At 68.4% G+C, this 55,675-nt stretch carries 56 protein-coding genes and 1 pseudogene (1 of these 57 cut by a window edge); 37 read left to right on the forward strand and 20 right to left on the reverse strand.

The features are described from left to right. Positions 1–559: 559 nt before the first annotated feature. Positions 560–1,726, reverse strand: coding sequence for an FRG domain-containing protein (locus tag IEX91_RS06890; RefSeq protein WP_188877943.1), 1,167 nt, complete (start codon positions 1,724–1,726; stop codon positions 560–562). Between the two features lie 337 nt (positions 1,727–2,063). On the opposite strand from IEX91_RS06890, the gene IEX91_RS06895 reads away from it, so the two are divergent. Together IEX91_RS06895 and IEX91_RS06900 are read left to right on the forward strand one after the other, a co-directional pair. Next, a complete protein-coding gene (locus tag IEX91_RS06895; RefSeq protein WP_229772819.1) occupies positions 2,064–2,813 on the forward strand; it encodes a helix-turn-helix domain-containing protein in 750 nt (249 codons plus the stop codon). Between the two features lie 121 nt (positions 2,814–2,934). Next, positions 2,935–4,524, forward strand: coding sequence for an oleate hydratase (locus tag IEX91_RS06900; protein ID WP_188877945.1), 1,590 nt, complete (start codon positions 2,935–2,937; stop codon positions 4,522–4,524). An 80-nt stretch (positions 4,525–4,604) separates the two neighbouring features. Here the strand turns inward: IEX91_RS06900 and IEX91_RS06905 are convergent, their stop codons facing one another. After that, positions 4,605–5,846 carry an RNA-guided endonuclease InsQ/TnpB family protein gene (locus tag IEX91_RS06905; protein WP_188877946.1) on the reverse strand — a complete coding sequence of 414 codons (1,242 nt, stop codon included), beginning with the start codon at positions 5,844–5,846 and terminating at the stop codon, positions 4,605–4,607. Between the two features lie 387 nt (positions 5,847–6,233). Between IEX91_RS06905 and IEX91_RS06910 the strand changes: the two genes are divergently transcribed. After that, positions 6,234–7,838 carry a receiver/sensor box histidine kinase gene (locus IEX91_RS06910; protein WP_188877947.1) on the forward strand — a complete coding sequence of 535 codons (1,605 nt, stop codon included), beginning with the start codon at positions 6,234–6,236 and terminating at the stop codon, positions 7,836–7,838. Between the two features lie 48 nt (positions 7,839–7,886). Beyond that, positions 7,887–9,272 (forward strand): cryptochrome/photolyase family protein, encoded by a 1,386-nt coding sequence (locus tag IEX91_RS06915; protein ID WP_188877948.1) that lies wholly within the window; start codon positions 7,887–7,889, stop codon positions 9,270–9,272. A gap of 47 nt (positions 9,273–9,319) precedes the next feature. Here IEX91_RS06915 and IEX91_RS06920 read toward each other — a convergent pair whose 3' ends face one another. Further along, on the reverse strand, positions 9,320–9,760 hold the full coding sequence (locus IEX91_RS06920; RefSeq protein ID WP_188877950.1) for a pyridoxamine 5'-phosphate oxidase family protein: 441 nt from the start codon (positions 9,758–9,760) through the stop codon (positions 9,320–9,322). Between the two features lie 200 nt (positions 9,761–9,960). Here IEX91_RS06920 and hpt point away from each other — a divergent pair, with 200 nt between their 5' ends. The 5 genes from hpt to IEX91_RS06945 all read left to right on the forward strand — a co-directional run bounded on the left by hpt (position 9,961) and on the right by IEX91_RS06945 (position 13,701). Continuing rightward, the gene (gene hpt, locus IEX91_RS06925; protein WP_188877952.1) at positions 9,961–10,509 is read left to right on the forward strand and encodes a hypoxanthine/guanine phosphoribosyltransferase; all 549 of its coding nucleotides are present in this window, start codon (positions 9,961–9,963) and stop codon (positions 10,507–10,509) included. 93 nt (positions 10,510–10,602) lie between these two features. After that, positions 10,603–11,952, forward strand: a complete 1,350-nt coding sequence (locus tag IEX91_RS06930; RefSeq protein WP_188877954.1) for a uracil-xanthine permease family protein — start codon at positions 10,603–10,605, stop codon at positions 11,950–11,952. Between the two features lie 52 nt (positions 11,953–12,004). After that, entirely contained in the window at positions 12,005–12,613 is a 609-nt protein-coding gene (locus tag IEX91_RS06935) for a translation initiation factor IF-2 subunit beta (protein WP_188877956.1), read from the forward strand. A gap of 167 nt (positions 12,614–12,780) precedes the next feature. Continuing rightward, positions 12,781–13,095, forward strand: coding sequence for a hypothetical protein (locus IEX91_RS06940; RefSeq protein ID WP_188877957.1), 315 nt, complete (start codon positions 12,781–12,783; stop codon positions 13,093–13,095). A gap of 138 nt (positions 13,096–13,233) precedes the next feature. Beyond that, a complete protein-coding gene (locus IEX91_RS06945; RefSeq protein WP_188877959.1) occupies positions 13,234–13,701 on the forward strand; it encodes an NUDIX hydrolase in 468 nt (155 codons plus the stop codon). 4 nt (positions 13,702–13,705) lie between these two features. Here the strand turns inward: IEX91_RS06945 and IEX91_RS06950 are convergent, their stop codons facing one another. Then, positions 13,706–14,890: a redox-regulated ATPase YchF gene (locus tag IEX91_RS06950; RefSeq protein ID WP_188877960.1), complete on the reverse strand. Its 1,185-nt coding sequence runs from the start codon at positions 14,888–14,890 to the stop codon at positions 13,706–13,708. Between the two features lie 113 nt (positions 14,891–15,003). Here IEX91_RS06950 and IEX91_RS06955 point away from each other — a divergent pair, with 113 nt between their 5' ends. The 4 genes from IEX91_RS06955 (at position 15,004) to IEX91_RS06965 (ending at position 17,880) form a co-directional block, all read left to right on the forward strand. Then, a complete protein-coding gene (locus IEX91_RS06955; protein WP_188877961.1) occupies positions 15,004–15,624 on the forward strand; it encodes a rhodanese-like domain-containing protein in 621 nt (206 codons plus the stop codon). A gap of 39 nt (positions 15,625–15,663) precedes the next feature. Beyond that, a complete protein-coding gene (locus tag IEX91_RS16495) occupies positions 15,664–15,792 on the forward strand; it encodes a hypothetical protein (protein WP_268238678.1) in 129 nt (42 codons plus the stop codon). A gap of 62 nt (positions 15,793–15,854) precedes the next feature. Continuing rightward, on the forward strand, positions 15,855–17,192 hold the full coding sequence (locus IEX91_RS06960; RefSeq protein WP_188877962.1) for a GTPase: 1,338 nt from the start codon (positions 15,855–15,857) through the stop codon (positions 17,190–17,192). A 49-nt stretch (positions 17,193–17,241) separates the two neighbouring features. Continuing rightward, positions 17,242–17,880 carry a helix-turn-helix domain-containing protein gene (locus IEX91_RS06965; RefSeq protein ID WP_188877964.1) on the forward strand — a complete coding sequence of 213 codons (639 nt, stop codon included), beginning with the start codon at positions 17,242–17,244 and terminating at the stop codon, positions 17,878–17,880. Between the two features lie 30 nt (positions 17,881–17,910). On the opposite strand, the gene IEX91_RS06970 is transcribed toward IEX91_RS06965, so the two are convergent. Beyond that, a complete protein-coding gene (locus tag IEX91_RS06970) occupies positions 17,911–18,594 on the reverse strand; it encodes a YqjF family protein (protein WP_188877965.1) in 684 nt (227 codons plus the stop codon). Between the two features lie 91 nt (positions 18,595–18,685). On the opposite strand from IEX91_RS06970, the gene IEX91_RS06975 reads away from it, so the two are divergent. The 8 genes from IEX91_RS06975 to IEX91_RS07010 all read left to right on the forward strand — a co-directional run bounded on the left by IEX91_RS06975 (position 18,686) and on the right by IEX91_RS07010 (position 27,576). Next, positions 18,686–19,552, forward strand: coding sequence for a ZIP family metal transporter (locus IEX91_RS06975; protein ID WP_188877967.1), 867 nt, complete (start codon positions 18,686–18,688; stop codon positions 19,550–19,552). A 94-nt stretch (positions 19,553–19,646) separates the two neighbouring features. After that, complete coding sequence (locus IEX91_RS06980) at positions 19,647–20,849, forward strand: LeuA family protein (RefSeq protein WP_188877969.1); 1,203 nt, start codon at positions 19,647–19,649, stop codon at positions 20,847–20,849. Positions 20,850–21,085: 236 nt separating this feature from the next. Next, complete coding sequence (ilvB, locus tag IEX91_RS06985; protein ID WP_188877971.1) at positions 21,086–22,816, forward strand: biosynthetic-type acetolactate synthase large subunit; 1,731 nt, start codon at positions 21,086–21,088, stop codon at positions 22,814–22,816. Between the two features lie 37 nt (positions 22,817–22,853). Continuing rightward, the gene (ilvN, locus tag IEX91_RS06990; RefSeq protein WP_188877972.1) at positions 22,854–23,465 is read left to right on the forward strand and encodes an acetolactate synthase small subunit; all 612 of its coding nucleotides are present in this window, start codon (positions 22,854–22,856) and stop codon (positions 23,463–23,465) included. Next, entirely contained in the window at positions 23,458–24,513 is a 1,056-nt protein-coding gene (ilvC, locus tag IEX91_RS06995; RefSeq protein WP_188877974.1) for a ketol-acid reductoisomerase, read from the forward strand. The genes ilvN and ilvC overlap by 8 nt, the downstream gene beginning before the upstream one ends. Before the next feature lie 33 nt (positions 24,514–24,546). Continuing rightward, a complete protein-coding gene (leuC, locus tag IEX91_RS07000; RefSeq protein ID WP_188877975.1) occupies positions 24,547–25,968 on the forward strand; it encodes a 3-isopropylmalate dehydratase large subunit in 1,422 nt (473 codons plus the stop codon). Then, positions 25,965–26,615 (forward strand): 3-isopropylmalate dehydratase small subunit, encoded by a 651-nt coding sequence (gene leuD / locus IEX91_RS07005; RefSeq protein ID WP_188877976.1) that lies wholly within the window; start codon positions 25,965–25,967, stop codon positions 26,613–26,615. Before leuC ends, leuD begins: the two co-directional genes overlap by 4 nt. Next, on the forward strand, positions 26,608–27,576 hold the full coding sequence (locus IEX91_RS07010; RefSeq protein WP_188877977.1) for an isocitrate/isopropylmalate dehydrogenase family protein: 969 nt from the start codon (positions 26,608–26,610) through the stop codon (positions 27,574–27,576). Before leuD ends, IEX91_RS07010 begins: the two co-directional genes overlap by 8 nt. 16 nt (positions 27,577–27,592) lie before the next feature. Here IEX91_RS07010 and IEX91_RS07015 read toward each other — a convergent pair whose 3' ends face one another. Next, the gene (locus IEX91_RS07015) at positions 27,593–28,474 is read right to left on the reverse strand and encodes a homoserine kinase (RefSeq protein ID WP_188877978.1); all 882 of its coding nucleotides are present in this window, start codon (positions 28,472–28,474) and stop codon (positions 27,593–27,595) included. Positions 28,475–28,854: 380 nt separating this feature from the next. On the opposite strand from IEX91_RS07015, the gene IEX91_RS07020 reads away from it, so the two are divergent. Beyond that, positions 28,855–30,168 carry an NAD(P)/FAD-dependent oxidoreductase gene (locus IEX91_RS07020; protein WP_188877979.1) on the forward strand — a complete coding sequence of 438 codons (1,314 nt, stop codon included), beginning with the start codon at positions 28,855–28,857 and terminating at the stop codon, positions 30,166–30,168. 42 nt (positions 30,169–30,210) lie between these two features. Here the strand turns inward: IEX91_RS07020 and IEX91_RS07025 are convergent, their stop codons facing one another. Continuing rightward, entirely contained in the window at positions 30,211–30,792 is a 582-nt protein-coding gene (locus IEX91_RS07025) for a DUF6149 family protein (RefSeq protein WP_188877981.1), read from the reverse strand. A 129-nt stretch (positions 30,793–30,921) separates the two neighbouring features. Between IEX91_RS07025 and IEX91_RS07030 the strand changes: the two genes are divergently transcribed. The 4 genes from IEX91_RS07030 (at position 30,922) to carB (ending at position 36,733) form a co-directional block, all read left to right on the forward strand. Next, complete coding sequence (locus IEX91_RS07030; protein ID WP_188877982.1) at positions 30,922–32,166, forward strand: NAD(P)/FAD-dependent oxidoreductase; 1,245 nt, start codon at positions 30,922–30,924, stop codon at positions 32,164–32,166. Positions 32,167–32,339: 173 nt separating this feature from the next. Further along, positions 32,340–32,759 carry a DUF7124 domain-containing protein gene (locus IEX91_RS07035; protein WP_188877984.1) on the forward strand — a complete coding sequence of 140 codons (420 nt, stop codon included), beginning with the start codon at positions 32,340–32,342 and terminating at the stop codon, positions 32,757–32,759. After that, entirely contained in the window at positions 32,760–33,350 is a 591-nt protein-coding gene (locus IEX91_RS07040) for a DUF5815 family protein (protein WP_229772820.1), read from the forward strand. Between the two features lie 140 nt (positions 33,351–33,490). Next, the gene (gene carB / locus IEX91_RS07045; RefSeq protein WP_188877985.1) at positions 33,491–36,733 is read left to right on the forward strand and encodes a carbamoyl-phosphate synthase large subunit; all 3,243 of its coding nucleotides are present in this window, start codon (positions 33,491–33,493) and stop codon (positions 36,731–36,733) included. A gap of 171 nt (positions 36,734–36,904) precedes the next feature. Here the strand turns inward: carB and carA are convergent, their stop codons facing one another. Further along, positions 36,905–37,957 carry a glutamine-hydrolyzing carbamoyl-phosphate synthase small subunit gene (gene carA / locus IEX91_RS07050; protein WP_188877986.1) on the reverse strand — a complete coding sequence of 351 codons (1,053 nt, stop codon included), beginning with the start codon at positions 37,955–37,957 and terminating at the stop codon, positions 36,905–36,907. Between the two features lie 97 nt (positions 37,958–38,054). Between carA and IEX91_RS07055 the strand changes: the two genes are divergently transcribed. Together IEX91_RS07055 and IEX91_RS07060 are read left to right on the forward strand one after the other, a co-directional pair. Beyond that, positions 38,055–38,465 (forward strand): Lrp/AsnC family transcriptional regulator, encoded by a 411-nt coding sequence (locus tag IEX91_RS07055; protein ID WP_188877988.1) that lies wholly within the window; start codon positions 38,055–38,057, stop codon positions 38,463–38,465. 325 nt (positions 38,466–38,790) lie between these two features. Beyond that, positions 38,791–39,147 (forward strand): hypothetical protein, encoded by a 357-nt coding sequence (locus IEX91_RS07060; protein WP_188877989.1) that lies wholly within the window; start codon positions 38,791–38,793, stop codon positions 39,145–39,147. Between the two features lie 196 nt (positions 39,148–39,343). On the opposite strand, the gene IEX91_RS07065 is transcribed toward IEX91_RS07060, so the two are convergent. Next, a complete protein-coding gene (locus tag IEX91_RS07065) occupies positions 39,344–40,813 on the reverse strand; it encodes a replication factor C large subunit (protein WP_188877990.1) in 1,470 nt (489 codons plus the stop codon). A 63-nt stretch (positions 40,814–40,876) separates the two neighbouring features. Further along, positions 40,877–41,341, reverse strand: a complete 465-nt coding sequence (locus tag IEX91_RS07070; protein ID WP_188877992.1) for a universal stress protein — start codon at positions 41,339–41,341, stop codon at positions 40,877–40,879. Positions 41,342–41,694: 353 nt separating this feature from the next. On the opposite strand from IEX91_RS07070, the gene IEX91_RS07075 reads away from it, so the two are divergent. Genes IEX91_RS07075 through IEX91_RS07100 form a run of 6 tightly spaced genes read left to right on the forward strand, consistent with a single transcriptional unit; the run spans position 41,695 to position 45,163 of the window. Further along, a complete protein-coding gene (locus IEX91_RS07075; protein WP_188877994.1) occupies positions 41,695–42,006 on the forward strand; it encodes a DUF7116 family protein in 312 nt (103 codons plus the stop codon). 60 nt (positions 42,007–42,066) lie between these two features. Next, on the forward strand, positions 42,067–42,600 hold the full coding sequence (locus IEX91_RS07080) for a mechanosensitive ion channel domain-containing protein (protein WP_188877995.1): 534 nt from the start codon (positions 42,067–42,069) through the stop codon (positions 42,598–42,600). 52 nt (positions 42,601–42,652) lie between these two features. Further along, complete coding sequence (locus IEX91_RS07085) at positions 42,653–43,576, forward strand: metal-dependent hydrolase (protein WP_188877997.1); 924 nt, start codon at positions 42,653–42,655, stop codon at positions 43,574–43,576. Positions 43,577–43,628: 52 nt separating this feature from the next. Next, complete coding sequence (locus IEX91_RS07090; RefSeq protein ID WP_188877999.1) at positions 43,629–44,261, forward strand: hypothetical protein; 633 nt, start codon at positions 43,629–43,631, stop codon at positions 44,259–44,261. Further along, positions 44,258–44,917, forward strand: coding sequence for a hypothetical protein (locus IEX91_RS07095; protein ID WP_188878001.1), 660 nt, complete (start codon positions 44,258–44,260; stop codon positions 44,915–44,917). Before IEX91_RS07090 ends, IEX91_RS07095 begins: the two co-directional genes overlap by 4 nt. Before the next feature lie 45 nt (positions 44,918–44,962). Continuing rightward, positions 44,963–45,163: a dodecin gene (locus IEX91_RS07100; RefSeq protein WP_188878003.1), complete on the forward strand. Its 201-nt coding sequence runs from the start codon at positions 44,963–44,965 to the stop codon at positions 45,161–45,163. Between the two features lie 217 nt (positions 45,164–45,380). On the opposite strand, the gene IEX91_RS07105 is transcribed toward IEX91_RS07100, so the two are convergent. The 5 genes and pseudogenes from IEX91_RS07105 to hisD all read right to left on the reverse strand — a co-directional run bounded on the left by IEX91_RS07105 (position 45,381) and on the right by hisD (position 49,719). Next, entirely contained in the window at positions 45,381–46,019 is a 639-nt protein-coding gene (locus tag IEX91_RS07105; protein ID WP_188878005.1) for a hypothetical protein, read from the reverse strand. 27 nt (positions 46,020–46,046) lie between these two features. Next, positions 46,047–46,412, reverse strand: a complete 366-nt coding sequence (locus IEX91_RS07110; protein WP_188878006.1) for a HesB/IscA family protein — start codon at positions 46,410–46,412, stop codon at positions 46,047–46,049. Positions 46,413–46,543: 131 nt separating this feature from the next. Continuing rightward, a complete protein-coding gene (locus IEX91_RS16720) occupies positions 46,544–46,780 on the reverse strand; it encodes an ATP-binding protein (protein WP_407647948.1) in 237 nt (78 codons plus the stop codon). A 451-nt stretch (positions 46,781–47,231) separates the two neighbouring features. Further along, positions 47,232–48,260, reverse strand: a pseudogene (locus IEX91_RS16725) (histidine kinase N-terminal 7TM domain-containing protein); the annotation flags it as partial. A gap of 181 nt (positions 48,261–48,441) precedes the next feature. Continuing rightward, entirely contained in the window at positions 48,442–49,719 is a 1,278-nt protein-coding gene (hisD, locus tag IEX91_RS07120; RefSeq protein ID WP_188878434.1) for a histidinol dehydrogenase, read from the reverse strand. A 124-nt stretch (positions 49,720–49,843) separates the two neighbouring features. On the opposite strand from hisD, the gene IEX91_RS07125 reads away from it, so the two are divergent. Both IEX91_RS07125 and IEX91_RS07130 read left to right on the forward strand, forming a co-directional pair. Then, on the forward strand, positions 49,844–51,286 hold the full coding sequence (locus IEX91_RS07125) for an APC family permease (protein ID WP_188878008.1): 1,443 nt from the start codon (positions 49,844–49,846) through the stop codon (positions 51,284–51,286). Between the two features lies 1 nt (position 51,287). After that, complete coding sequence (locus tag IEX91_RS07130) at positions 51,288–52,016, forward strand: universal stress protein (protein WP_188878009.1); 729 nt, start codon at positions 51,288–51,290, stop codon at positions 52,014–52,016. A 411-nt stretch (positions 52,017–52,427) separates the two neighbouring features. On the opposite strand, the gene IEX91_RS07135 is transcribed toward IEX91_RS07130, so the two are convergent. Then, positions 52,428–52,670: a hypothetical protein gene (locus tag IEX91_RS07135; protein WP_188878010.1), complete on the reverse strand. Its 243-nt coding sequence runs from the start codon at positions 52,668–52,670 to the stop codon at positions 52,428–52,430. A 187-nt stretch (positions 52,671–52,857) separates the two neighbouring features. Between IEX91_RS07135 and IEX91_RS07140 the strand changes: the two genes are divergently transcribed. After that, entirely contained in the window at positions 52,858–53,100 is a 243-nt protein-coding gene (locus tag IEX91_RS07140; protein ID WP_188878012.1) for a hypothetical protein, read from the forward strand. Positions 53,101–53,103: 3 nt separating this feature from the next. Here the strand turns inward: IEX91_RS07140 and asd are convergent, their stop codons facing one another. The 4 genes in view from asd to IEX91_RS07160 are tightly spaced (at most 48 nt apart) and all read right to left on the reverse strand, a layout consistent with a single transcriptional unit that may run on beyond the window. Further along, positions 53,104–54,135 carry an aspartate-semialdehyde dehydrogenase gene (gene asd, locus IEX91_RS07145; RefSeq protein WP_188878013.1) on the reverse strand — a complete coding sequence of 344 codons (1,032 nt, stop codon included), beginning with the start codon at positions 54,133–54,135 and terminating at the stop codon, positions 53,104–53,106. 48 nt (positions 54,136–54,183) lie between these two features. Further along, the gene (locus IEX91_RS07150) at positions 54,184–54,363 is read right to left on the reverse strand and encodes a 30S ribosomal protein S17e (protein WP_188869039.1); all 180 of its coding nucleotides are present in this window, start codon (positions 54,361–54,363) and stop codon (positions 54,184–54,186) included. Between the two features lie 23 nt (positions 54,364–54,386). After that, a complete protein-coding gene (locus IEX91_RS07155) occupies positions 54,387–55,229 on the reverse strand; it encodes a tRNA-dihydrouridine synthase (protein WP_188878015.1) in 843 nt (280 codons plus the stop codon). Next, positions 55,222–55,675: the end of a 2-phospho-L-lactate transferase CofD family protein gene (locus tag IEX91_RS07160; protein WP_188878017.1), read on the reverse strand. 668 nt of this gene lie beyond the right edge of the window; the window shows 454 of its 1,122 coding nt (coding positions 669–1,122); its start codon lies beyond the right edge, outside the window; it ends in the stop codon at positions 55,222–55,224. Before IEX91_RS07160 ends, IEX91_RS07155 begins: the two co-directional genes overlap by 8 nt.

Below are 55,675 nucleotides of genomic sequence, written 5' to 3' on the forward strand. Positions count from 1 at the left end.
AATCTCTCCGCTTCAACTCCTTTGATTTAGCGCCCCATCCCGACGCCGTCTAGTGATTCAACACAGCCATTGAGACGTTCCGGCGCAAACTTGACCGGCAGGGACACAGCGAGCACGATCCAACAGCGTATCTAAATGACGACGAATGCCCAATATGTTCAACAAATCACCGTGTCGTGGACGCACTTCCGGCGCGTCCCTTGTCGCGCTCCGCAATCAACGAACTAAAAGATGCGGACAGGGTTGCATTCGCAAAGGGTGTCTTCATCAGTTTAGATGATTCGGCTGAACAGGATGTCGAAGACACAGGTACGGTTGTGCTGTCAACTTCGGACACAACACAGGTTGTTTCCCTCCTTGATCCAGGCTGGGTTGTCGATCGCGAGATAAATCATGTTGGACAAACAGACCCCTCTGAGTTTGGTTCTGCGATCTGGGAGTTAGTCAGCGACGAATATTCAGCGTGGATGGAAGAGTACGCCTCTGACCGAGATTTCACTATCAACTAAAACGCATGCAGCTGTTCCAAACAGAGTTTATCATTGGATCCTATATGCTACTATGAATATCGGTTGTCCCAGCTTCTCGTGAATTCATGACTTGGACGAACATTGCTAATTATTTGTTTTACCGCTTGTCTATCGGTTTCTGGGCCCCCCGATTCGTGCCAGTACCGCGAGACGATATCATCAAATGAGATCTTCCTGTCTTTTTGCTGGGCGAAACCCACTACAAACGATACAATCTGTTTCAAGGTGATTTCAGATTTCAGCGACATAGAGATCTCATCTGAGTCTCTCATTTCAGAATGGATTTGACACAAGTCCCGGATACGTTGTTGATCATCGTCGTTCAGATCCTCGTAATTTTCGTCCATATCAGCCAACCACTCCTTGACGGTCGATAAGTAGTCAACCGGGGTTACGGGTTCAGTTGGATTATGGGGTGGAGTGACCATCTTACTGGGAGGGATATCTTCTGGCCAAACATCTTCCTCCCAATTGTGGATGATCTCTCTGTATTCATCCTCAACCCAGAGTAATTCCTCCTCAGTAATAGCAAGATCTGGGTCGGAGAAAACAACATCTTCCTTCTGATGGAACCGCCAATTCAATGGGAGATATCCCTCTAAAAGGTCCGGGTGTGCGCCATCGATGAACGCTGCACGTTGGCGTTCAATCCGGGATACGTCGCTTGGAGATATGAATCTGACTTCACCTAGACGTTTCGGCGTACTAGAGCTGTAGCGATCCATCTCGTATGATTTGAATAAGCAAACTCGACCGACGTCCTCCGGATTTGAATTATAGCTTGCAAAGAAACAAGCGACAAGCGGTTCTGTTGTAACATCCAGCAGCCATGACCTGACAGCGGTATTCTCCAGCACTCCAGAATAATGCTTAGCAATGGCTAGTGCATCTTCTTGCGACACTTGAAGCTCAGATTGTAGGTGTCTGACAAGTGAAGATAATTTCCGTATCTCCTGGTCGACATCACCTACGTCGTAGCGAAATAGGCTGGGGCGGATGGTCCAATCGGCATCTCTTTGCCCGCGATAATACCATTCATCCCTATCACCCTGAACGGATTTCAGTAATAGAGCCAGTTCATATACGTCTTCAAGAGGCTCGCTTTTAGAAAACTCAAGACTACGGCGGAAAAAGTGCCGTTCAACGGGGTCGTCGAGATCTTTGTAGTTAAAATATGCCTCGCGCCATGAGCTCATTTCAATTTGAAGTGTGGAGTGGAAGCCTAATTGATTTACTCTTCCTACACTATCACAGAATGAGCAGCCTCGATAGACGCGCTAAACACATTCACTATGGATAGATTGTGAGTCGTGAGTGCCGAGGCCGACCTATTACCGACTCGCGAAGTGAGGCGCACTGTCCCCATAGAGCGCCGCCTGTTGGTGACCGGATAGGGCGATAGATAGCGTCCCGAGAGCGACAGCGCGCTCCCGGACGCGGTCCGGTTACTCCGTTCGTCCGCTCTGACCGTCTCGCGCTCCAAGGTAGCTGGGCGATTGTCACGTCTTCAGCGGTGGTTCGGGGACACCGGCGGTGAGCTCCCGGCACGCGGTCGTCGAACGGATACGACGACACCAGTTGGCTTCGCCGGGTGGGACTCCCCCGTACGCATTTGTGACGGTCGCCGAAACGACGTACATGGGTATCATTTGCGAGTTCGAGTTGGAGTTAGCGGATTTGCCGCTGTGTGCCATCGCAGAGGAACTGGACTCCAGGCTGATCGTCGACAACGTCGTCTCCAGGGCGACCGACGAGACGACACTCGTGTTCTCCGCGACGGGCGTCGAACCGAACGCGCTCGAGTCGGCATTGCTCGGCGACGAATCGGTCGTGGAGTCCGTTGCCATCGACTCGACTGTCGTCGAGTCCCGGTATCGGGTCGTTCTCGATACGGACTACGTCGAAATATACACTCAACTGGTCGCCCGGCAGACGTACCCGATGGGTGCGATCGTGACCGCGCACGGGTGGACGGTGAGCACGCAGTTCGCCGACCGAGCGGATCTCGAAGCCTTCCGGGACGCCTGTCAGTCTAGCAATGTCACGTTCCGTCCACATCGGGTCTGCGAGACGGAACACGGCGGCGACGACTACGGACTCACCGCCCCCCAGCGGGAGGCACTACTGGTGGCCTACCGACTGGGGTATTTCGCCGTCCCCCGCGAGGCAGACCTGACAGATCTTTCGGCGGAACTCGACGCGACCACGTCCGCGATCTCGGAGCGTCTCCGCCGTGGAACGCACCAGTTGATTGATCACACCCTCGCCAGTTCCGAACGGTGACGGTGGGCTCTCCGGAGCGTAGCTGTACTGTGACCATATCCAACCGCATATGAATTGCTGTACATGTGCGGGCAACGGTTAGGGAACTGACGCGCGTATCACTCGATAACGGGAACTCAACATGACTATCCACCAGCCCCCACACGTCACTGACCGCGACGCACACTTCGTCGGCGGCGGCATCGCGTCCCTCGCCGGCGCGGCGTTCCTCGTCCGGGACGGAAATATGCCCGGCGAGAACATCTCCGTCTACGAAAAGCTCGACGTCGTCGGTGGCGCGTTGGACGGCGCCGGCGACCCGGACGAGGGCTACCTGATTCGGGGTGGTAGGATGTTCAACTACCCGACGTACGAATGTACGTGGAACCTCTTCGAGTCCATCCCGTCGCTCGAAGACGACTCGCGCTCGGTCAAAGCCGTGATGGACGAGTTCAACGAAGCGCACCCCTCGTACGCGAAAACACGACTGATGCGCGAGGGCGAACGGATCGACGCGGGCGAGTACGGGCTGACGCGCCAGCACCGGCAGTCGATAGCTCGGTTGCTCCTCACGCCCGAACCGCGACTCGGAGACACACGTATCGAGGAGTGGTTCGACGAGTCGTTCCTGGAGACGAACTTCTGGTACGTCTGGGCGACTATCTTCGCGTTCCAGCCGTGGCACAGCGTCGCCGAAGTCCGGCGATACATGTACCGGTTCCTCCACGAGTTCCCCCAGCTACACACCATGGAGGGCATTGATCGGACGAAGTACAACCAGTACGACTCGATGATTCTCCCGCTCCGGCAGTGGCTTGAGGACCGCGGCGTCAATTTCGAGTACGGTCACGAGGTGACGGACATGGACATCATCCCGTCGCGAACGGGGCGCACCGTCGAGCGCATCTACTGTGAGACCGACAGCGGAACCGAGTCAGTCGACGTTGACGCGTCGGATCTCGTGTTCGTGACGAACGGGTCGATGACCGACGGCTCGTCTGTCGGCGGGATGGACGAGGTCCCCGAACTGAACGAGACCGGCGCGTCCTGGGAGCTGTGGAAGTCCATCGCCGAGGACAACCCGCAGTTCGGGACTCCCTCTGTGTTCGCGGACAACGTCACGGAGACGAAGTGGGAGTCGTTCACCGTCACCCTGCACAACACCGAACTGTTCGACCACATCGTCGATTTCACCGACGAGGAGCCAGGTAACGGGCTCGTCACCTACCTCGGATCGAACTGGCTGTTGTCGACGGTCGTCGCCGCGCAGCCCCACTTCGCGAACCAACCGGACGACGTGAAGGTCTTCTGGGGCTACGCACTGTTCCCGGACCGACAGGGGAACTACGTGGAGAAGCCGATGTCGGAGTGTACCGGCCGGGAGATCCTTCGGGAGCTGTGTTACCACCTGCAGTGTGAAGACCGTCTCCCGGAGATACTCGACAGCGTGACCTGCATCCCAGTGATGATGCCGTTCATCACGGCCCACTTCCAGCCTCGGGTACCCGGTGACCGGCCAGCGATCGTCCCGGACGGGTCGAACAATCTGGCGTTCCTCGGACAGTACGCCGAACAGCCGCGCGACGTCGTGTTCACCGTCGAGTACTCGGTTCGGTCGGCGATGACTGCTGTCTACGAGATGCTCGACGTCGACGAGACGGTCCCGCCGGTGACGAAACACTACCGGGACCCTTCCGTCCTCGTGGACGCCGTTCGCGCGGCGCACCGGTGAGGAGGAAAACGGGAACTCTCCCGTCGGTCGAAGGAGGCCGTCGTCCACGTCTACCTCGCCGGCCAGTGAACTACCCTACCCTACTCGCTCACGGCTGACGCCGTTCGCTCCTTGAGGGTAGGGCTTCCTGCTTCTAGGACGCGCTTTGCAGACACAACGGTGTCCACAGGGAGCGCAGTCTCCACAGGCGGTAATTCGGAGTGTCCCACTCCTACATCTTCGAGACCGCGAGAAAGAATGTTCCACGCCGCATTCGCGTCCCTGTCCGCCTCAAAACCGCAGGCGGGACAGGAGTGTTTACGAACCCACAACGGCTTCTCCGTTTCGACACCACAGGACGCGCATTCTTTAGTCGTCCCTCTCGAGTTGACCGCTACAAAGTGCGTCCCCTCTCGCTCGCACTTGTATTCAAGCAACGAGAGGTACGTCCGCCATGCGGCAGAGGCGGTGTTGCGGCTGTTCGATGGCGACTCCATCATTCCTTCGACGTTCAGGTCTTCGACTGCCACGAGGTCGTATTCTCGTGCGTAGTAGTTCGAGAGTTTGTGGAGGAAGTCGCGGCGCTTGCGTCGGAGATCGGCGTGACACTCCGCAACCCGCCGCCGTTGTGTCTCCCAGTTGTTCGACCCGTGTTGTTTGCGCGAAAGCTTTCGTTGCTCACGTTCCAAGCGTTCACGCTCGTCTGCGAGGTCGAGCGAGCCGACGGCAGTTCCGTCAGTATCGTGGGCGTACTTGAGAATCCCGACGTCGATGCCGACGCAGTTCTCGGGATTCGCAGGCGGTTCGGGCGGCTCACGGTCCATTTGGACACCGAAGGTGGCGAACCACTCGCCCGTCGGTTCCTTCTTTACCGTGACCTGTTTGAGTTTCGCGTCGTTGGGGATGGGGCGGTGAAGCCGAATCGGGATGTCCGCGAGTTTCGAGAGTGAGAGGACAGTCTGACCGCTCTTCTTGTCGAGCTTGAAGCCAGACTGACTGTACGTGAAACTGCGGAACTCCCGTGGGGGCTTCCACTTGAGGTGCCCGACGCCGTAGCCGTTCTCCTTGAGTGCGGAGAGTCCTTTCAGGTTGTCGAACAGCCGTTCCACGACGGTTTGGAGGACCTTTGAGTACACGTCCGAGAGGTCATCCCACCACGTTTTGAGGTCGGGGAGCTCCGACCGCAGGGTGGTCATGGACGGCAGTTCGCCGTGCTTGTCTTGGTACTCGTTGAGACGGTAGAGCGTATGGTTATACAGTTGCCTACAGATGTCTCGGTGGCGGTCCAACTCTTCGCGGTGGGCGTCGGACGGTTTGAGACGATACTTGTAGGCGTAGTACATCCGTTACTTGCGGTCCTCGATAAGTTCGTCCAACTGCTCGCGGATGAACGACGAGAGGTTGAGGTGGTGGTCCTCAATCCACTCGTCTTGGTCCTCCCTGATGGTGATCGTCTTTCGTTTCACTGTAATGCACGGTATGCACGTCAAACGTATAACAGCTTCGGTGAAGCGTTGGCCTGTGGTCCGAGTGTCGAACCTGTATGAACCGTGTCCGGCGCTGTATCCCCTCCCTGCTCGCGCCTTCGGCGCTCGCTGAGGAAGGGGGATTAGCGCCTGCTTTCAGCTAAGCGATCGGAACTTCGACGTGCGCTACTCACCGACGCGTACCCTTCTCGACGGGAGGTGATGCGGGGTATCATAACCGTGGAGCGCGTAGTTCGTCGCGGGATGCATCGGATCTCGGCGCGGCTCGGCGGCGCGATCACGGCCTCGCTCGGCGTCGTTCTCACCGCGCTTCTCACCCACCACGCGTACACGTTTCGACACCTCCCGTTGCACACCGGGTTGGAGGCGGCTCCGCTGGCCGCCTCGCTCAGCGTCGTGGTCGCCGGCGTCGTGATCGCTCGCGGGGGGATCGTCTCCGAGCCGTTCGTCGGGCGTACCCTCCTGTGGATGGCGGCCGGGATCGTCGCCATCGGCGGGATGAACACGTGGATCGTCGCCGAAGTCCATCTCCTCGTGCCCGTCGATGGGTGGTACGACCCGGTGCGGGAGTTCCTCAGCGTCGTCCCCTTCGGCGTGCTGCTCGGCCTGATCGTCGGCATCTACGACGCGGGTCGCCTCGATCAACAACGCGACATCCGGCGGCTCAACCGAATCAACGAGACGCTCCGCATCACCACGCAGGAGCTCGTCGACAAGACCAACAGGGACGCCCTCGAACAGGCGGTCTGCGACCGTCTCACGGAGTCGGCCCCCTACGACGCGGTCTGGATGGGTCGTTACGACCCGGACGCGACGGTGGTCACGCCCTCGGCGTCGGCCGGCTTCGACGACGGATACATCGAGTCGTTCGAGGTCACCACCGACGAGACTGAGCTCGGGAAAGGGCCGGGCGGGCGCGCGATCAAGACCCGCGAACCCCAGTGGGTGTCGAGCGTCTACGCGGACCCGACGATGGAGCCGTGGTGGGACGTCCTCGAAGATCAGGACGTCGAGTCGCTCGCGGTCATCCCGATCACGCACGGCGAGACCATCTACGGTTTCTTCAGTATCTACGCCGATCGGCCGAACGTCTTCGACGCGCGCGAGCGCGAGGTGCTCTCGGAACTCGGGGACTCCGTCGGGCACGCGATCGCCTCCATCGAGGCCCGCGAGCGACTCGCGCGACGCGAGCGCGAACTCGCGCGGCAGAACGAGCGCTTGGAGGAGTTCGCGGGCGTCGTCTCGCACGACCTCCGGAGTCCGCTGAACGTCGCGGAGGGGTACCTCGACCTCGCGCGCGAGTCCGGCGATGACGCCCACTTCGACCGCGTCGAGGCGGCGCTCGTCCGGATGAACGACCTCATCGACGACCTCCTCGCGCTCGCGCGGCAGGGCGAGGCCGTCGACGAGGTCGAACCCGTCCCCCTCCGCGACGTGGTCGAACGCGCGTGGTCGACGGCCGGCACGCCGGCGGCGACGCTCCGGATCGCCGACGACCTCGGTGTCGTCGCCTGCGATCGCAGTCGACTGCGCCAACTCCTCGAGAACCTCTTTCGCAACGCGATCACGCACGCGGCGAACGAGGACGACGCGGCCGACCTCACCGTCACGGTCGGTCGCCTCGACGAGGGGTTCTACGTCGCCGACGACGGGTCCGGCGTCCCCGCGGGCGAGCGCGAGCGGGTGTTCGACATCGGCTACACCACGGCGGACGGCGGGACGGGCTTCGGCCTCAATATCGTCCGACAGATCGCGGACGCTCACGGCTGGTCGGTCACCCTGACGACGAGCGAGGGCGGGGGCGCGCGCTTCGAGTTCGACGGCGTCGAGATGCGCGAGTCGACGTGATGTGACGGCCGGCCAAACCCTATACCGCCCCGACCCCTCTCCCGTCGTATGCGGCTCTTCTGGCACCGTCGTGATCGCCGCCTCCACGACAACCGCGGCCTCGCCGCGGCCGCGAGCGACGACACCGTCCTCCCCGTCGCGGTTCGTGACGCCACCGTCGGGCCGCCGCCCGACTCCCGAGCGCGCGCCTACCGGGCCGCGACCGACGCGGCGCTCCGCGACGCGTACCGCGAACGCGACAGCGACCTCCTCGTCCGCTCGGGCGACCCCGCGGCGATCCTCCCGTCGCTGGCGGACGAGTACGGCGCGGACGCCGTGTACTGGAACGCCGCGTACGGCCGCGAGCGTCGCACGCGTGCCCAGCGAGTCGCCGACGCCTGCGCGGCCGCGGGGATCGACGTCGGCGTCCACGCGGATTCGGTGCTCGTCGCGCCGGACGCGCTCGGTGACGATCATCGCTCCCATCGGGCGTTCCTCGACGAGTGGGAGCCCATCGAGAAACCCGATCCCGCACCCGCGCCCGACGCGGACGCGCTCGCCGGCGTCGCCGGCGACGCGCCGATCCCGGACGCGGCGGCCGACGTCGACCTCCCCGAAGCGGGCCATGGTGCGGCGCGCGAGCGCCTCGACGCGTTCGTCGCCGCGGGCATCGAGACGTACGCCGACACCCGCGACGACCTCGCGGCGGCGGTCGAGCGTCCCACGAGCGCGGTCTCTCGCATCTCGCCGTACCTCGCCGCGGGCGCGCTCGGGATCCGCGAGGCGTGGGCGGCCGCGGGCGACGCTCTCGACGCCGCCGACGGCGACGCCGTGCGAAACGTCGAGAAGTACCGGTACGAGCTCACGTGGCGCGAACGCCACTACCACCTCTTCGCGGCGAACCCGGGTCTCCGAACCGAGAGTTACCGCTCCTTCGCCGCTCCGATCGCGTGGCGCGACGACGCGGACGACTTCTCGGCGTGGACGGCGGGCGAGACGGGCTACCCGCTCGTCGACGCCGGGATGCGCCAACTGGAGCGAGAGGGGTACGTCCACAACCGCCCGCGGCAGGTCGTCGCCTCCTTCCTCACGAAACACCTCCTCCACGACTGGCGCGACGGCGAACGTCACTTCGCGCGTCGTCTCGTCGACTACGACCCAGCGAGCAACGCCGCGATGTGGCAGTGGTGCGCCTCGACGGGCACCGACACCGTCGACGTCCGCGTCTTCGATCCCGTCGCGCAGATGGACAAGTACGACGACGGCGCGGCGTTCGTGACCGAGTACGTCCCCGAGCTACGGGGCGTCCCCCCGGACGCGATCGTCGAGTGGCCGACGCTCGACGCCGCGACGCGCCGCGAGCTCGCACCGGCGTACCCGGCCCCGATCGTCGAGCGCGACGCCGCCTACGAGCGCGCCCAGCGCGTCTTCGAGACGGCGCTCGGGAAACGCTAGTACTCCGGTTCGCCGCCGATATCCCGGCGCCCGATCGTCCGCTAGCGCTACGACATCCGCTCGGTGTAGTCCCAGCTGTAGATCTCGTCCGGGTCGATCTCGATGCGCACCTCCTCGCGGTCGGCGTCGAGGAGGTGTCTGGCGAGGTCGGAGTCCGTCCCGCCGAGGTAGCGGGTGATGAGCGAGCGCAACAGGGTCTTCTCCGCGTCCGCCTCGACCGTCGCCGTCCCCGTCCCCCGAACGCCGTAGTAGGGCGGATCGTTCACCGAGACGTCGAAGGCGACGGCGTCGTCCGCCCGGAGGAAGTCGACGACGGCCGCGCTGGCACCCGTCGCGCACGCGAAGACGCCGTCCTCGTAGGCGAACCAGAGCGTCACGGTCCACATCGTGCCGTCCGGCCGGTGCGTCGTCAGTCTGATCGGGACCGTCGCGTCCCGGAGGAAGTCGGCGACGCCGGCGTCGTCCCACGCGCCGCGGAACTCTGTCATACCGGGGATTCACACGCGGGGATCGAAAAACCACCCGCCGGCACCGCGCGTCCACCGCGGGCACACGCGTCTCCTTTTGGCACACGTTCTACGGTCCGCGGCACTCGCCTCTCGGGAGTCGTCGCCGCCCGCTCCCGGGCGAGCTGACGGCCGCGCTCGCGGAGCGAACGGCTTTTCCCGCCTTTGGCCGAACGGACGACATGGAACGGCTCCGCGAATCCCTCCACGAGGCCCCGATCGTCGACAAGGATGGCTATCACTACCTCGTCCACCCGATCAGCAACGGCGTGCCGATGCTCGAACCCGCGCTGCTGCGCGAGGTCGTCGTCGGCGTGACGCGCGCCGCGGACCTCGACGTCGACAAGATCGTCGCCCCGGAGGCGATGGGGATCCACATCGCCACCGCCGTCTCGCTCCAGACCGACGTTCCGCTCGTCGTCATCCGCAAGCGCGAGTACGGTCTGGAGGGCGAGGTCGCGCTCCACCAGCAGACGGGCTACTCGGAGTCCGAGATGTTCATCAACGACGTCGAGGCGGGCGATCGCGTCCTGATCCTCGACGACCTGCTCTCGACCGGCGGGACGCTCGCCGCGATCTGCGGCGCGCTCGACGACATCGGCGCCGAGATCACGGACATCGTCGTCGCGCTCCGGAAGGTCGGCCCCTCCGCGCTTGACGACACCGACTACGAGGCCACCAGCCTCCTCGACATCACCGTCGACGAGACGGGCGTCACCGTCCACGAGTGAGCACGCCCGTGCATACATATCGCGTCGCGTAGCGCACAAGTAGGGACGGACACGCAACACTTATCGGTGCGAGCGGGGACGGACGTGACACGAATGGCGTCCGAGACGGACACCGAGATCCACGTCCAGTACGGCCTCGACGACCGGCCGCCGTGGCCGCGTTCGCTCCTCCTCGCCCTCCAGCACGTCGCGGTGATGATCGTGCCCGCGACCGCCGTCGCGTACATCGTCGGCGGCGCGGTCGGCGTGGGGGACGCGACCGCGTACATCGTCCAGATGGTCCTGCTCTTCTCCGGACTCGCCACGGTCGTTCAGGCCTACACCGTCGGGCCGGTCGGCGCGAAACTCCCCGTGGTCATGGGGACGAGCTTCACCTTCGTCGGCGCGGCCTCCACGATCGGGATCAACTACGGCCTCGCCGCGGTCTTCGGCGCGATCCTCGTCACCGGCTGGCTCGTCGAGGGGCTCATCGGCTGGCAGTTCGAGCGCATCCGCCCCTTCTTCCCGCCGCTCGTCACCGGCCTCGTCGTCGTCATCATCGGCCTCTACCTCGTTCCCGCGGCGATGGACAACGCCGCCGGCGGTGCGGGAAGCGCTCACTACGGCGCGGCGTACAACGTCGGCCTCGCCGCGCTCGTCCTCGGCATCGCCGTCGTCCTCAACCTCTTCACGCGCGGCGTCACGCGCCTCCTCAGCACGCTCGTCGCCATCGCCGTCGGCTACGTCGCCGCCGGCGTCCTCACCGTCATCGGAGTCGCCCCCGGCCTGCTCAGTTTCGACGCCGTCGCCGCCCAACCGTGGCTCGCCGTCCCGAACCCCGGACGCTTCGGCTTCGCCTTCGAACCCGTCCCGATCCTGACCTTCGCCTTCCTCTTCCTCGTCTCCGCGATGGAGACCGTCGGTGACCTGTCCAGCGTCACGTCGGCGGAGGGGCGCACGCCCGCCGACGAGGAGTTCCGCGGGGGCCTCTTCACCGACGGTCTCATGAGCTCCCTCGGCGCCGTCTTCGGCGCCTTTCCCGTCACCTCCTTCTCGCAGAATGCCGGCATCATCAACTTCACGGGCGTGATGAGCCGTCATGTCGTCGGGATCGCGGGCGTGATCCTCGCCGTGCTCGGGCTCAGCCCGAAGATCGGCGCGCTCGTCACCACCATCCCGAGCGCCGTCTTCGGCGGCGCCGTCCTCCTCATGGCGGGGATGGTCGCCGCGAGCGGCGCGCGTCTCATCACCCTCGACGTCACGCTCAACCGACGGAACATGGTCATCCTCGCCGTCGCGCTCGGTCTCGGACTCGGCGTCGCCACCACGCCCGAGGCCCTCGGCGGCCTCCCCGTTGCCGCCCGGACGTTCTTCGGCGAGCCGGTCATCGTCACCGCGCTCTCCGCGCTGTCGCTCAACACCTTCGTCCCCGGCGAGCAGAGCCCGCTCTTCGACGCTCACTGAGTGTTACCACGTCACTCGGAGGTGCTTTACGCGCCGGCCGTCTCACTGTCGTATGGACTACCAGATCGCGCTGGACCGGGCGTTCGACGCCCTCCCCGAGCGCCCCGCCGAAGCCGACGCCCGCCTCCAGATCCCCGCCCCCGAGGGCGAGACGGACGGCGCGTTCACCCGCCTGACGAACGTCCGCGCGATCGCCGACGCCGTCTCGCGCGATCCCACTCACCTCTTCCGAAACGTCCAGCGCGAGCTCGGCACGAACGGCCAGTTCGACGGCCAGCGCGCCCGCTATAACGGCTCGTTCTCCGTCGCGGACTTCGACGCCGCGATCGACGCCTACGTCGCGGAGTTCGTCACCTGCACGGAGTGCGAGCGCCCGGACACGCGCCTCGTCACCGAGGACGGCGTTGAGATGCTCCGCTGTACGGCCTGCGGTGCGTTCCGCCCCGTCCAGAAGAAGACGGCGACGACCCGAACCACCCGCGAGACCGTCGACTCGGGCAAGACCTACGAACTGGAGATCACCGGCACGGGCCGCAAGGGCGACGGCGTCGCCGAGCGCGGGCGCTACACGGTATTCGTCTCCGGCGCGCGCGAGGGGCAGACCGTCCGCGCGTACGTCGAGAGCACGAGCGGCGACCTCGCGTTCGCCCGCCTCGCGTAGGTACCGCTCCGCCGCCCCCGCCCCCACACCCACCTCCGCTCGCCCCGCCGGTCGCGACCGACAGTGGTTCTCACAGCGATTCGAGACCGAAACCCACTGTTTCCCTCGCGGGCGACTGACGGCTCCGGATAGTCACGATTATATCTCCGCATCGGTCACCGGTTGGTATGGCTTCCCGTGATGCGAGCGGCACGCCGCACCTCACGCTCCCCTTCGACGCGGCGACCGCGACGCGACTGGGATGGACGCTCGGTGACGCGATCACCGACGACAGCACGCGAACGGCGCGCCTGCGACACGTCGGTGGGACCGTCCGCGGCGCCGTCCACGACGTCGGCGGCGCGACCGTCGTCCTCGTCCGGACGCCCGCGGGCCGCGAGCGTTACTACGAACTCCCGACGCACGACGTCGACAGCGCGCTCACGGCGGCGGTCGAACGCGGCTTCCGCCGCCTCGACGACCCCGACGCCGCGCACGCCTGAGTCCGCGGGGGACTGACGCCGCGGCGCTCGACGCCATCCGACGTCGGGACGGGCCGACCCGATTCTCCCTTCAGGCCTAGTATTGTCAAAGGACATCTCAGGAACACGCCTATGAGTACCCACGTCCGGAGTATGCGTATGAGTGACACAGACGTGACGTACGTCGGGAAGGCCTGCGCGTACGTGACGCGCGGCGGCTCGGAGCTGCTGGTGTTCGAGGGTCCCGGCCACGACGGTCTCCAGATCCCGAAGGGGACCGTCGAGCCCGGCGAGGAGACCCGCGAGGCGCTCTACCGCGAGGTGATCGAGGAGAGCGGCGTCTCCACCTTCCACGGCGTCCACCACCTCAGCACGGACGTCTGGGTCCGCCGGGACGCCCGGCGATACGTTCGGCACTTCTACCACGCCCCCGTCCACGAGCCCCGGGACGCGTGGACGCACGTCGTCACGGGCGACGGCGAGGAGGTCGGTGCCGAGTTCGACTTCTCGTGGATCGACCTCTCGACGGCCGCCGACGCGACCTTCGCGCTCGACCTCGACGATTACCTGCACGCGCTCGCGCCCGCGAGCGGATCGCGCGCCCCGACGGTTCTCGCGGACGACTGAGCGTTCAGTTCGTCGTGACGACCTCGACGACGGCGTTGTGTTCGAGCACCGTGTCCTTGCCGAGCTGGCGCTTCGAGCGACAATCGATCCCGTGCAGGAAGCCCTCGCCGATGTCCGAGTGGATGTGGTAGGCGAAGTCCTCCGCCGTCGCGTCCTCCGGGAGGAGGAAGACGTCCGGGAACGGCCCCTGCGTCCAGTTGAGCCCGGCGTCGCCCGTGAAGACCGCCTTCAGTCCGAGCTCCTCGAACAGCGCGGTCTCCAGGGCCTCCTGGACGCCCGTCCCGCCGAACTCGGTCACGAACTCGCGGATCTCCTCCAAGCCCGCCTCCTGCCCCTCGCTGAGGTCGGCGACGATCTCGAAGTCGCCGTCGCCGGGCACGTAGTCGACGACGCCCTGCTCGGCCGCGTTCTTCAGCGCCTTCTCGGCGTGCACGCTACACGGGACGATGGTGACGTCCTCGTACTCGGGATCGTTCGTGATCTCCTCGTAGTTCGCCTGCCCCTCGGGCGTGTCGAGTTTGTTCGCGGCGACGACCATCGGCTTCGTCCGCTCGCGGATCGCCCGCGCGAGTTCGAGTTCGTCGTCGTCGTCCCACGTCTCGGGATCGAGTTCGAGGCCCTCGCTCAGGATGATCTGTTTGATCTCGTCCTTGTTGGTGCCGAAGGCGCTCATCTGTTCGGCGAGTTCGACCTCCAGTTCGACCTCCGTGGTGTGGGCCGTCTCGAAGCGCTCGATTCCCTTTCGGAGGATACCGAGGTACCACTGATCGAGCTCCGCTTCGAGGAAGTCGATGTCCTCGCGGGGGTCGTGACCCTCGGTGGGCTCGCCCTCGGGGTCGGTCTTCCCGGAGAAGTCGACGATGTGGACGAGGACGTCCGCCTCGTTGAGGTCCGTGAGGAACTGGTTGCCGAGGCCCTTCCCCTCGTGTGCGCCCGGGATGAGGCCGGCGACGTCGACGAGCTTCGTCGGGACGAAGCGCTTCCCGTCTTCGCAGTAGCCCGTGTTCGGCGCACAGGACTCGTCGAACTCGGGGGCCGCGCAGTCCGTGCGGACGTATGCCTCGCCGACCGCGGGGTCGATCGTCGTGAACGGGTACGCCCCCTCGGGCACGTCGTTCATCGTCGCCGCGTTGAAGAACGAGGACTTCCCCACGGAGGGTTTCCCCACCAGTCCGATCTTGTAGCTCATTAGGCACTCGAAGACTACCGCGGCCTAAATGGTCTTCTGAAGGGCGGTAGCGTGCCACGCTGTCGCACGTGCGGTCCCGAAACTTTTCGGTTCCGTCCTTCCTGAGCCGACGTATGGACCGACGCGACTACCTCGCCGCCCTGGGCGTCGCCGGTCTCGCCGGTCTCGCCGGCTGCAGCGCGCTCTCCGGACGCGACGGCCTCAGCGACGACCCGCCAGCGGACTGCGGGGTCCCCGAGAGCTTCGCCGCGAACCGCGGCGCCCTCCCCGCCGATGAGACGCCCGCGGACGGCATCCCGCCCGCCGTCGACGGCGACCCGCCCTCTCACGAGGTCGACCCCGACGTGTTCCCCACCGCGACCGTCGACGGCGTCGACGTTCGCCTCGCCCCCGTCGGCGTCGCGCACTACTGGTGGCGCCGCGGTGCCGCCCGGTTCGCCGACGCTCGCAGGCGCGACGCCTACGACGGCGCGCACGTCTACGGCGCCGTGTGGAGCCCCGCCGACACGACCGACGCGAGCGCCGCGTGCGACCCCATCGACTACTGGCCGGACGGCGATCGAATCGTCTGCTACGGCGGTGGAACGGACGGGTACGGGCGCCAACGCGCCGCCGCGCTCGCCGCCGCCGACTACGACGAGGTGTACGCGATCCGCCACGGCTTCCCGACGTGGCGCCGCGCCGGCCATCCGGTCGCGGGTCGCGACGTCGATCCGGCCGACACTACCGGGTGAGCCCGCGGACTTTTTGCCGTTCCCCGCGCACCTCGGACCGTGAGCGATCACCCGATACCGAAGGGCGTGAGCCGGGAGACCCTCTGTACTGTCGTCGCCGGCTGGTACGCCGCCGGCGCGAGCGAGGGGGCGACGCGATCGCGGCCGAGCAGGCCGGCGATACGGTGACGGTCCGACGGTGCAGCGACGCGGCGGACACGCTTTTGCGCGGTGCGTGACAATCCCGACGCATGAGCGAACGCATCGTCGTGATGGGTGCGGCCGGCCGCGACTTCCACGACTACGTCGCCGCCCTCCGGGACGACCCCGACCGGCGCGTCGTCGCGTTCACGCGCGCCCCGGGGCAGAACTTCGGCGAGACCGACGCGGGCGGATACGAGGCCTTCCCCGCCGAACTCACGCCCGACGGCCGCGGCTCGATCCCGATCGTCTCCGAGGCCGATCTCGAAGACGCGATCGCCGAGCACGACGCCGGAACGGTCCTGTTCGCGTACTCGGACGTCGCCCACGAGGACGTGATGCACGCGGCCTCGCGCGCGCTCGCCGCCGGCGCGGACTTCGGGATGCTCGGCCCCGACAGCGTCCAACTCGACGTCGATGTCCCCGTCGTCGCCGTGAACGCCGTCCGCACGGGCTGCGGGAAGTCCGCCGTCGCGCGGGCGTTCGCGGACGAGCTCGACGCCCGGGGGTTCGACGTCGCCGTCGTCCGCGAGCCGATGCCGTACGGCGACCTCGCTGAAAAGCGCGTCGAGCGGTTCGCGGACGCGAGCGATCTCGACGGACTCACCGTCGAGGAACGCGAGGAGTACGCGGACCACGTCGCGGCGGGCCACGCCGTCTACGCGGGCGTCGACTACCGGGCGGTGTTCGACCGGGCGAGCGACGAGGCGGACGTGCTCGTCTGGGACGGCGGGAACAACGAACTCGCGTTCGCCCGCCCGGATCACCACCTCGTGCTCGTCGACGCGCTCCGACCCGAGCACGGCGAGCGCTACCACCCGGGCGAGGCGAACCTCCGGCGCGCCGACGCGGTCCTCGTGACGAAGGAGAACGCGGCGAGCGACGCCCAGATCGAGGCGGCGACCGACTCGGCGGCGCGCCTCGCGCCGACCGACGCGCCGATCCACCACGCCGACTCGGTCGTGCGCGCGGACGACCCGGACGCGATCGCCGGCCGTGACGCCCTCGTCGTCGAGGACGGCCCGACGCTCACGCACGGCGGCACCTCGCACGGTGCGGGCTACGCCGCCGCCCGGGACGCCGGCGCGGCGTCGATACTCGACCCCGAACCGCACGCCGTCGGTCAGATCGCGGACGTCTTCGCGTCGTACGATCACCTCGATCGGGTGCTCCCGGCGATGGGGTATAGCGAGGCCCAACTCGCGGACCTCGAGGCGACGATCGACGCCGTCGATCCGGACGTCGTCGTCGCGGGGACGCCCGTCGACCTCGACGCGGTCGTGGACGTCGACGCGCCCGTCGTCCGCGCGCGCTACGAGATCGAGTGCCGCGACGCGACGCCCGCGTCGCTCCTCGACGCGGGACTCGGCGGCGCTCTCGATTTCTGACCGAGTCGCGGGTAGGTTTATAGCGCATCGCCGGCTAGGTCCGGACAGGATGAGCGTCGTTCTGACGTTCACCATTCCGGGGAGCCAGTTCGCGCTCGGCCGCGCGATGCCGGAAGGGGGGATACGAGCAGAGCTCGACCGCGTCGTACCGCTAGCCGCAGACACGCCGCCGTTCCTCTGGGCGCACGCCGGCGGAGACGCGCTCGACGACTTCCAGACGCGTCTCGCCGGGGACCCGGACGTCGCCAGCGTGGAGACCGTCGACGCCTTCGACGACCAGCGCCTCTACCGCGTCGACTGGGCCGCCTCGGGGACCGGGGTCCTCTCGCACCTCCGCCGGACGTCGGCGAGCCTGAGCGGTGCGACCGGTACCCGCGACGCGTGGGAGTTCACCGCCCGGTTCCCCTCGCGGGAGGCCCTCTCGGAGTTCCACGACGCCTGCCGCGAGGCCGAGTTCGACCTGACGGTGACCGGCGTCGCACCCCTCGACCCGCTCGACGAGCCCGACGACGGCCTCACGGCGAACCAGCGCGAGACCCTCCGCCGCGCCCACGAGGCCGGTTTCTACGACATCCCCCGGGGGACGACGACGGTCGACCTCGCGGCCGATCTGGGCATCTCCGATCAGTCCCTCTCCGAGCGCCTCCGCCGCGCGCACGCCGCGCTCGTCGAACGGACGCTCCTGTAGCGGTGTGGCGTCCCCGCCGGCGCTGGGCGCTCAGACGCGCTTCGGGGCGTGCGCGGCCACTTCGACGCCGGGGCTGTACGCGACGTGGGGATCGCGGTCCGGCGTCTCGAAGCCGTTGACGGTGAAGAGGTCGTTCTCGCGGACGTCGTACGTCGCCTCCTGCACCCGCCACGGCTCGTGCTCGATCTCGCCGCGGAGCAGGGTCCCGCGCCCCTCGACGTAGAAGCGATAGCGTTCGAGGAGGAACTCCGTGAGCGATCCCGGCTCCGCGGGCTCGGGATCGCCAATCGGGGTGTAGTCGGCGTCGAACTCGCAGGGCGGGACGCCGGTGTGGGTGCGCTCGCTCTCGAACTCGACGGTATCGCCGCGTTTGACGATCCGCTGACTGGCGTCGTAGTACGGGAGTCGGAAGGTCGCGCGCGCGATGGCGACGCCGAGGCGGTCGGTGGCGTCGAGGTTGTAGAAGTAGATGCCGGGCCCGGCGTCGCCCGTGACGTACGTCCGGAGGTTCAGCTCGCCGAAGGTGGGACCGACGAACCGAGGGAACTTGTAGGGGCGGACGTCGCCCATCACGAAGGGGACGACGGAGAGGTAGGCGTCCCCGTCGTAGGTGTCGACGGCGACGCCGTCGGGAAGCGTCGCGGCGACGACGTCGGGATCGACGGCGTACGAGGCGACACACACGTCGCGCCAGTCCATCGAGATGACTCGCATACGCGCGTTTCGACCCGGTGCTCCTTCGTCGTGCCGGCCGTTACCGCGGCCACCGACAGCGTTATTAACTCTATGGGTGGATTTAGTAATCGTGCCGAGTACCCTCTCCGTTCGTTCCGTCCGCCGCCCCGCAGTCGCCCTCGGGGCCGTCGCCGTCGTCCTCCTGTGCGTGCTCTCCGCCGTCGCGCTCGCGGCCGGCCGCGGCGGCAAGGTCGTCGGGATCGGCTGGGTCGCGTTCGCCGCGATGTCCGGCGGGGCGCTCCTCGGTGAGCGCGCGCACGACGGAAGCGCCCGCGGCCTCGTCTGGGGCTACGGGCTCGCCAGCGGCGCGATGGTGACGAGCGCCGCGGTCTTCCTCGTTCCGCAGGCCGTCGGCTACCAGCCGAAGCTCGCCGGCTTCGGGCTCGCGGCCGGCGTCGTCGCCGGCTTCGGCGCTCACACCATCGGCCACCGGCTCTCCCACCGACGGCTTCCGATCGACCGCACGGCGGCGCAGCTCACCGCGCACGCGCTCGCGGCCGGCGTCATCATCGGCGCCGTCTACGCCACGATGCCGGAGCTGGGCGCCGTTCTCGGGCTCGCCATCGTTTCGCACAAGGGCCCCGCGGGCTACGCGGCCGCGCGTCGCCTCCGCCTCGACGGCCGCCCGGTCACTCCCATGTTACTGCCGGCGGCGGCCGTCGGAATCGCCGCCGTCGCCGTCTCGCTCCTCCACGTCCCGCCGAACCCCGGCGTCGACGCCGTCGTCTTCGGCTTCGCCGCGGGGGTCTTCCTCCACATCGCCATGGACTTCCTCCCGGACTGCGAGGTCGGCGGTGAGATCCACGACGCGGTCACCCACGACCACGACGGTCACGACCACGCGCTCCTCGACGCCCTCCGGACGCACGCCGTCGTCAGCACGGTCATCGGCGGGGCCTGCGTCCTCGTGGCGAGCGTCGGACTCGGCGTCGTTTGAGTCGTGCCGCGGCCGGCGACGAGACGAGAGGGATATCCTTATATGGTTGGCCGAATTTGACACACGTACACGATGTCATCTAACGACATTCCCGGTGCGAGTCCGGGGGAACGGGTTCTTCCAGGGCACATTAGCCCACAATAACGACGAGATCGACGACGCACGGATTTTCGACACGACACTCCGCGACGGCGAGCAGACGCCACGCACGTCGTTCGACTACGACGACAAGCGCGAGATAGCGGCGCTGCTCGACGGGATGGGAGTCCACGTCATCGAGGCCGGCTTCCCCGCGAACTCCGAGGCGGAGTTCGAGGCCGTCCGCGATGTCGCCGAGGCGACCGACGCCACGACCTGCGGGCTGGCGCGCGTCGTCGAGTCCGACGTCGAGGCCGCCATCGACGCGGGTGTCGACATGGTGCACGTCTTCGCGTCCACCAGCGACATCCAGATCGAGGACTCGATGCACACCACCCGCGAGGAGGTCATCACTCGCTCGGTCGCCGCGGTCGAGCAGGTCGCAGACGCCGGTGTCGAAGTCATGTACTCCCCGATGGACGTCACCCGGACCGACCCCGAGTACCTCGCCGAGGTATTGGAGGCGGTCGATTCGGCGGGCGTCGATTGGGTGAACCTCCCCGACACCGTCGGGATCGCCACCCCGAGTCGGTTCGCCGACCTCGTCCAGTACGTGCGCAAGCACACGGACGCCCGGATCGACGTGCACTGTCACGACGACTTCGGGATGGCGACCGCGAACGCCGTCGAGGGGATCGTCGCCGGGGCCGATCAGGCGCAGGTGAGCGTCAACGGCATCGGCGAGCGAGCCGGGAACGCCTCCTTGGAGGAGGTCGTCATGGCCATCGAGAGCCTCTACGGCGTCGACACCGGTATCGACACGACCGGGATCGCCGAGCTCTCCGAGGTGGTCGCCGAGAAGTCCGGCGTTCCGATCCCCGACAACAAGCCCGTCGTGGGGAAGAACGCCTTCAGCCACGAGTCCGGCATCCACGCCGCGGGCGTCATCGAGAACTCGGAGACGTTCGAGCCCGGCGTGATGACCCCCGAGATGATCGGCGCGGAGCGTTCGATCGTCCTCGGGAAACACACGGGGACGAACGCGGTCCGCCAACACCTGGAGGAGGCCGGCTACGCGCCGACCGACGACGAGGTCGTGGCGGTCACCAAGCGTGTGAAGGAGCACGCCGCCGGCAAACGCCGCGTCACCACGGACGACCTCCACGAGTTCGCGGCGGACGTCGGCATCGAGCGCGAATCGGCCGAAGTGAGGGCCTGAGACGTCATGCCCTCGTTCGGCAACGCTTGCGCGGCCGGGAAGGTTCAAATAGGAGCGACGCCTACGTCCGATAACCATGCGACGACCGACCGCGCAGACCGGCCGACCCCGTGGCAGCGTCGTCGCCGCCGTCCCGACGTTCATCGTAGGGGCGTAAGCCCCCTCTCTCCTCATCCTCCCCGACCGTCAGTACCGGCCGATCGACCGACCAGCGACCGCACTACACACACCACACAATGAGCGAGAGCGAACCAGAACGAACCACTGAGCGCGAGGCGGAGACGCTACCGACGGGTGCGTCGTCCGTCGTGACCGCACTAGAGGACGCCGGCGTGACGGCCGCCTTCGGCGTGCAGGGCGGGGCGATCATGCCCATCTACGACGCGCTCTACCAGAGCGACATCCACCACGTCACGATGGCGCACGAACAGGGCGCGGCCCACGCCGCCGACGCGTACGGCGCCGTCACGGGCGAGCCGGGCGTCTGCCTGGCGACGTCCGGCCCCGGCGCCACCAACCTCGTCACCGGCATCGCCGACGCCGACATGGACTCGGAGCCGATGCTGGCCCTGACGGGGCAGGTGGCGACCGACATGGTCGGCAACGACGCCTTCCAGGAGGCGGACACGACGGGGATCACCCGTCCGGTGACGAAATCGAGCTACTTCGCGAGCGATCCGGACACCGTCGGCGACACCGTCGGTGAGGCGTTCGCGCTCGCCCGCGACGGCCGACAGGGGCCGACGCTCGTCGACCTCCCGAAGGACGTCTCGAACGCCGAGGACGTCGCGCGCCCCGGTCCCGCGGAGGGGCCGGAGACGCACGTCGTCCCCGACGAGGCTGACGCTGAGGAGGTGAGCCGCGCCGCGCACGCGCTCGCCGACGCGGAGCGACCCGCGATCCTCGCCGGCGGCGGCGTCATCAAGGGCGAGGCGACCGACGAGCTGCGGCAGTTCGCCATCGACCACGGCATCCCGGTCATCACGACGATGCCGGGCGTCGGCGCCTTCGACGAGACCCACGACCTCGCCATGGAGATGGCGGGCATGCACGGCACCGGCTACGCGAACATGGCGATCACGCACTGCGACGTGCTACTCGGCGTCGGCACGCGCTTCGACGATCGCCTCACCGGCGGCGTCGACACGTTCGCGCCCGAGGCCGAGGTCATCCACGTCGACATCGACGCCTCGGAGATCTCGAAGAACGTCCACGCGGACTACCCGCTCGTCGGCGACGCGAGCACGGTGTTGCGCCAGCTCGACGACGCGCTGCCGCGCGCCCCGGACGCTGAGGGGTGGCGCGACCAGTGTCGTCACTGGAAAGAGGAGTACCCCATGGACTACGACGCCCCCGAGGACGAACCGCTCAAGCCCCAGTTCGTCGTCGAGGCCTTCGACGAGGCGACGGACGCCGACGCCATCGTCACGACGGGCGTCGGCCAACACCAGATGTGGGCCGTCCAGTACTGGACGTTCACCGAGCCCCGGACGTGGATCTCCAGTCACGGCCTCGGGACGATGGGGTACGGCCTCCCCGCCGCCATCGGCGCGAAGGTCGCCGCCCCCGACCAAGAGGTCGTCTGCTTCGACGGCGACGGCTCCTTCCTGATGACCGTCCAAGGGCTCTCCGTCGCGGTCCGCGAGAACCTCGACCTGACGGTCTGCGTGCTGAACAACGAGGCAGTCGGGATGGTCCGACAGTGGCAGGACGCCTTCTTCGAGGGCCGCCGGATGGCCTCCGAGTACCCGTGGGGGCCGGACTTCGCTACGCTCGCCGAAGCGTTCGGCGCGGAGGGCTTCACGCTCGACGACTACGACGACGTCGCGGACACGATCGCGGCCGCGCGCGACTACGACGGCCCGAGCGTCATCGACTGTCACATCGACCCCCGAGAGGACGTCTACCCGATGGTCGCGAGCGGCGGCGCGAACGGTCGCTTCGCCCTGCAGGAGGAGCACCTATGAGCACGACGTACACCGACTCGACCGGAGGTAAGCGGCGATGACCGGTGAACTCCCCGGGCCCGCGCCCGAGGAGCGCCCGCACCCGTCGGGCCGCCGGAACAAACAGGGCATCCGCATCGACCCGCAGGCGGAGGCCGAACCCGAGGTCAGACGCGAGGTGCTGTCGGCGCTCGTCGATCACGAGCCCGGCGTCCTCGCCGAGGTCTCCGGGCTGTTCGCGCGCCGCCAGTTCAACATCGAGAGCCTCACGGTCGGCCCGACGGCCGCCGAGGGGCTCGCGCGCATGACTATCGTCGTCGAGGAGACCGACCCCGGCGTCGAGCAGGTCAAGCGCCAGCTGCGAAAGCTCGTCCCCGTCCACGCGGTTCGCGAGCTCGATGCCGCGACCGAGCGCGAGCTCGCGCTCATCAAGGTCGGCGACGACGACCCGGCGGGCGTCGCGGCCGTCGCGGAGATGTACGGCGGCGAGGCCGTCGAGGCCGGCCCCGAGGTCGTGACGGTCGAGCTGACCGGCACGGAAGCAGAGATCGACGCCGCGGTCGAGGCGTTCGAACGATTCGGCGTGCGCGAGGTCGCCCGCACGGGCACCGCCGCGCTCGCCGGCGGCACCGAGTTCACCGCATACGACGACACTACTACCGATGACTGACGACACAGAGTTCACCCAGCCCGTATATCACGAAGAAGACACGAACGCGGAGTACATCGCGGACAAGACCGTCGCCGTCCTCGGCTACGGCAGTCAGGGCCACGCCCACGCCCAGAACCTCCACGAGTCCGGCGTCGACGTCGTCGTCGGCCTCCGCGAGGGCTCCGCCTCCCGGAGCGCCGCCGAGGATGACGGCCTGCGCGTCGCGACGCCCGTCGAGGCCGCCGCCGAGGCCGACGTCGTGAGTATCCTCGTCCCCGACACCGTCCAGCCCGCCGTCTACGACCAGATCGAGGACGAACTCGAGGCCGGCGACACCCTCCAGTTCGCGCACGGCTTTAACATCCACTACGGCCAGATCGAACCGAAAGGAGGCATCGACGTGACGATGGTCGCGCCGAAGTCCCCGGGCCACCTCGTCCGCCGGAACTACGAGGCCGGCGAAGGCACGCCCGGCCTCGTCGCCGTCTACCAGGACGAGACGGGCGACGCGAAGGGGGAAGCGCTCGCGTACGCGAGCGCCATCGGCTGCGCGCGAGCCGGTGTCATCGAGACGACGTTCCGCGAGGAGACCGAGACCGACCTCTTCGGCGAGCAGGCCGTCCTCTGCGGGGGGGCGACCGCGCTCGTCAAGCAGGGCTACGAGGTCCTCGTGGACGCGGGCTACAGCCCCGAGATGGCGTACTTCGAGGTACTGAACGAGCTGAAGCTCATCGTCGACCTGATGTACGAGGGCGGGCTGACGGAGATGTGGGACTCCGTCTCCGACACCGCCGAGTACGGCGGGCTGACGCAGGGCCCCGTCGTCGTCGACGAGACAGCTCGCGAGAATATGGAGGAGGTCCTCGAGCAGGTCCAGAACGGCGAGTTCGCCCAGGAGTGGATCACCGAGAACCAGGCCAACCGGCCGAAGTACAAGCAGCTTCGCGCCCGCGAGGAGAACCACGACATCGAGGAGGTCGGCGAACGCCTCCGCGAGCTCTTCGCGTGGGCCGAGGAGGAGTCCGAGGACGAAGAGGAGGTCGCCGAGGTGTCTGCGGATGACTGAGGCCACGACGGCCGTCCCGACGGAGGGGCGCGTATGAGCGAGGGCACGCTCTACGACAAGGTCTGGGACGAGCACACCGTCACGACGCTCCCGACGGGCCAGACCCAGCTCTTCGTCGGCCTCCACCTCATCCACGAGGTGACGAGCCCGCAGGCGTTCGGGATGCTGCGCGAGCGCGACATCGACGTCGCCTACCCCGAGTTGACGCACGCGACCGTCGACCACATCGTCCCGACGGACGACCGCTCGCGGCCGTTCAAGAACGACGCCGCCGAGCGGATGATGGAGGAACTCGAGGAGAACGTCCGGGACGCCGGCATCGAGTTCGACGACCCGACGACGGGCAACCAGGGGATCGTCCACGTCATCGGGCCGGAGCAGGGCATCACGACGCCCGGCAAGACCATCGTCTGTGGCGACTCGCACACGGCGACGCACGGCGCGTTCGGCGCCGTCGCGTTCGGCATCGGCACCTCGCAGATTCGGGACGTCCTCGCGACGCAGTGTATCGCGATGGAGAAGCAGAAGGTCCGACGCATCGAGGTCGAGGGCGAACTCGGCCCCGGCGTCGAGGCGAAGGACATCATCCTCGAGATCATCCGCCGACTCGGAACCGACGGCGGTGTCGGCTACGTCTACGAGTACGGCGGCGAGGCCATCGAGAACCTCGGGATGGAGGGCCGCATGTCCATCTGCAACATGTCCATCGAGGGCGGCGCGCGCGCCGGCTACGTCAACCCCGACGAGACCACCTACGAGTGGCTCGCGGAGACCGACGAGTACGCCGACGACCCCGAGAAGTTCGAGCGCCACAAGGAGTACTGGGAGTCCATCCGCACGGACGAGACGGCGGAGTACGACGACGTCGTCACCATCGACGCCTCCGACCTCGAACCGGTCGTCACGTGGGGGACCACGCCCGGACAGGGGATCGGTATCACCGACCCCATCCCGGACCCCGAGGAGATGGAGTCCGGCGACGCGGACGTCGCGCGACGCGCGCAGGAGCACATGCGCGTCGAACCCGGCGAGACGATGGCGGGCTACGACATCGACGTTGCCTTCCTCGGCTCGTGTACGAACGCCCGCCTCCCGGACCTCCGCGCGGCCGCGAAGGTCGTCGAGGGCCGCGAGGTCGACGACGACGTGCGCGCGTTCGTCGTCCCCGGCAGCCAGCGCGTGAAGGCTGCCGCGGAGGCCGAGGGCCTCGACGAGATCTTCACGGAGGCCGGCTTCGACTGGCGCGACGCCGGCTGTTCGATGTGTCTCGGGATGAACGACGACCAACTGCAGGGCGATGAGGCCTGCGCGTCGTCGTCGAACCGGAACTTCATCGGCCGGCAGGGCTCGAAGGACGGCCGTACCGTCCTGATGAACCCGCGCATGGTCGCCGCCGCCGCCGTCACCGGGGAAGTGACTGACGTCCGCGAGATGGCGGGGGTGACCCTGGCGTGAGCGACGTCGAGGAGGGGCCCGCCGACACCGTCGAGGAAGTGACGGGGACCGGCATTCCGATCCGCGGGAACGACATCGACACGGACCAGATCATCCCGGCGCGCTTCATGAAGGTCGTCACGTTCGACGGCCTCGGCGAGTACGCCTTCTTCGATCAGCGCTTCGACGACGAGGACAACCAGAAGAACCACCCGTTCAACGAGGAGCGCTTCCAGGGCGCGAACGTCCTCGTGGTGAACTCGAACTTCGGCTGTGGATCCTCGCGCGAGCACGCCCCGCAGGCGCTGATGCGCTGGGGGATCGACGCGATCGTCGGGGAGTCCTTCGCGGAGATCTTCGCCGGCAACTGCCTCGCGCTCGGGATCCCGACGCTGACCGCGGATCACGAGTCGATCAACGCCCTCCAGCAGTGGGTGGACGATCACCCGGACGAGGAGCTCCACGTCGACGTCGTGCGCGAAACGGTCGAGTACGGCAGCAACGAGCTGAACGCGACCGTCGATAAGGCCCAGCACAAGGCGCTCGTCGAAGGCGTCTGGGACACGACGGCGCTGATGGAGGCGAACGCGGCCGCGACGCGTGACGTCGCGGAGTCCCTCCCGTACATCGAGTCCGAATCGCTCCCCCGGGTGGAGTCGGATGACTGAGGAGATCGTCGTCATCCCCGGCGACGGCATCGGCCAGGAGGTCGTTCCCGCCGCGGTCGACGTCCTGCAGGCCACGGGCGTCGACTTCGAGTTCGTCGAGGCCACCGCGGGCGATCACGTCGCCGAGGAGGGCGGCGATCCGCTTCCCGAGGAGACGCGCGACCTCGCCGCGAACGCCGACGCGACGCTGTTCGGCGCGGCCGGCGAGAGCGCCGCGGACGTCATCCTCCCGCTGCGCGACGCCGTCGACTCCTTCGTGAACGTCCGGCCCGCGCGCACCTACCCGGGCGTCGACGCGCTCAAACCCGGGATGGACGTCGTCTTCCTCCGCGAGAACACGGAGGGCGTCTACGCCGGTCACGAGGCCCGACTCACGGACGACGTCTCGACGCTGACGCGCGTCGTCTCGCAGTCCGCGAGCGAGCGCCTCGCCGAGTACGCCTGCGAGTTCGCCCCCGAGGGCTTCACGGTCGCACACAAGGCGAACGTGATGCGCGAGACGGACGGCCTCTTCCGCGATACGGTCCAGCGCGTCGCCGAGGAGAACGGCGTCGAGACGGACGCGGCGCTGATGGACGCGCTCGCCATGCACCTCTGTCTGCGCCCCGAGGAGTACGAGGTCGTCGTCTGCCCGAACCTCGCGGGCGACGTCCTCTCCGACCTCTCCGCCGGCCTCGTCGGCGGCCTCGGCCTCCTCCCCTCCGCCAATATCGGCGAGGAGCGCGGGCTCTTCGAGCCCGTCCACGGCACCGCACCGGACATCGCCGGGCAGGGCGTCGCCAACCCCTGCGCGACCGTCCTCTCGGCCGCGATGCTCCTCGAATACCTCGACTACGGGGACGAAGCCGACGACGTCCGGGACGCCGTCGAGGGCGTGCTCGCGCACGGGCCGCGGACGCCCGACCTCGGCGGCGACGCCGCGACGGCGGACGTGACGAACGCCATCGTCGAGCGCCTCTAAACGCGCTTTCCGACTCTCAGCGCTCGATTATCTCCGCGCCGCGCCCCACCGAGGAGCGATAGGCGCGCGCGTCGACGCCGGCCTCTTCGAAGGCTTCGACCATCGCGGAGGCGACGGCGCGCTGACGCGAGGGGTGACACGCCGCGAGGATCGCCGGCCCCGCGCCGCTGACCGTGACGCCGGTCGCGCCCGCGTCCGCCGCGGCCGCGCAGACGTCGTCGTAGCCGTCGATGAGTCTCGCGCGCGCGGGCGTCACGACGCGCTCGTCCATCCCGCGTCCGACGAGCGCCGGGTCGTCGCGTTGCATCCCCGCCGTGAGCGTCGCGGCGCTCCCGACCGTGTGAACGACGTCCGCCATCTCGGCCGAGCGCGGGACGACGCCGCGCGCGTCGCGCGTCGACACCACGATCTCCGGGAGGCACGCCACCAGGGGGACCGTCGCGTCGATACTGAGCACGCCGTCGTCGCGGACGATCGTGAACCCGCCGAGGATCGACGGCGCGACGTTGTCCGCGTGCGCCTCCCCCGAGACCGCGGCCTCGCCCTCCGCGGCGACGCGGACGAGGTCTTCCGCCGTGTGCCCGCGTTCGTAGAGCGCGTCGAGCGCGACCGCGGCCGCCGCCGCCGACGCCGCGCTGGACCCCAGTCCCGAGGAGGGACGGACGCCCTTGTCGATGTGGATGTGCGCCGGCGCGTCGAGCTCGCGGGCGACGACGCCCGCCGTGTTCTTCGCCGGATCCTCCGGGATGTACTGCGCGCCGGCCCCCGAGACCTCGATGGTCGTCTCCTCGGCCCGTTCGACCGTGACGACGTCCGCGGGGCGGTCGAGCGCGACGCCGAACACGTCGAACCCGCTCCCGAGGTTCGCACTCGTCGCAGGCGCACGGACCGTAAGCATGCCGTGGCGTACCGTGTGGGGGCTGAAAAGCGTAGCGAACCATCTCTTTCCCGCTCGGGACGGCGAAGCCGACCGCTCGCGGCAAAAACACGGGTGAAAAAGAGCCGTCGGCCTCGCCGACGGTGAACCGCTCGCTTCGCTCGCGGACGCTAAACTCGCACGTGGACCAACCGAACCACGGAGGCTAGCGTCCGCGAGCGAGCGGCTTGGAAAGCCCGAGCGAAGCGGTTCACTCGCCGTAGGCGAGGTCAAGAGCCGACCATCGGGAGGCTCGCGGACTTTTGGCCGAGCTTTTGCAAGCGCAGGCGCGGCGAAGCCGCGCCAAGCGCTGCAAAAGGTCGTTCCGAAACCCTAACCCCGGCTCTCCCTGAATCGGTGGTATGATCGGGATCGTTGGCGGCGGGATCGCGGGGCTGGCGGCGGCGCGACGACTCCAGGCCGCGGGCCGCGAGGTGACGGTGTTCGAGGCGTCCGAGGAGGTCGGCGGGCTCGCGGCGACGTACGAGACGGGCGGAGATCGCTTGGAGAAGTTCTACCACCACCTCTCGGGCTCCGAGGAGACGATCGTCGAACTGATCGAGGAGCTGGGCCTCGGCGACGACCTGACGTGGCCGATCGGGAAGAACGCCTACTACATCGACGGAACGATCCACCCGATGGACAAGCCGTGGGAGATCCTCTCCTTTCCCTACTGGAGTCTCTACGACACGTTCCGGCTGGGGATGCTCGTCCTCGACGTCGACGTGCGCGGGGGGATCCCGACGTTCGACTCCTACGAGGACCTCCGCGAGTACGAGGACGTTCCGGTGAAGGAGTTCTGCATCGAGCACACGACGCGGAACGTCTACGAGACGTTCTTCGAGCCGCTCTTGGAGGCGAAGTTCGGCGAGCGCGCGGAGGACGTCTCGGCGGCGTGGCTGCTCGGTCGCATCAAGTTCCGCGGGGAGCGCGACCTGCTGAAGGGCGAACCCCTCGGGTATCTCCGCGGGGGATTCGGCCGCCTGCTGGACGCGCTCCTCCGGGACGTCGGGAGCGACACCGTGGAGACGAACACCCGGGTGACCGACCTCTCGTTCGGCGAAGCGGGCGTGGAGACGCTCACCGCCGAATCCGGGGACGGGACGACCGAGACGCACGAGGTCGAGTCGGTCGTCGTCGCGGCGATGCCGAACGTCCTCGAAGGACTCACGGGCTACGAGTGCGACATCGAGTTCCAGGGGACGGTCTGCTCCGTGATCTCCATGTCGGAGTCGCTCACGGACACGTACTGGCTGAACGTCGCGGACGACGCGCCCTTCGGCGCGCTGATCGAGCACACGAACTTCATCGACGAATCGCACTACGGCGGCGAACACCTCCTCTACGTCCCGAAGTACGTCCAGAGCCCCGAGGATCCCGTGTGGGCGATGGACGACGACGAGGTGGCCGACACGTGGATCGAGGGGATCGAGGCGCTGTTCCCCGACTTCGATCGCGAGTCGGTCAACTGGGTACAGACGGCGCGCAACCCCCGGACTGCGCCGATCTACGAGCGCGGCTACCTCGACATGGTGGTGCCCTACGACCTCGCAGACGACGGCGCACCGGGCGTCTACTACGCGGGGATGGCGAGCGAGGCGCAGTATCCCGAGCGCTCGCTGAACGGTGGGATCGTCGCCGGCTACGAGGTCGCCGACCGAATCACGGAGCGCTGACGGGTACCGTCGGTGGGCGCTCGGGCGCCAGTGCCGGGCCGCTCAGCGCTCGCCCGCACCGGGCGCGTCGTCGACGTCGACGCCCTCGGGTACCGCTTGGCTCCCGCGTTTCGTCTCGCCGTCGCCGTCTTCGACGTAGACGTCGTCGGCGAATCCGGCTTCGGCGTGCGGGAACTCCCCCTCCTCCAGGCGGTCGGGCGTGGCGGTGGCCTCGGGGAGTCCGCCTTCGGGGGCGAACTCACCCAGTGGGTCCTCAACGGTGATCCCGTGCGCCTCGAAGAAGTCGCGGTGGCGCTCGTAGTGGGCGTCGATCTCCTCCGGGGGGTACTCCATCATCTCCGCCCAGCCGTGGTTGTAGAAGTCGAAGGTGGCGACGACGTGCGTCATCTCGCGGGCCGTCGCCTCGTCGAACCCGTCCTGCAGGGCGGTGAGGTACATCTCGGTGCTGGCGTCGAAGAACGCTTCGAGGTGGGGGATCCGCTCCTCGCGGTACTCGGGGTCGGCCCACCCGCCGAAGACGGAGACGTGGATGTCGACGAGCTTCTCGTGGACGACGTCGCCGACGCCGGGCATCTCTAAGGCCTTCTGCGCCGCGAAGTGCGTGACGTTCTGCCGCAGCTTCATACGCGGACTATGGGATGCGACGTACAAAGACCCACCCATCGCGGTGATTCCGTGACACACAGCGGTAACGAGTGCCGGAACCGACAACGGATAGCAATCGACTTTAACCCGGAACGCACAGTGCCAGTTATGAGTCAGTCGTTCGTGATCATCGGTGACGGGGTCGCGGGGAGTTCCGCGGCGGAAACGATCCGCGAGCGCGAACCCGACGCCGACGTCACCATCCTCACCGACGAGGGCGAGGCCCTCTACAACCGCATCCTCATCAAGGAGTTCGCCAAGGGGAAACTCCCCGAGGCGCCGATCTCCATCCACGACGAGTCGTGGTACGACGAGCGCGACATCGACCTGCGGCTCAACACGCTCGTCACGGACATCGACACCGACGCTCACGTCGTCCACACGCACGAGGGCGACGACTTGGCGTACGACGCGGTGCTCGTCGCGACCGGCGGGACACCCACACAGCTCCCCGTCGAGAACAGCGACGCCGACGGCATCCACCACTTCTGGACGTTCGAGGACGCCCGTCGCATCCGGGAGCACACCGAGAAGGCGGACTCGGGCGTTATTGTCGGCGCGGGCCTCCTTGGGATCGACCTCGCGGCCATCTGTGCCGGGCAGGACATCGACGCGAAATACCTGATGCGCGGCAACCGCTGGTGGCGCTATGCCCTCAGCGAGGACGGCGCGGAGATCATCCACGACGCGCTCGCCGAGAAGGGCATCGAGCCGGTCTTCGAGTCCGGCGCGTCGGGCTTCGAGACGGACGACGACGGGCACGTCGTCGCGACGCTCGGCGGCGACGGCGGGCGCTACGAATCGGACTTCGTCGGCATCGCCATCGGCCTCAACTTCAACGTCGAGTTCCTCCAGGACACGGGCGTGACGATCGATAACGGCATCGTCGTCGACGAGTACATGCGCACCGACGCCGAGGACGTCTACGCGGCCGGCGACATCACGCGCTTCTACGACACGATCCGCGACACGCACGCGCAGAACGGCTCGTGGGGCTCCGCGAAACAGCAGGGGTCCGTCGCGGGGCACGCGATGACCGCCGACGACGTCGAGGACGACGTCGAGGCGTTCCGCTGGGTCTCCTCCTACTCCATCACGCACTTCGACTTCCCGTTCCTCTCCTTTGGCTTCCCGACGGACGGCGACGAGCACGCAGAACGGCGCTACTCGGAGACGGAGTGGCGGCGTCTCGCCTTCGAGGACGGGAAGCTCATCGGCGGCGTCCTCATCGGCGACCTCGCCCCGCAGTCGAAGTACAAACAGCTCATCCGCGCCGAGGCGGACGTCGCCGACCAATCCGACGTCCTCCTCCAGCAGAACTTCGAGCTCGAAGAGCTCGACGTCGATCTGTAGGGAGTCACGGCGAAACGCGCTTTTTTCGCGTACGCCGCCGCGCGGACGGCGCCGATGCGATCGGTGAGAGGACGCGCGACGGGATCGCCACACCGCGCGGTGTCGGCCCCGCGTGCGTGGGCGCTATCGCCCCGACCGAAGCCGTTTTCCACGCGAGCGGCCCTTTCGTACCTATGAGCATGAGCGGCGGGAGCACGGACATGACGCTCGCCTTCGAGCTGGCCGCGCTCAAGCGACTCGTGAAGCCCGGGACCGCGTTCGCCGACGCCCGACAGTGGACGGAGTACGTCGGCGTCGTGAGCGACGAACCGACGTACGTCGTCACGAACTTCACGCGCAAGCGCCGGATCAGACAGGACTTCTTCTCCGGCCCGAAGGACAAACGCGAGAGCTTGGAGAACGTAAAGAGCCAGTTCGAGACCGATCGGCACGTCTTCGTCGGCACGAGCGAGGCCGACGAGGCGCTCGCCGCCGAGACGGGATGGGAGTATCTCGCCGTCGAGGACGCCGCCGAGGCCGCCGGGTGGGAGCTCGGCGACCCCGCGGAGGCCGAGGCAGAGGGCGGCGAACCCGAACGCGACGACTGGCCGTAGATGACCGATACGGGACCGCGCGTGCCGGACGCCGGCGGCGACGGCGACCGCGGTGGATCGGGAGACGACGCCGCCCCGGACGACGGGACCGTGGCGCTCCCCTGCGGTGAGACGGTCCACCGCTCGGCGTTCGACCTCGGGATGCGCGAGTACGAGTGCGCCTGCGGCGAGCGCCACGCCGTCGTGATGGACATGCATCCGCCCTCGCGTTTCGTGCCGGAGGCCGTCGTCGACGTCCTGCGCGAGACGGTGAGCGTGGGGGAGGACGACGCCTTCGAGGCGTTCGGCACCCCCCACCTGATGGGGAGCGTGCTGGAGGAGTTCCCGGACGACGTGACCGTCGTCGACGCGACCGACGACGGGCGGGTCGGCTACGCGATGCTGTGGGCGACGGCCTTCGACGCGCGGACGCTCCACGAGCACGTCGTCGAGCTCGTCGTCGAGCTGATGGAGCACGCGGTGAGCCACGCGCGCGACGACGCCGCGCGGGGCGACTTCGAGGAGCAGATGCTCGATTTCGACGTGGCGGAGTTCGTCGAGCGCTACCGGCGAAACCGCGACTGGCGGGACGAGTACGACGCGCCCGCGTGAGGCGCACAGGGGGAAGCGCGAACGGGCGTCACGCGCGGCCCCGCCGCCGTCGCCGCTGATTACGATTTTCGAAATCCGGTTACGAGATTTGCACCGTTTCGGTTCGCTTATTACGATGTACGCACTCGTCTCCGATAGACATGAGTGACGACCGGACCGTCCTCCTCATCGGAAGCGGCCCGATACAGATCGGTCAGGCGGCAGAGTTCGACTACTCCGGCGCGCAGGCGTGTCGCGCCCTGCAGGAGGAAGGGGCCCGAGTCGTCCTCGTCAACTCCAACCCCGCCACGATCATGACGGACCCCGAGATGGCGGACGAGGTGTACATCGAACCCATCACCACCGACGCCATCGCGGAGGTCATCGCCGAAGAGGAACCCGACGGCGTGATCGCCGGCCTCGGCGGGCAGACGGGGCTGAACGTCACCGCCGAACTGGCCGAAGAGGGGGTCCTCGACGAGTACGATGTCGAGATCATGGGGACGCCCCTCGACACCATCTACGCGACGGAGGACCGCGAGCTCTTCCGCCAGCGGATGCACGACCTCGGCCAGCCGGTCGCGCGCTCGACCACCATCAGCCTCGACGAGGGCGAGAGCGTCCAGGACCTCGACGCGGACGCGCTCGGCGAGCGCGTCGAGGACGCCGTCGAATCGGTCGGCGGACTGCCGGTCATCATGCGGACCACGTACACGCTGGGCGGCTCCGGTTCCGGCGTCGTCGAGGACATGGAGGTCCTCAAAGAGCGCGTTCGCAAGGGCCTGCGCCTCTCCCGGAACGACGAGGTGCTCATCACCGAATCCATCGCCGGCTGGGTCGAACTCGAGTACGAGGTGATGCGCGACGCCGGCGACTCCACGGTCATCATCTGCAACATGGAGAACATCGACCCGATGGGCATCCACACCGGGGAGTCCACGGTCGTCACGCCGTCGCAGGTCATCCCGGACGACGGTCACCAGGAGATGCGCGACGCGGCCCTGGAGGTCATCCGCGATCTCGGTATCGAGGGCGGCTGTAACATCCAGTTCGCGTGGCGCGACGACGGCACGCCGGGCGGCGAGTATCGCGTGGTGGAGGTGAACCCGCGCGTCTCGCGCTCCTCCGCGCTCGCCTCGAAGGCGACCGGCTACCCCATCGCGCGCGTCACCGCGAAGGTCGCGCTCGGCAAGCGCCTCCACGAGATCACGAACGAGATCACGGGCGAGACGACGGCCGCCTTCGAGCCCGCGATCGACTACGTCGTCACGAAGGTGCCGCGCTGGCCCAAGGACAAGTTCGACAACGTGGACTTCACGCTCGGCACCGCGATGAAGAGCACGGGCGAGGCGATGGCGATCGGACGCACCTTCGAGGAGTCGCTGTTGAAGGCGATGCGTTCGAGCGAGTACGAACCCGATGTCGACTGGGCGAGCCTCTCGGACGACGAGCTCGCCGAGACGTACGTCGCGCGCCCGAGCCCCGATCGCCCCTACGCGATTTTCGAGGCGTTCGACCGCGGCTTCACGATCGACGAAGTCGTCGATCTCACCGGCATCGAGGAGTGGTACGTCGAGCGCTTCGCGCGGATCGCCGACGCCGCCGACGGCGCGAAAGACGGCGCGTTCACCGACGCCGCCATCGAGGGCTTCACGAACCACGAGATCACGGCGCTCGCCGGCGGGGCGTTCGACGACACGCACCCGTCGTGGTTGCCCGCGGACGTCGAGGCCGAGGCCTCCGCCGACGGGCCCGAAGCGCGCCCCGACGGCGCGGGCGTGAGCGTCGCGGACGTCGAGGCCGACGTCCCCGGGCGCACCTACAAGCAGGTCGACACCTGCGCGGGCGAGTTCGAAGCTCAGACGCCGTACTACTACTCCTCGCGCAAGCCCGAGTGGTTCAGCGGACCCTTCGAGGGCGAGTCCGCGGGCGGCGAGCTCCGCGTCGATCACGACACCGACTCGGTCGTCGTCGTCGGCGGCGGCCCCATCCGCATCGGACAGGGCGTCGAGTTCGATTACTGCTCCGTCCACGCCGTCCGCGCGCTGCGCGAGGAGGGCGTCGAGGCCCACGTCGTCAACAACAACCCGGAGACGGTCTCGACCGACTACGACACCAGCGACGGCCTGTTCTTCGAGCCGATCACCGCCGAGGAGGTCGCGGACGTCGTCGAGGCAACCGGCGCCGACGGCGTGATGGTCCAGTTCGGCGGCCAGACGTCCGTGAACGTCGCGGACGAGCTCGAAGCCGAGATCGACCGGCGCGGGCTAAGTGCAAAAATCCTCGGGACGAGCGTCGAGGCGATGGACTTAGCGGAGGACCGCGATCGCTTCAACGTCCTGATGGACGGCCTCGGAATCAGCCAGCCGGACGGCGGCACGGCGACGAGCAAAGCGGAGGCCCTCGACCTCGCGCACGATCTGGGCTACCCCGTGCTCGTCCGGCCGTCCTACGTCCTCGGCGGGCGCGCGATGGACGTCGTCCACAGCGACGCGGAGCTCGAGGGGTACATCGAGGAGGCCGTCCGGGTCGCCCCCGACAAGCCGATCCTCGTCGACGAGTTCCTCGCGGACGCCGTCGAGCTCGACGTTGACGCCGTCTCGGACGGCGAGGACGTCCTCATCGGCGGCGTAATGGAGCACGTCGAGGCCGCCGGCGTCCACAGCGGTGACTCGGCCTGCGTCATCCCGCCGCGCAACCTCGACGACGAGACGCTCGGTCGCGTCCGCGAGGTCGTCGAGGAGATCGCGCGCGCGCTCGAAACCGTCGGCCTGCTCAACGTCCAGCTCGCCGTGAAGGACGGCGAAGTCTACGTGCTGGAGGCGAACCCCCGCTCATCGCGCACCGTTCCGTTCGTCTCGAAGGCGACCGGCGTCCCCATCGCCAAGCTCGCCGCGAAGGTCATGGCGGGCGACTCGCTCGCCGACCTCGGCGTCGAGGAGGGCGTCCCCGAGCAGTTCAGCGTCAAGGAGGTCGTCCTCCCGTTCGATCGCTTCGAGGGCGCGGACCCGCGTCTCGGTCCCGAGATGAAGTCCACGGGCGAGGTCATGGGGACCGCCCGGAGCTTCGGGAAGGCCTACGAGAAGGCCCAATCCGCGGCCGGCAACCCGCTTCCCGAGGGCGGCGTCGCCGTCGTGGACTTCGACCTCGACGGCTTCGACGACTACTACGACGTCCGCGCGTTCGACGACGTTCCCGAGGCGATCCGGCAGAATGAACTCGACCTCTACGTGGGCGACGACGTCCACGCGCTCCAGACCGCCATCGAGGAGGAACTCCCCTACATCTCCACGATCGCCAGCGCCGAGGCGAGCCTCGAAGCCCTCGCCCACCGCGAGGACGACCTCGACGTCGCCTCCGTCAGCTCCCGCCCCATCACGAACACCACGTGGGGCGGCGACTGACGCCTCGCGGGCGGTACCTCGTCTCCTCCCACGACGGCTCTTTTCGCGGATCGTCCCCAGACGGCTAGCGCGACTCGCGCGGCGTCATCGAGCGCCGTCGCTCGCCGCGCGAGTCGGGACAGGAAACTTCGGAGGACCGCCGGAATCCGAGAGAGCCGCGCGTTCGAGCGCTTACGCGGTGACTTGCCGGCTCTCCGCGAGTTCGAGAACTTCGTCGAAGAAGTCGAGGGTGTCGTGCGGGCCGGGGTTCGCCTCGGGGTGGTACTGGCGGGTGAGGATGCCGTACTCGGTGCTGTCGAGGCCTTCGGGGGTGTCGTCGTTGACGTTCACCTGCGTGACGGTGAGGTCGCCGGGCTCGGCGACCGTGTAGCCGTGGTTCTGCGTCGTCATGACGACCCGTCCCGTATCGTGGTCGAGGACGGGCTGGTTGACCCCGCGGTGACCGAAGTCCATCTTCTCCGTCGTCCCGCCGAGGGCGCGCGCGACGACCTGCTGGCCGAGGCAGATGCCCGCGATGGGGAGCTCGCCGGTGAAGTGCTCGACGAGGGTCCGGGCCGCCTCGAAGTTCGCGGGATCGCCGGGGCCGTTCGAGATGAAGAGGACGTCCGGATCGAGCGCCTCGACGTCCTCGGGCGTGGTGTCGTAGGGGAGGACGTGCACGTCGGCGTTCCGCGCGGTGAGCGAGTCGACGATGGAGCCCTTCGCGCCACAGTCGATCAGCGCGACGCGTGCACCGGATCCCTCGTGGTGGATCGGCTCGTCGACGCTGACGTCCGCGCCGATGTCCGTGATGTCGCTCATGTGCGGGCACGTGTCGAGTTGCGCCTTCGCCTCCTCGGGCGAGGCGTCGGGGCCGGCGGAGACGCCAACCTTCATCGCGCCGCGGTCGCGGATGTCCGTGACGAGATCGCGCGTGTCGACGTGGTCGACGGCGGGAACGCCCTCCGACTCGAGCCATTCGGCGACGTCGTCGGTCATCTCGCGCGCGACGACGGCGTAGGGGTGGACGCGATCAGACTCGAAGCGCTCCTCTCGGACGCCGTAGTTCCCGATGAGGGGGTAGGAGAAGGTGAGCACCTGGGCCTCGTAGGAGGGGTCGGTGAGACTCTCCTCGTACCCGGTGTAGGCGGTCGTGAACACGAGTTCGCCCTGGGCCGCACCCGGGGCGCGTGCACGCGCTTCGACTACGTCCCCCGTTTCGAGGGCGAGGTAGGCGTCCGACATTACGAGAAGCGAACGCACCTCCCGACAATAAGCCTTGCTTTCGTAGCGTCGTTACGAAATTCGTAACTCCTTTCGCACGCCACGCCGTCCGTCCCGTATGGACGACCTCGACCGGCAGATCCTGGACGTCCTCCGACGCGACGCCAGGACCCCCTACACCGAGATCGGTGACGAACTCGGCGTCAGCGAGGGTACCATCCGCAACCGCGTCGAGCGCTTGCAGGAGGACGGCGTCATCGAGCGCTTCACCATCTCGACCAGCACGGGGAACGTCAAGGCGATGATCGAAGTCGACGTCGCCGTCGACGTCGACACTCACCGCGTCGGCGATCAGATCGCCGAGTGGCCCGAAGTCGATTTCGTCTGGCAGGTCTCCGGCGAACTCGACATCGTCGTCGTCGTCGACGCAGACGACACCGGCCGCGTCAACGAACTCATCACCAAGACGCGCGAACTCGACGACGTTACGACGACGAAGACGCGACTCATACTGGACGAAACCCTGTAAATCGACCTTTTGCCGCGCTCGTGGTTCGAGAGACGGTGTCGCCGTCTCTCATCATCATGAAAGCGCGAAGCGCCTTTCGAATGACTTCGCTCGCTGGCAAAAGCTCGGCCAAAAGCGGCGTCGGCCACCTTCGGTGGTCTCGCCGCCTCGCGCCTCCGGCGCGAGTGAACCGGCGACCTACCGGGTCCTAACGACCGCTCGCTCGCGGATGCTATCCTCCGTGGTTCGTTCGGTCTATGTGTGTATCGGACGATACCAGTATCATCGTATTGTAAGGCCCGTATGCGGACGAACTGACTATATGCTGGGATACTAGACAAACCGTATGAACCGCGCCCTCCCTGTCGCACTCGGTGTCGGCGTCCTCGTCGCTGCCGCCGTCTACGCTTTGCTCGTCTCTGATTGGTACGTTGCGGGCTGTCTCGGTGGAACATACGCAGGAGTAGCGTACTTCGCGTCTGCCTACTCTAGTACCGTCTTCCGGTATCGAACGAGATTCACCGAGCGCACGGACAAGGTCGGTGATTTCATTGGTCTCATGGGGGTCAACCTTGGCATTCTTGCGTTCATCGCTTACCTCAACACGTCCACTCGCGTGACAGCCGCCCTCGTCATCTGGTACACTGGAGCCGTGGCATTCATCCTCTTTGCAACGCACGTCCGCCACGAAGTCGGCGCGTAAGACCGAGGGTCTACATCGAACCCTCCACGCGGTAGTGTTCGGCGACCGAGCGGGTCGATAGACCCCGGTAGGTCGCCGATTCCCTCGCGCGTTAGCGCGAGGCCGAGGAGGGACCGGAGATCCCGACGTTGGCTTTTGGTCGAGCTTTTGCAAGCGCAGGCGCGGCGAAGCCGCGCCGAGCGCTGCAAAAGGTCGTTTAGAAGAATTCGTCGAGGCCGCTCTGCATGTCGTCGTCCTCGGCGTCGTCGCTCTTCGTGTCCGTCTCCTGTTCGTCGACGAAGACGTCGGCCTCGTCGCCCGTTTCGTCGGTTTCCGCTGTATCCTCTTTCGCCTCGACGTCGGCGTCGACGTCCGTCTGCCCGGCGAACGCGCCCCCGGAGTGTTCGACGGCGGCTTCGGCCTTCGACGCCTCGGCGTCGGCGACGATGTCCGCCACCTTGTTCGTGTCCTTCCCGCTGCCGGTGACGAACGCGACGTGCTCTGCCTCCAGGTCGTAGGCGGCGGCCATCGCCACGGTGAGCTCGCGGGGCTTGCAGTGATGCGTCATTGCGGCGAGGAACGGCATGACCTCGCGGCGGGCGCTCGCCATCGAGCACCCCGATTTCTCGGCGATCTTGCGGGCGACGTAGTCGCGGGTGTTCCGCGTGCCTTTCGTCCGGCCGAGCTTCGACCAGTAGGACGGGGGGCCGTAGCGCGTCCACCCGCCTTTGGGCTCGCGGCGGGCGGCGGCGACGCCGGCGGCGACGTTGTCGGTCGCGTAGCGCCAGTAGGAGTAGTCCTGCGTGGCGCGCACGCGCCCGAGCCACTTATCGGCGTTCGCGAGGAAACCGTAGGCGTCCGCGAGCTCGGCCCTGCCGTAGTCCTTCGGGACGTTGTCCTCCACCCAGTTGAGGAGGTCGTCCGGCGTCTCGTCGACGTCGTAGGCGGCGTAGAGCGACTCCTGTGCGCCCTTCTCTTTGATGACGTCGTCGAGGAAGTCGAAGATGCCCTCGGTGGTGTCTCGATCACCGGTGACGATGTCGTCCTCGGTGAGGACTTCGCGTTCCTCGGCGAGCGCCTGGAGGTCGTTGATCGCCGACCGGAGGTCTCCCGCGTTCTTCTGGGCGAGCGCCGAGAGCGCGGCGTCCTCGTACTCGACGCCCTCGCGTCGACAGACGTCGCGGAGGACGGGGACGATGGAGCGCTTGCCGACGTCGCGGAACTCGATCTCCTGACAGGCGTTCCGGAGGGCGTTCGACATGTCGTAGTACTCGTTGGCGATGAGCACCATCGGCTGGGTCGCTTCCTTGACGAGGCGCGTGACGGCGCGCGCGCCCCCGCGATCGGCGTTCCCGTGGATGTTGTCCGCTTCGTCCATGATGACGAGCTTTCGACCGCCGGTGCCACCGCCGAGCGTGCCGGATTTCGCGGCCTCGCCAGCGACGCGCTCGATGACGTCCTTCGTGCGCGTGTCGCTCGCGTTCAACTCGATCGCGTCCCACCCCATGTCGTTGGCGAGCGCGTGCGCCGCGGAGGTCTTCCCCACGCCGGGGCTCCCGTGGACGACGACGGCTTCCCGGTGATCGTCCCACGTCTCCGCCCACTGCTTGAGGTCGTCGCGGGCCGAGTCGTTCCCGCGGACCTCCGAGAGCGTCGTCGGGCGGTACTTCTCCGTCCAGTCTACCATTACGCGAGAAGAGACGCGAACCGCGGTTAGGTGTTCCGGGACGGGCCGGATCGAACGCGCCGGCTACTCGGAGTGCGCGGCGACGTACGTCACCGGGCACGGCGAGTCGAGGATGATGTCTTGGGCGGTGCTGCCGAAGACGGCTTTCCCCGTCGGCGAGCGCGGCCGCCCGCAGACGAAGACCTGATCCGCGCCGACTTCGCCGGCGGCCGCGACGACCTCCTCCGCGACCTTGCCGACCGCGCCGCGGACCTCGTAGTCGATCCCGTGCTCGTCGAGCGTCGCGCCGAGGCGCTCGATCGTCTCGTGGTCCGCCAAGACGTCGTCGGCGTCGTCTCGGCTCGCCCCCTCGTGGCCGAGGCGCTCGGCGGCGTCGAGGAACTCCTCGCCCGTGACGACGTAGGTCAGCACGACCGTCGCCTCGGCCGGTCCGGCGACCCGCATCGCGGCGTCGAGCAGCCGATCCGCGTTCTCGTCGGTTATCGCCGGACTGAGCGCGACCAGTACCGTGTCGAGCGTCGGTTCCATGTCACTCCGTCGATCACGGATCGACATAATACTACGCCCCCGGGAGCGGTCGTGCGTGACGACGCGCGTTTCGCCCGACTGCGACGGATCGAGACCGCGTTCGCTGCCCGTCGATCGACGCGACCGGAGCTCCCGCGACGGAACACCGCGGCGCTTCGGAACCGCCTCGACCTGTCGCTTCGACCGGTGCCCGTCCGGAGGAGGGGCCGACTCGAACGGCCGAGAAAACCCTCTTCGCACACAAAACCCTCTGTTCGTACGCGAGAGACGGTATCCAGCGATTCGACCAAGCGGCGCGCCACCACGTCGAGCGTGACAACAGTTATTACCCATGCGCACAAATATCGTGATAGATGGTATCGAGTGCCATACCACCGTCGGACGAAGCGCGCGAGATATTCACCGACCTCGGGTACGAGGTGACCGGCGACGCGGAGAACAGCTTCCGCGCCGCACGCGAGTGGAAGGAGATCGACGTGCTCGCCGTGACCGACGAGGTGCGAACCGACGGGGACGATCGGATGCGCTGTTTCGTCACGTGGAACGATCACGTCGAGCGCCTCGAACGCGCGCTCTCGACCGAGGAGCACGACGCCGAGTGGGCGATCATCGGCGTCGCCGAGGACGGCGACTACGAGGTCGCGCGCGCTCCGCCGACGGCGTAACGCACCGATACCACCACACCGGGCCGTAGCTATTTGTCCGGTCCACCCGACGATCCGTGCGTGCTATCGCTCACGACTATCGTCACGGACACCCTCTCGCGGTTCATCGATGGGATCGTCGCCGCGCTCCCGAAGCTCATCACGGGGATCGTCTTCCTCCTCCTCGCCGCCGTCGGCATCCGAATCGCGGTGTGGGCGGCCGCGAGCGTCGTCTCGCGAACGACCGACCAGCCGATCTACGTCCAGTTCGTCCGCACGATCGTCGGCGTCTTCCTCTGGTTCGGCGCGCTCCTCGCGTTCCTCACGCTCGTCGGGCTCCCCGGGATCGCGGCCGCGCTCGGCACCGCCTCGGGCTTCCTCGCGCTCGGCGTCTCTTACGCCCTCAGCGGGATGCTCGCGGACGCCGTCGCCGGCGTCTACCTCCTGCGCGATCCCGACTTCAACCCCGGCGACCGCGTCGTGGCCGGCGACACCGACGGGACGGTGACGGAGATCGAACTCCGGAAGACCCGCTTCGCGGTCGACGACGGTGTCGTCGTGCGCGCGAACGCCGAGGTCGAGAAGAAGTGGACGAAGAAGACGGAATCGGAGTGAGCCGTGTCACACCGGCGGGGAGCATATACCCGCTCGACGCCTTTCGGGAGCTATGTTCGTCGGACACGAGACGATCGCGTTCGCCCTCGTCGCGCTCGCCGCCGTCCGCTACGGTCTCGGACGCAAGCGCGCGCTCGCGCTCGGCGTCGCCGCCGGCTGTTTCGCCGCCGTCCCCGACGTCGACATGGCCTACGCCCCGCTCGGCCTCCTCACCGTCCAGAGCGCCGACGCGCTCGCCGCCGCCAACGCCTTCTGGGGCGCGAGCACCGAGGTCCACCGCGCCGTCACGCACTCGCTCGTCGTCGCGCCGTTCGCCGCCGCCGTCTTCGCGCTCACCGCCGCTCGGCGGCGCCGCGAGCGAGCGCTCGCCGGGCTGGGCGCGCTCGCGCTGTCCGTGGGCGCGCTCGCCGTCTCCGGCGTCCTCGCCGGCGCCGTGATGGCGCTCTACGTCCTCGCGGGCATCGCCGTCGCGCTCGTCGCCGCCAGCCGCCTCGAACTCGGATCGCGCGCGCTCGCGGCGACCGCGCTCGTCGGCCTCCTCACGCACCCCTTCGGCGACCTCCTGACGGGGACGCCGCCGGACTTCCTCTACCCGCTCCCGTGGCACCTGCTCGCCGCGCGCCCCGCGCCGTTCGCCGACCCGACGCTCGACCTGCTCGCGGCGTTCGCGCTCGAACTCGCCTGCCTCTGGGCGGGCGTCTACGCCTATCACCGCGTCTCGGGGGCGCCGATCCGCGAGCACTTACACGGCCGGGCCGCCGCCGGCGCCGCGTACGCGCTCGCCGCGCTCGTCATCACGCCGCCGACGCTCGACGTCTCGTATCACTTCGTCTTCAGCGTCGTCGCCGTCGGCACCGTCGGTGTCGTCGAACCCACGAACCGTCGCCTCCCCGACCTCCCGAGCGCCGCCGTCACCGGTCTCGCGGCCGTCACCGTCGCCGGCGTCGGCTACACGCTCGCCTACCTGCTCCTCTGAGCGGGCCCGCCCGACACTTTTGTAACACGGCCCTGCGAAGCGTCGTAGAACGATGGACGGCACGCGACTCGGTCGGGTACTCGAGACCGAGCGGACGAACGCCGCGCTCTCGTGGGCGCTCGTCGCGCTCGTCGTCGCCGTCGCGGGCGCGAGTCTCTGGGAGGGAGACCTCGCGTGGAGCGCGTTCTGCGCGGGCGTCGCGGCGCTCGCCGTCGTCCCCCCGGCCGCGTATCGGAATCACCGCGTGATGCTCCCCTGGGAGGTGCTCGTCGTCGCGTTCCTCCCCGTCCTCGGGCACGCGCTCGCCACGTGGTGGCTGACGAGCGCTATCGCCACCTACCTCTCCGTGGCGGCGCTCGCGCTCGTCCTCGTCGTCGAACTCGACGTCTTCACGGCCGTTCGGATGACGGATCACGTCGCCGCGTTCGCCGTCGTCGTCGCTACGATGGCCATCGCGGGCCTCTGGGCGGTCGTCCAGTGGCTCAGCGACGTCTATCTCGGGACGACGCTCGTCTACGTTTCCCGCCCCGTTACGCCCGCCGTCGACGCCGCGTCCCTCGACGCGCTCATGTGGGACTTCGTCGCCGCGACCGCCTGCGGCGTCGTCGGCGCCGGGCTCTTCGTCCTCTACTTCCAGCGCCGCGTCCGCGCCGACGCGCGCTTCGCGGCGGAGGTGCGCGAATGAGGATCCGCGATCGCCTCGGGATCTCGAAGCACCGGCAGGCGCAACTCGCGCACGTCCTCCAGCTCTGTCTCGTCGGCTTCGTCTTCGTCGGCCTCTACGAGGGGCAACTCGGCGTCGTTGTCAACGCCGCCGTCGGCCTCGGCGTCTCCACACTCCCGGCCGTCCTCGAACGCGACTACGGCGTCCCGATGGACCCCGCCCTCGTCCTCTGGGTGACGCTCGCCGTCTTCCTCCACGCCCTCGGCACCGTCGGCGTCCCGGGGACGGGCTCGTTCTACGGGAACGTCTGGTGGTGGGACCACCTCACGCACACCCTCTCGTCGTCTGTCGTGGCCGCGGCCGGCTACGCCGCCGTCCGCGCCATCGACGAGCACACCGACGCCGTCTACTTCCCGCCCGCGTTCCTCTTCGTCCTCCTCTTCGTCATCACGCTCGCCTTCGGCGTCTTCTGGGAGATCGTCGAGTTCGCCATCTCCGAGGTCGCGGCCCTCGCCGGGGTCACGAGCGTCCTCACGCAGTACGGCGTCACCGACACGATGCTCGATCTCCTCTTCGACACCGCCGGCGCGCTCGTCGTCGCCGTCGGCGGGACGACGTATCTCTCCGGCGTCGTCGATACCCTCGCCGCGCGTCTCGACGCCCGCAGCGAGGAGTGATCCGTCGGCGGCCACGTTTAAGACGACGGCGGATGAAAGATCGGTATGGTCTACAAGAAGATCGACCTCGTCGGGACCAGCACCGAGAGCTTCGACGACGCCGTCGACGACGCGCTCGACCGAGCCGAGGAGACGCTCGACAACGTCTCGTGGGCCGAAGTCGTCGAACAACGCGTCGGCATCGAGGGGCACGACGACCGCCAGTATCAGGTCGAAGTCGAAGTCGCGTTCGGCCTCGACGACTGACTCGGCTGACGCGACGCGCATCCTTCCCCGATTTTTCCTTCTCCCTTTTCGGTGCTCACGGCTCCGCGCTACCCCGTCTAAATCACGCCACTCACGCTTCGCCCATGCTCTGTGTCCGTCGTTCCGCGAGCCCGCGCTATGTTCGTCCTCGCGCTACTCACGGGTCGTGCCCCCGCTCGTCCTTCCGCGGTTTCTCGCTATCCCTCGGAACCGCGCGCTACTCGAACCCCCGACCCCCGCTCACGTAGTCGGGACGCGTCGGCGGCTCCGCCTCGCTTCTCCCTTCGAGCACCGGGAGGTCGAGGATGCAGTAGTAGGCGCGGTACGCCCGCGCGACCGTCGTCGTGACGGCGCGAACGGCGTCGTCGAAGTCCTCGGCCGCGAAACGCCCGCCGGGGAAGAGTCGCCGGTGGACGTAGAAGTCCGCCAGCGCACCGTTGCGCGTGTAGTGGGGTTCGTAGATCGCGTCTGTCGTCTCGCACTCCGCCTCGATCGTCTCGACGGCCTCACGCATCCCGTCGGCCTCGTCGACGACGGCGCGCGCGGCGACGTGACGCTCCGGTTCGTCGCCGTCCTCGTACGCGACGTCCCGCGACGCGTACTCCTCGACGTCGGCGTCGCCGAGTTCGAAGGCGAGCGCTTGGACGGGCGAGTGGTGGGAGGTGACGTAGAGGTACTCAGCGTTCGCCGGGCCGTACACCAAGAAGGGCTCGTCGTCGACCGTGGTGAAGCGATAGCCGCGACAGTCGGCACCGTGGCGATCCGTGAACGATTCGAGCGTCCCCTCGTGGGTGTGGCGGGCGGCCTCGGCGTAGCCCGCGACGACTCCGAGGGCGTCCGCGCGCGTGCTGGGCATACCCGCGAAAGGGGGAGCGCGCCTAAATCAGGTCCGGAAGGACTCGCCGCACCCGCACTCGGCCTCGACGTTCGGGTTCTCGACGTTGAAGCCGGCGGCCTGCAGGCCGCTCTCGTAGTCGAGTCGGCTGCCCGCGATGTACTGCTCGCTCGCCGGGTCGACGAAGACGCGCAGGCCGTGGGCCTCGACGATGGTGTCGTCCTCCTCGGGCGCGTCGTCGAACCGCATCCCGTAGGAGAGCCCGGCGCAGCCGCCCTGCTGGACGAAGAGGCGCAGGCCCGCGACGTCCGTGTCCAGCCCCTCGCCGTCGAGCAGCGAGAGCGCCTGCTCGGCGGCGTCCTCCGTCACGCGGACCGTCTCGGCCGGTGATCCGCTGTCGGCAGTCGTACTCATACACGTGGCAACGTCGCCCAGATGGTTAACTGTGGCGTCGGATGGGCCATCCGCCGGTACCCCGGACGGAGCGGCCGGACGACGCCGCGCGGGAGGCGCGCGCGTCTGATCGGCGACCCGCCGCGGCGGCTTCACGATCGTCCGACTCGCTCAGCGCCGCGGTCGTCGACCGGCGTCGTCTCCGGGAGCCAGAGTCTGACCGTCGTCCCGTCGTCGGTCCGCTCGAAGGTGACGTCGCCGCCGAGGCGACGCAGACACCAGACGACCGTCCACAGCCCGAGCCCGCTCCCGTGTTCGAGGTCGCTCTCCGTCCCGTTCGTCAGCACCTCGACCTCGGCCGCCGGGATCCCGGGTCCGTCGTCGTGCACCGCGAGGACGACCGCGTACTCGTCGCCGTCGGCGGTCGACGGACGGCGTCGAGTCGATCGCGTGCTCGATGGCGTTCTCGACGACGTTCTCCAACGCGAAGGCGAGATGTCGCCGGTCGGTGGCGACGACGAGGTCGTCGGGTCCGCGCCCCGTGATCGCCGCCCGTTCGTCGAACTCCCCGACGACTTCCGCGACGACGTCCGTGACGGCGACGTCCGCGATAGCGAGGTCGCGATGTCGGAGCCGATCGAAGCGGCGCGCCTTCTCGCCGATGGCGGCCAGCGCCGCCCCGCTCTCGTGTGCGGTGGCGGCGAGCGTCCGTATCTTCGGGTCGTCGGCCTCCTCCTCGATGACCGCGGTCGACCCGAGAACGGTCGTCAGCTTGTTCCGGAGGTTGTGCCGGAGGACGCGGTTGAACACCTCCAGTCGCTGTTCGTTCTCGCGCTCGGCGGTGACGTCGCGGAACAACAGCGTGTGACCGACAACGGCGTCCCCCGAGACGAGCGGCGAGCGGTGGACCGCGAACACGTACCGTCCGTCGTCGGTCGTGACGGTGATCGAGTGGTCGTCCCCGTCCCGGACCGCGTCGAGGTCGACGGTGAGGACGGCCGCGGCGTCGCGGCCGATCGTCGCCGCTTCGTCCCCGTCGACGAGGACGTCGAGCGCGGCGGCGTTGACGTCGACGATCCGGCCGGCGTCGTCGACGACCACGACGGGGTCCGGGAGCGCGTCGATCGCCTGTTCGTCCGCGACCCGGCCGGCTTTCGGACTGGCGTCGAACAGCTGCTTGCCGGCGAACGCGTACGCGTCGAGGCCCGCGTGGACCACCGAGAGGGGGACCGCCCAGATGAGCGTCGAGGCCGGCCCGAGATCGAGGACCCACACCGCGACGCCGACGCCGGGCGGGACCGTGCTGAGCGCGACGGCGACGGCCTCGCTCCGGTAGAGCGGGCCGTAGCTGAGTATCGTCTCGACGAGCAGGTAGACGCCGACGGCCACGTACGCCATGTCGACCGCGAGGGTGGCGAGCGCGCCCGACCGGAAGGTGTAGTCGAGCGTGACGACGCCGAGGACGCGGACGGGGGTGGGATCGGTCCAGAAGAGGCCGTGGAACGACGACGTGAGGAGGAGGAGGCTCCCGAGCGCCGGGACGACGGCGAGGGCGGCGAACGCCATCCACCCCCGCGAGCCGACGCGCCCCGTGTATTCGAGCGCGAACCCGAGGAAGAGATAGCCGAGCCACACGAGCGCGAGGACGCACACCACCTCGAAGGCGACGCGCCACGTCGGCGCGGTGACGAACAGCCCCACGCTGTACGCGAGACACCCAACCGCTTGCGTGGCGATCGTTGCGAGGAGCCAGTCGACGCTCGGCCGACCGCGGCGGGGGAGGAGGTACGCGGTGAGCGCCGCCAGCGAGACCGCCGCGGCGACCGACGCGACGGCGACCGGCGGGACCGGCTGCGAGAGCGCGTTCATCGGGGGGACCCCTCCTGATCGCCGGCGCGACGCGGACGCGTCCCCACGTCAGACGTGTGTGGTCCCGCTGACGGGGCGCACGGACGCGCTCGGACGCGGCGCGGGCGTCGGCGGCGAGAACGGCGATCGAACGGCGCGGCGTCGGCCGGCGCGCCCGCCCGTGACCGACGCGCGTCTCGCGTCACTCCGTGTCCGCGAAGCGCGCGTCGACGCTGTTCGCGTGTCCCTCCAGTCCCTCCGCGTTCGCGAGGGTCGTCACGGTGTCGCGCAGGTCCGCGAGCGCGTCCCGATCGAGGCGCTGGACGGTGCTCGCGCGGAGGAACGTATCGACGCTCAGCCCGCCCTTCACGCGCGCGCCGGCGTTCGTCGGGAGGACGTGGTTCGTCCCCGTCGCGTAATCGCCCGCCGCGACGGGCGTGTACGGCCCGAGGAAGACGCTCCCCGCGTCGTCGATCCGATCCAGGATCCCCTCGTCGTCGGCCGCTTGGATCGAGAGGTGCTCGGCGGCGTACTCCTCCGCGAACAGCACGGCCTCGCTCATCGAGCGCGCGTGGAAGACGCCGCTGGCGTCGGCGTCGAGCGCCGACTCGATGACGTCCGCTCGCTCCCGGTCGGCGATCCCGTCCGCGACGGCCTCGCTGATCGCCTCCGCGGTCGCCTCGTCGTCCGTCACGGCGACCACGGACGCCTCGGGGTCGTGCTCGGCCTGCGCGAGCAGGTCGGCGGCGACGTACTCGGGCTCACAGGTCTCGTCCGCCACGACGCAGACCTCCGAGGGGCCCGCGAGGAAGTCGATCTCGACGTCCCCGCGAACCTCGGCCTTCCCCGCGGTCACCCACTTGTTGCCGGGCCCGACGATCAGCTGCGTGCGGTCGACGGTCTCCGTCCCGTAGGCGAGCGCGGCGATGGCCTGCGCCCCGCCCGCGGCGTACACGCGATCCGCGCCCGCCGCGTGGCAGGCCGCGAGCGTCACGGGGTGCATCTCCTCCGCGGGCGGGGTCGCGACCGCGACCTGCTCGACGCCCGCGACCTTGGCGGGCACCACGGTCATGATGACGCTGGACGGGTACGTCGCCGCCCCGCCGGGGGCGTACGCGCCGACGCGCTCGATCGGGCGGAACCGACGGCCGAGTTCGCGTCCGTCGACCGTCTCCGTCCAGTCCTCGGGGAGCTGGCGCTCGTGGAACGCCCGGACGTTCCCGATCGCCGTCTCGATCGCCTCGCGGACGTCGTCGTCGATGTCGTCGTACGCGCGCGCCGCTTGATCCGTGACGTCGACGTTTCCGACCTCGACGCCGTCGAACTCGCTGGAGAACTCGCGGAGCGCGGCGTCGCCCTCCGCGCGGACGCGCGAGACGATGTCGCGGACGTCGTCGCGCACCGCGTCGATGCCGGCGTCGCGCTCGAACAGCGCGCGCCGTCGCGCCGGCCCGAGAGCCGCGAGCGCCTCGGCTTCGATGGTCATATCGGATCTCTCGGGCGGGCGGCGGTAAACCGTTACGCTACCGCGGAACGCGGACGGCGGAGGCGCGCACCCGCCGAGGCCACCACCTTCTTCCGAGCGGCAACCGCGTCAGTTGATCATGGGCACGTCTCGCGGGAACGGGGGATCGAACGCCAATCGGGCTGGGGAGACGCCGGTGGGGACGGGTCACCCCGAGACAGTCACGGACGAGACGACGGTGACGGAGGAGGGGACGGAGCTCGAACGCTCCATCGGCCTCGCCGGCGGGCTCTCGATCGGCGTCGGGACGATGATCGGTGCGGGCATCTTCGTCTTCCCGGGGCTCGCCGCGGGCCGCGCCGGGCCGGCGGCGGCCGGGTCGTTCACCATCGGCGCCGTCATCGCCCTGCTGGTCGCCCTCCCCGCCTCCGAGCTGGCGACCGCGATGCCGAAATCCGGCGGGGGGTACTACTTCATCTCGCGGGCGCTCGGCGCGCTTCCGGGCGCGGTCGTCGGCATCAGCATCTGGCTCGGGCTCGTCTTCGCCACCGCGTTCTACCTCGTCGGCTTCGGCAACTACGCGGCGGAGATGCTCCAGCAGGCCGGGCTCGGCACCTCGATCGGCGGTATCGGCGTCATCACGCCGCTCGCGCTCGTCTTCGGCGTGCTCCTCACCGCCCTCAACCTCGTCGGGACGGAGAACGCCGCGAAGCTGCAGAACTACGTCGTCGGCCTCCTGCTCTCCATCCTCGTCGCCTTCCTCGGATACGGCGGCCTCGACGCGATCGGCGTCTTCGGGACGCAGACGACGCCCGAGGCGTTCGCGCCGTTCGGCGTCGCCCCCGTGTTCACCACCGCGGCGCTCGTCTTCACCTCCTACCTCGGCTTCGCGCAGGTCGCGACCGTCGCCGGCGACATCAAGAAACCGGGGCGGAACCTCCCGCTGGCGATGGTCGGTAGCGTCCTCGCCGTCGGCGTGCTCTACGTCGCAACCATCTTCGTGGCGACCAGCGCGATGGGCTCCGCGGCGCTCCGTGACGCCGGTGAGACCGCCATCGTCAGCGTCGCGGATCAGTTCCTCGGGACGGCCGGCGTCGTCGCCATCCTCCTCGCGGGCCTCCTCGCTACCGTCTCCTCCGCGAACGCCTCCATCCTCTCGACGTCGCGCGCCGTCTTCGCCGTCAGCAAGGACGCGCTCATCCCGGCGTTCGCCAGCCGCATGAACCTCCGGTACGGGACGCCACACGTCGCGCTGGCGATGGCGGGCGGGCCTGTGCTCGTCCTCGTCGCGCTCGGGGAGACCGAGGTGCTCGCCGAGGTCGCGTCGTTCCTCCACCTCGTCATGTACGGGCTGATGTGCGTCGCGCTCGTCGCGATGCGTCGGAACGAACCCGAGTGGTACGACCCGGACTTCCGCGTGCCCGCCTACCCGCTCGTCGCGGGCCTCGGTGCGCTCGCGAGCTTCGGCCTCATCTTCTTCATGCAACTCGCCTCCCAGGTCATCGGCGTCGTCATCATGATCGCGGCCGCCGGGTGGTACAAGTACTACGCGAGCGACGTGACGCTCAAGGGGGTGCTGTAACATGTCAGATCTCTCGATCCGCGAACCGCCGACGGTGCTCGTTCCCGTCGAGGTGCTGGAGGGGGAGTCGATCAGCGACTCGCTCGCGGCGTTCCTCGCGCCCGCGAACGTCGTCGTCCTCGGTTACCACGTCCTCCCGGAGCAAACGCCGACCGAACAGGCGAGCCTGCAGTTCGAGGACCGCGCGCGAGCGGCCGTCTCGGACCTCGCCGCCGTCTTTCGGGCGGCCGACGGCGCGGACGTCGAGACGCGCGTCGCGTTCACCCACGACCGGGAGCAGACCGTCGAGCGCGTCGCCACCGAGGTCGGCGCGACCGCCGTCCTCCTCCCGAACCCCGTGGGGGCGGTCTCGGACGTCGTCGTCCCGTTCCGCGGCGCGATCGACGCCGACCGCCTCGCGGATCTCGTTGCCACGCTCCTCGCCGACGGCGAGGGCACCGTGACGCTCTGGGGGATCGAGAGCGACGGCTTCGACGCCGCGGCGACCGTCGAACGCGCCCGTTCGAGCCTCCGAGAGCGCGGTCTCGATGCCGCGCGGATCACGACCGAGACCACCGCCGCCGAGTCGCCCATCCGCGACATCGTGGTGCGCTCCGCCGACTTCGACGTCATCGTGATGGGCGAGGGCGACGACTCGCTCTGGTCCGCGCTCTTCGGCGGGGAGAACGAGCGCGTGGCGGACGGTGCCGTCGCGCCCGTCCTCGTCGTCCGCGACCGCGAGACGGAGTAAGACCGCGACCCGTCCGCTGGCGCCGACGTTCGTGCGACCGATCGGAATCGGTCGCCGCGCGATTCCCGCCCGTCCCGTACGCGAGGCCGACTTCCGGGACCCGTAGCCAGTGCGCGGAGCGGACGCTATACGAGACGTAATGTGCTGCCCGGAACACTAACGACCGGCCTCATCCCGGGGCGGCGTGCCGCGTCGGCCGGGAAACCCTCGTGCCGGGCAGGATCGCCGCGAGGTCAGTTGGGCCCCGCGGGGGGCGTGACGTGCCCTACGCGCGCGGTCCCTCTCGGGAGCCGCGTGTATGCCGCGCGCCCGGGTTCTCCACGCGTCATCGCGCCCGGAGCGGGCGGGCTCGGGTGGGGACTTGAGGCGCGCGAGAGAGCCTACGCGGGGCGCGCGTTTGAGGCCTCCGCCTTACGCCCGCGCGTCGACGTCGCGTGCGTCCTCGTCGAGCTGATAGACCTGCTCGCGGGTCTCGCAGACGCCGCAGACGCACTCCGCGTAGCCGGCCTCGGCGAGCTCGGCCAGCGCGTCGTGCGCTTCGTCCTCGTCGATACGGGCCTCGCTCGCCACCTCGGCGGGCGAGAGGGGCCCACGGTTGTCGAGGACCACGCGGGCGAGCTTCGCGTGGCACGAGAGTTGGACGGTGCCGCTCATACCGCGACGTTGCCGATGCCCGCCAAAAACCCTTGCCTTACCGGCGAGGACGGTGTCAGCCGTGGGTACGGGCGAGGCTCGTGGCGCTCTCACTCACGCGACAGGCGGGTGCACCGTCGGTAGACGTTCGTCCACCGATCCCGTCCCGACGCAAAGCTTGATAACGTATGCCACGGTACTAGTGCGTATGGAACAGAAAGTCCTCGACGTTGATCGGTACGTACCGAGCGACTACCTCAAGCGCAAGCTCCTCTCCGGGGAGATCGAGACGCTGACGCTCCACGAGCGCGTCGCGGACCCCGGCGACACCTTCGAGGTACAGGGTGCGACGTTCGAGATAACGGCCGTCGAAGTACGCGACGCGGCCGACCTCGACGTCCCCGACGAGGACGGGAACGCCGTCGTCCACTTCTTCGAGCGCGTGGCGTAGGGCCTAAAGCCAGCCCTCGCGGTCGAGCAGTTCGCCGTTGAGGACGGAGGCGCCCGCGGCTCCGCGGAGCGTGTTGTGCGCGAGCGTGTTGTACTGGACGCCCGCGGGCGTCTCCTGCACGCCGCCGGCCGCGACCGCCATGCCGTTCCCGAGGAACCGATCGAGGCGCGGCTGCGGGCGATCCGGTTCGTCGAAGGACTCGATCAGCGGATCGGGCGCGCTCGGGAGGTCCTGCGTCGCCGCGTCGTCGAAGGCATCGTAGACGTCCGCCACCGTCGGATCGTCGCCGAGTTCGGCCCAGACGTTCTCCAGGTGGCCGTCGAGCGTCGCCACGCGGTTACACGAGGCCGACACCTCGACGTCGTGCCACTGGACCCGGCTCCCGTCGAACTCTCCGAGGAGCTTGCGCGATTCGGTCTCCATCTTCTCCTCCTCGCCGCCGATGTACGGGATGACGTTGTCGAGGATCTCCATGGACGTCACGCCGGAGTAGCCCGCGCCGGAGACGGCCTGGAGGGTGGAGACGTGCACGCGCTCCAGCCCGAAGGCGTCGAGCGCGGCGAGCGTCGGGACCATCGTGATCGTCGAGCAGTTCGGGTTCTTCACGAGCGCGCCGTCCCACCCTCGCTCGTCGCGCTGGACGTCGATGAGGTCGAGGTGGTCGGGGTTGACCTCGGGGATGACGAGCGGGACGTCGTCGGCGGCGCGCTCGTTCGAGGAGTTCGAGGAGACGACGTATCCCGCCTCGCAGAAGTCCGACTCGACGCGCTCGGCGACCGACGAGGGCAGCGAGGAGAAGATCAGATCGACGTCGTCGGGGACGGCCGCGGGCGTCGTCTCGACGACCTCGACGTCCGCGACCGCGTCCGGGATCGGCGTGTCGACGCGCCACTTCGCGGCCTCGTGGTAGGGGCTCCCGGCCGACTCGGCCGAGGCGGTCAGGGCGGCGATCTCGAACGTCGGGTGCTCGGAGAGCAACTGGATGAACCGCTGTCCGACGGCACCGGTCGCTCCGAGTACGGCAACGCGTGTCATTACCTCACAGAAGACGTGAGGACGACAAAGTGGCTTCGGTTTGGACGCTCAGTTCCGCTTGTGCGTGATGTAGCCCGCGATCCGGTTGCGGACCTCCTTGGACTCGATGTTCGTGAGTTCGGAGACCGCGTCCTTGTTGTGCTCGAAGTCCTGACGGCTGAACGCGTCCGGGTATCGTTCGAGGAGGATGTTCCCCGTCTTCTTGACGTAGTCGGGCTTGATGGCCATGGTCGCAGTTCGACCGGGGAGCGTTAAAACGTTCTGTCTTCGACTCTCCCGCCGACTCCCGCCGACCGCCCCCGCGCGTCCGCGAACCACTCGGTGACGGCGTTGCGTACCCGCGCGCGCACCATCGAGTCGTCGCTCGGCCGACCGATCGAGACCGCGTCCGCGCCGTACGCGAGGTACTCGCGCACCGTCTCACGGTCCCGCACGCCGTTGTTGGCGATCAGGACCCCGTCGAAGGCCGCGCGGACGCTCGCCACGACGCCCTCCGCGTCCATCGCGTCGACGTGCAGGACGGTCGCGCCCGCCTCGTCGAGGGCGCCCGCGAGCGCCGGCAGATCGACGCCCGACACCGCCGCGCGGACCTTCACGCTCGTCGTCGCGCCTTCGTCGCTCGCCGCCGCGACGATGTCACACAGCCGATCGGTGTCCGCGAGCAGCGTCTCGCCCGCGCCCGCCGCGCACATCTCGGATTGGCGACAGTGCGCGTTCACCTCCAGGAGCGCGTCGCGCGCCGCGCAGACGCGGGCGACGGGGCGGATCGCCTCCGGCGTCGTCGCACGGACGTTCACCCCCGCGTCGATCGGTGCGTCCGCGAGGCGTTCGAGCTCGTCGGCGACGAACGCCACGGGATCGTCCGGCAGGAACTCCTCTCGGTTCCGGTCGGCGACCATGCGCTCCGCCGCCGCTCTGGTGGGGTCGTCGACCGCGATCCCGCCGAGGAACGCGAGGCCGGCCTCGCCGCTCGCGTCGCGCGCCCACTCGGCGTCCGCCTCCCCGGAGAGGCTGGCGAGCGCGACCTGCGGGCGGAAGTCCGCGCCGGTATCTCGGTCCGCGTTCGCGTCCGTCTCCGCGTCCGACTCACCCATCGACGGCCTCCAGCGCGTCCGCGCAGGCGCGAGCGACGCGCGCCGCGTCCGCGTCGTCGTCCATGCGCGTGTCCGTGCGGACGACCGGCCGATCGAGCGCCGTCCCGTCCTCGGTATCGAGCACGAACGCGTCCGCGAAGTCGTAGGCCTCGGCGACGCCCGCCGTGCTGGGCTCGCGGCCCGTCGCGCGCATGAGGTCGTCCGCCGGTCCGCTGAACACCTCGTCCTCCACGAACGGCGAGACGGCGACCACGGGCGTCTCGCGGAGCGCCTCGCGCACGCCGTCGAGGGCGAGCAGCGGTCCGAGGCTCGTCACGGGGTTCGACGGCCCGACGATCACGGGCTCGCGGAGCGCCTCGCGCACCGCGTCGGTCGGTTCGGCCTCGTCAGCGCCGCGGAACTCCACGGCCGCGACGTCGACGTCGGCGCGCCGGTCCACCCAGAAC

This window comes from Halarchaeum nitratireducens (genome assembly GCF_014647155.1).
Classification (GTDB): Archaea; Halobacteriota; Halobacteria; order Halobacteriales; family Halobacteriaceae; genus Halarchaeum; species Halarchaeum nitratireducens.

Bases quoted from the DNA above. Each gene is read 5' to 3' on its own strand.
- IEX91_RS06890 (WP_188877943.1), bottom strand. From the start codon at position 1,726: ATGAGCTCATGGCGCGAGGCATATTTTAACTACAAAGATCTCGACGAC.
- IEX91_RS06900 (WP_188877945.1), top strand. From the start codon at position 2,935: ATGACTATCCACCAGCCCCCACACGTCACTGACCGCGACGCACACTTC.
- IEX91_RS06905 (WP_188877946.1), bottom strand. From the start codon at position 5,846: ATGTACTACGCCTACAAGTATCGTCTCAAACCGTCCGACGCCCACCGC.
- IEX91_RS06910 (WP_188877947.1), top strand. From the start codon at position 6,234: ATGCATCGGATCTCGGCGCGGCTCGGCGGCGCGATCACGGCCTCGCTC.
- IEX91_RS06915 (WP_188877948.1), top strand. From the start codon at position 7,887: ATGCGGCTCTTCTGGCACCGTCGTGATCGCCGCCTCCACGACAACCGC.
- IEX91_RS06920 (WP_188877950.1), bottom strand. From the start codon at position 9,760: ATGACAGAGTTCCGCGGCGCGTGGGACGACGCCGGCGTCGCCGACTTC.
- hpt (WP_188877952.1), top strand. From the start codon at position 9,961: ATGGAACGGCTCCGCGAATCCCTCCACGAGGCCCCGATCGTCGACAAG.
- IEX91_RS06930 (WP_188877954.1), top strand. From the start codon at position 10,603: ATGGCGTCCGAGACGGACACCGAGATCCACGTCCAGTACGGCCTCGAC.
- IEX91_RS06935 (WP_188877956.1), top strand. From the start codon at position 12,005: ATGGACTACCAGATCGCGCTGGACCGGGCGTTCGACGCCCTCCCCGAG.
- IEX91_RS06940 (WP_188877957.1), top strand. From the start codon at position 12,781: ATGGCTTCCCGTGATGCGAGCGGCACGCCGCACCTCACGCTCCCCTTC.
- IEX91_RS06945 (WP_188877959.1), top strand. From the start codon at position 13,234: ATGAGTGACACAGACGTGACGTACGTCGGGAAGGCCTGCGCGTACGTG.
- IEX91_RS06950 (WP_188877960.1), bottom strand. From the start codon at position 14,890: ATGAGCTACAAGATCGGACTGGTGGGGAAACCCTCCGTGGGGAAGTCC.
- IEX91_RS06955 (WP_188877961.1), top strand. From the start codon at position 15,004: ATGGACCGACGCGACTACCTCGCCGCCCTGGGCGTCGCCGGTCTCGCC.
- IEX91_RS06960 (WP_188877962.1), top strand. From the start codon at position 15,855: ATGAGCGAACGCATCGTCGTGATGGGTGCGGCCGGCCGCGACTTCCAC.
- IEX91_RS06965 (WP_188877964.1), top strand. From the start codon at position 17,242: ATGAGCGTCGTTCTGACGTTCACCATTCCGGGGAGCCAGTTCGCGCTC.
- IEX91_RS06970 (WP_188877965.1), bottom strand. From the start codon at position 18,594: ATGCGAGTCATCTCGATGGACTGGCGCGACGTGTGTGTCGCCTCGTAC.
- ilvB (WP_188877971.1), top strand. From the start codon at position 21,086: ATGAGCGAGAGCGAACCAGAACGAACCACTGAGCGCGAGGCGGAGACG.
- ilvN (WP_188877972.1), top strand. From the start codon at position 22,854: ATGACCGGTGAACTCCCCGGGCCCGCGCCCGAGGAGCGCCCGCACCCG.
- ilvC (WP_188877974.1), top strand. From the start codon at position 23,458: ATGACTGACGACACAGAGTTCACCCAGCCCGTATATCACGAAGAAGAC.
- leuC (WP_188877975.1), top strand. From the start codon at position 24,547: ATGAGCGAGGGCACGCTCTACGACAAGGTCTGGGACGAGCACACCGTC.
- IEX91_RS07010 (WP_188877977.1), top strand. From the start codon at position 26,608: ATGACTGAGGAGATCGTCGTCATCCCCGGCGACGGCATCGGCCAGGAG.
- IEX91_RS07015 (WP_188877978.1), bottom strand. From the start codon at position 28,474: ATGCTTACGGTCCGTGCGCCTGCGACGAGTGCGAACCTCGGGAGCGGG.
- IEX91_RS07020 (WP_188877979.1), top strand. From the start codon at position 28,855: ATGATCGGGATCGTTGGCGGCGGGATCGCGGGGCTGGCGGCGGCGCGA.
- IEX91_RS07025 (WP_188877981.1), bottom strand. From the start codon at position 30,792: ATGAAGCTGCGGCAGAACGTCACGCACTTCGCGGCGCAGAAGGCCTTA.
- IEX91_RS07030 (WP_188877982.1), top strand. From the start codon at position 30,922: ATGAGTCAGTCGTTCGTGATCATCGGTGACGGGGTCGCGGGGAGTTCC.
- IEX91_RS07035 (WP_188877984.1), top strand. From the start codon at position 32,340: ATGAGCATGAGCGGCGGGAGCACGGACATGACGCTCGCCTTCGAGCTG.
- IEX91_RS07040 (WP_229772820.1), top strand. From the start codon at position 32,760: ATGACCGATACGGGACCGCGCGTGCCGGACGCCGGCGGCGACGGCGAC.
- carB (WP_188877985.1), top strand. From the start codon at position 33,491: ATGAGTGACGACCGGACCGTCCTCCTCATCGGAAGCGGCCCGATACAG.
- carA (WP_188877986.1), bottom strand. From the start codon at position 37,957: ATGTCGGACGCCTACCTCGCCCTCGAAACGGGGGACGTAGTCGAAGCG.
- IEX91_RS07055 (WP_188877988.1), top strand. From the start codon at position 38,055: ATGGACGACCTCGACCGGCAGATCCTGGACGTCCTCCGACGCGACGCC.
- IEX91_RS07060 (WP_188877989.1), top strand. From the start codon at position 38,791: ATGAACCGCGCCCTCCCTGTCGCACTCGGTGTCGGCGTCCTCGTCGCT.
- IEX91_RS07065 (WP_188877990.1), bottom strand. From the start codon at position 40,813: ATGGTAGACTGGACGGAGAAGTACCGCCCGACGACGCTCTCGGAGGTC.
- IEX91_RS07070 (WP_188877992.1), bottom strand. From the start codon at position 41,341: ATGGAACCGACGCTCGACACGGTACTGGTCGCGCTCAGTCCGGCGATA.
- IEX91_RS07075 (WP_188877994.1), top strand. From the start codon at position 41,695: ATGGTATCGAGTGCCATACCACCGTCGGACGAAGCGCGCGAGATATTC.
- IEX91_RS07085 (WP_188877997.1), top strand. From the start codon at position 42,653: ATGTTCGTCGGACACGAGACGATCGCGTTCGCCCTCGTCGCGCTCGCC.
- IEX91_RS07090 (WP_188877999.1), top strand. From the start codon at position 43,629: ATGGACGGCACGCGACTCGGTCGGGTACTCGAGACCGAGCGGACGAAC.
- IEX91_RS07095 (WP_188878001.1), top strand. From the start codon at position 44,258: ATGAGGATCCGCGATCGCCTCGGGATCTCGAAGCACCGGCAGGCGCAA.
- IEX91_RS07100 (WP_188878003.1), top strand. From the start codon at position 44,963: ATGGTCTACAAGAAGATCGACCTCGTCGGGACCAGCACCGAGAGCTTC.
- IEX91_RS07105 (WP_188878005.1), bottom strand. From the start codon at position 46,019: ATGCCCAGCACGCGCGCGGACGCCCTCGGAGTCGTCGCGGGCTACGCC.
- IEX91_RS07110 (WP_188878006.1), bottom strand. From the start codon at position 46,412: ATGAGTACGACTGCCGACAGCGGATCACCGGCCGAGACGGTCCGCGTG.
- IEX91_RS07125 (WP_188878008.1), top strand. From the start codon at position 49,844: ATGGGCACGTCTCGCGGGAACGGGGGATCGAACGCCAATCGGGCTGGG.
- IEX91_RS07130 (WP_188878009.1), top strand. From the start codon at position 51,288: ATGTCAGATCTCTCGATCCGCGAACCGCCGACGGTGCTCGTTCCCGTC.
- IEX91_RS07135 (WP_188878010.1), bottom strand. From the start codon at position 52,670: ATGAGCGGCACCGTCCAACTCTCGTGCCACGCGAAGCTCGCCCGCGTG.
- IEX91_RS07140 (WP_188878012.1), top strand. From the start codon at position 52,858: ATGGAACAGAAAGTCCTCGACGTTGATCGGTACGTACCGAGCGACTAC.
- asd (WP_188878013.1), bottom strand. From the start codon at position 54,135: ATGACACGCGTTGCCGTACTCGGAGCGACCGGTGCCGTCGGACAGCGG.
- IEX91_RS07150 (WP_188869039.1), bottom strand. From the start codon at position 54,363: ATGGCCATCAAGCCCGACTACGTCAAGAAGACGGGGAACATCCTCCTC.
- IEX91_RS07155 (WP_188878015.1), bottom strand. From the start codon at position 55,229: ATGGGTGAGTCGGACGCGGAGACGGACGCGAACGCGGACCGAGATACC.